Raw genomic sequence first — 52,050 nt, 5'->3', positions numbered from 1 at the left:
CGGAGACACGACGCGACGGCCCTACGGGCCGTCAAAGATGCCGGGCGCTCCGCGCCCTTGGCGCCTTCGGCGCTTGAAGCGTTGTCACCTTCGGTGACACCGGGCCTCCGGCCCGAAAGGCCCGGCCTCCGGCCGAACCTGGCTGGCTATGTGTGACGGTGGCTCAGGAGGTGTGTTTGTGTGAGGAGTTGGGGGTTTCAGTGGCCTCGTCTCCATGGGTGCAGGTTGCCGGTGTTGGCCGGCTGTCCACTCCGTGGCCGCTCTTCAACTACCCTACCGTCACATTATGCAGTCGATCTATACCCGAGACAAGACTCCCCTCGACCGGGCAGCGAAGCCGCGATGAGCACACTTGATATACCATCAAGTGGTCTAGTCCACTGACTATTCCCTACCGAAGCGGGACGACGTGACGACAGGCCAGGTCCGATCTGCACCACGCCGTCCAGGACAGACACACGGTGGAGTCACCAACAACGCATCATCTCGATGACATCACCAGCCAACCCCAGGCCAGACACCCACAGCTATCCGACAACACCTGCTACAACCCCAACGCCACCCATTACTCAGACCCGCAAGTGGGCGACCACACAGTCGAGCACAGCCACTGCTGATAGCTGACAGCCTCGAACCTGAGACCCAGGCAGCCGTCATACCACTGCACTTGGGGCGTTACAGATAGTTTGCGTTATGTATGCCGCTTCGGATCGGACCGGGCTGGCTGTGGCGGGCGTAAGCGGCAGTCTCCGGCGAAGTCAGTCAGGTACGGCACCAGAAGGCCGTCGCCAACGCCCATGCCAAGAACGCGGTGGAGGAAGCCGCCACCGCCAAAGCCCTCGCCGACAAGGCGGCGGATGACACCAAGGCCGCCTACCAGTCCGCCGCCAACCCCGCCGGATACGCGGCCGACGCCCGTCCGGCCGACGCCGCCACCGCCGCGTCCAAGGCCACCGCGTCACTGGCCCGCCGTACCCCAGGGCTGCACGGTGACGTACGAGCTGCACCTTGATCTGACGGTCAGCTACTACCTCTGCGCGAATCCCAACGTCCCCGCCACCGAGGCCGGGTGCCCAAAGACGGACACGATATTTCTCGGCACGGAGCCGCTCCGGGATCAGAAGACCAACTGGACGCACCACTTCTCCTTCGGTGATATCACCCGGATCGGATGGCAGAACCTCTTCGGCGAAATGGTCGGCACCGTCCTCTACGAAATCGTGCTCGGTGATGTCGCCAGGTGTTACCACGGTGACAAGTCCAGCTGAGCCTGGGCCGCCGCGACGTTCGTACCCTCCTCGGTCGCCACGAAGCTAGCCGAAGCCGTCAAACTCGCCACCCGCGCCGAACACGCGATCAAGACAGGTGAGAGTGCTGCCGAGGTACTCGCGGATCTGAAGAAGATCCTCGGGGAGAAGGGCATCACAGGGATCGGCGCCGCGACCAGCGCGTCGGGCATGGGGTTGCGTATCGCGGCCGGCGTAGCTGAACGGGCCAAGATAGCCAGTGGCACCCTTGACCCCAAGCTGCTGAAGAAGCTTCAGGAAGCCGGCGTGAGTTTCAACAGAGCCGACACGATCTGGGTGACCGAGTACGCCAAACCCGGTGTGCCCCTTGCTTGGCTTGAGAAGGGCACAGCCAAGAAGGGCCTGACCCACATCGTTCTCCGGCACGCGGGGGAGTTCGCGACCTCGGGGGTCCGGGTGGAGGACATCCAGGCCCTCGTGAAGAAGGCCCTAACTGAGGGCACGAAGGTCGGCTACCAGGGGACCGCAGGCCGATCTTCGAGATCGTCTTCAACGGCAAGTCCCAGCGCGTGGCTATTACCGTGGGCGACAACGGATACGTGATCGGAGCGAACCCGGTATGACACCCAAAGAACCGCGAGACCTCCTTGTGCAGGCCCGAGGCGAGCCGTCTCCTCTCTACGAGCCGCAGGATGCCGCGGTCTGCGACGACCTCCGTACGTTCACACGTGAAGTCCCGCTGGACGATTCCCGGCTGGACCTCCCGGCGGACCTGGCGGACGCACTGCGCTCCTGGTCACTGTCCCGGCCGCCGGAGGGCTTCACCTCCCGTCCGGCACTGCGCAAGCACGTCAAACAGGGCCTGACAGCAGCCCGGCGCCTGGCCACACATCTCGGGTCGTCGCGAGCCGTGCGCTACTGGGACGAGCGCCACAAGACGGCGAAATGGGTGTGCTGGAGCTGCGACCGCCTCCACTGGGAGCGCGACAGCCACGGCAGACCAGCACCGCCCCCCGTACACATCACGGTCGAGGGCGAGTTCAAATTCGCCCCACTCCGTGCCGAAGGATTCGGGGACTTCGCCCCCGACGATCCAGCCGCCGCACTAGCTCTGTCCGACGGTCTCGTCGCCGATCTGTACGCGTGGGCGAAGAACATCGACATCACATTGAACCTGGACGTGCGGGACCGGGAGGAAGGCAAGTACGACGATGAGTGGCAGCGGCTGTTCCTCGAGGGACATGGCCTGGCACAACAGGTCGCGCACGAGCTCGGTCCCGAGCGGACGGTGACCTACAAGGGCCTGGCGAACAGTGAGATTGCCCCTCTGACGTCAGTCACCTGGCAAGGTGACCAGGAGCTTTAGACATCAACTGAAGGCGGCCGGTGGAGCGGCCGGAAGTACTCCGGACCTAAGTACTCCGGACCTCCGTTCCCCCGGCCTCTTCGTCCCCCTGAACTCAGGGCAAAGCCTGAAAGGCGGCGCAGCGGCAGATACGGGCACGATCACCGCGCTGATGTCCTCGGGCGACATCACCGAGTGACTGTGGGACGCCGCTCCGCATCTGGCCGTCATCGCCGCACCGGTGTCCGCGCACTGATGGGCATCGTGCTCGTCTGGCTGGCCGGTCGGCTGCGACCGGTGCTCGGCCGGGCAGCAGAGCTGACAATGGTGGAAGCCGCCCTCGGCGCAGAACTGGCCGCCAGCCGAACACGCAGGCCACTGAGCCTTTTCCAACCTCGGTTTGAGCAGGTCAGGTGCAGGGTGAGGATGGTCTGGACGAGGTGGGTGATGCGGGTGGTGCTGCAGCGGAGCTTGCGCAGGAGGCGCCAGCTCTTCAGGGTGGCCATGGCCTGCTCGACGAGTGCGCGGATCTTTGCGTGGGAGCGGTTGACGGCTTGTTGGCCTGCGGAGAGCGTGTCCCAGCGGCCCCAGTAGGGCAGTCGTATGGTGCCGCCGGTGCCGCGGTAGCCCTTGTCGGCGAAGCATTCGAGGCCGGCTTCGGTCAGGGCGTCGAGGATGCCGTGGGTGCGGGCGGTCTTGATGTCGTGGACGGTGCCGGGCAGGGCGGGCGAGGCCCACAGCAGTCGCCCCATCGGATCGGTGATGACCTGCACGTTCATGCCGTGTTTCTTGTGTTTCCCGGAGTGGAAGGGCCGGTCGGCCGCTGTCCGGTCGATCGGCAGCAGCGTGCCGTCCAGGATCACGAACGCCTTGGTGGAGGCGGTCTTCATCGCTTCGGCGAGGGTCGGCGCGAGAGCGGCCAGGACGTCGATGGCCTCGATGACGTACCGGTAGGCGGTGGCGGTGCCGACGTACCGGTAGGCGGTGGCGGTGCCGACGCCGAAGCCGGCGGCGAGCTGGGCGTAGGTATGGCCGCAGCGCAGGTGTGCCAGGACGAGCAGGGCCTGACGGCCCGCGCTCACGCGACGCCAGCGCGTTTCCGCGTTCCTGGCGGTGGATCCGCAGGTGAGTGGCCAGGTAGCGCAAGGTCGAGCTGGACACATCGACGCCGGACGGGTAGACAAGCACGCGGAAGCTTCTGGCAGACAGGCGATCTTGGTCGTGAACCCGTCTACCAGGAGCTTCCTCACATCCAGACACCGCCCCACCTGTCCAACTGGCCACCAGTCCGGCCAGGTTGGAAAAGGCTCCGTCGCAGACGAGCATGAGGACGTCGTTCACGCCGCGGTTCTTGATCTCGGTGAGGATGTGCATCCAGTGCTTGGCACCCTGCCGCCATCGCCGGCCCACAGCCCGAGGATGTCCCGCCGGCCCTCGGCCGTGACCGCCAGAGCCACGTGTAGATGGGCCGGTTGGCGACCGCACCGTCGCGGATCTTCACGTGGATGGCGTCGATGAAGACCACCGGGTAAACGGCGTCCAGGGGCCGGTTCTGCCATTTTCGGCCATGCCCTCGAGGACCTTGTCGGTGATCGTGGAGATCGTCTGGCGGGATACATCGGCGCCGTAGACCTCGGCGGGATGGGCCTGGACCTCGCCGGTGGTCAGGCCCTTCGCCGCGAGTGAGATGACCATCTCGTCGACGCCGGTCAGACGCTTCTGCCGCTTCTGCCGCTTCTTGACGATCTTCGGTTCGAAGGAGCCGTCGCGGTCGCGGGGCACGGTGATCTCCACCGGGCCGACATCGGTCAGTACGGTCTTGGCGCGGGTGCCGTTGCGGGAGTTGCCGCCGTTCTTCCCCGCCGGATCGTGCTTGTCATAGCCGAGGTGATCGGTGATCTCACCCTCGAGAGCGGACTCCAGGAGCCGCTTCGTCAGCTGCTGGAGCAGCCCGCCTTCGCCGGTCAGCTGCAGGACCTCGGCCTGAGCCCGGCCCACCAGCTCGTCGATCAACCGGTCGTCCACAGACTTCGAAGGGGTCGTCTCAGACGGCTCGACGGGCTCGGCCCCGGTCACATTGTTGCTGGGCATCGATGCATCTTTCATGATCGGGAGTTACACCGAACGTTTTACAGTCCCGTTCGTGACGGTCTGCCGACGTAGTGAGTGAACCGTTGGGGCTATCAGGAATCATCATTGATTCCTGATAGCCCCTCGTGACTTATCGCTGCGTCGACAGGAGACGCGCGATCGACTCATGCAGCCAGCACTACATGGTGTGTGCTCCTGTCGGTCATCCGATCGTGCGCGCCGGGCCTTGGCCGTACGGGGTACGTGCTGCGGTGTGCACCCCGGTATCGGGATCGGTGGTGATCGCGGCCCAGAAACCGCGGGGCAGCGTCGGGTCATCGGCGGATCGTGGCGTCACGGCGTGTCCAGCGTCGCGAGCCGCCTCCAGACACGCGTCGGGGAAGCAGTCGTCGATGACTCGGCTGGGCGTCGGCAGTTCGCGGTGGGCCAGTATGGAGGTCACCGAGTCGCCCATGATGATGTCGTGGCCGTGGACCAGCGGGGCATCGACCGCCGCCGCGAGAGGTTGTTCGAGGGCGAGAACGCGGTGCAGACCGAGCACGGTGGCCGGGTGCAGTCCGACGCCGATGCTGCTGCAGGCGAGGACGGGGCGACCCTCGCGCAAGGCAATGGCGGGCTCGACGGGCATGGGGAGGTGGTCCCCGGGGGTGAGTTCGGCGAGGAGCGGCTGCTGGAATGCCGCCGGGTCGGGGAGGGGGATGCCGTCCACGACGATGCCGGTGGTGCCCCACATCGCGGTGTTGATGCTGTGGCACAGTGCGGCGAGGTTGCCCTCGGCGTCGACGGCTAGCACGTAGTCGGAGTGGCTGCCGGTCGAGGGCGAGCCGTTGAGGGCCGTGAGGAATCCGGCCAGGGCGTGCGGGTCCTGTGCGGGTTCGCCGATCTCGGCTGTCTCCAGCCGTGCGAGGTTGGCGAGCAGATTGGTCCCACCGGTGTCCGGGGCGGGCAGGGTCGCGATCTCGTGGCCTGCGAAGGACCCGCGTGCCGGTTCGCCGCAGCGGGCCCGGTAGCCCGCGAGATCCTCCATGCTCGCCTGGCCTCCCTCCCTGCGCACCGCCGATACGAAGTGCTCCGCCCAGGGCCCCTGATACATCCAGTCCGGTCCGTGTTCGGCGAGGGCCGCGGCGGTGGCCGCCAGACGCTGCTGGGTGAAGAGTTCGCCGGCCCGCGGTAGCCGTCCTTGCGCAGCGAATGCGGCGCGGCCCTCGTCGGTGCGGGTGAGGACATCGGCTCGCTGGGCAAGTAGACGCGAGAGGTGCTCGGTGACTGGGACACCCCGTTCGAGCAGGTACCGCGCGGGTGACCAGAGCTGCTCCCAGGGCAGTCGGCCCGAGCGGGTGTGGGCGGCGTAGGCGCCTGCGATGAATCCGGGGACCAGGGCGGTGCGTCCGCTCGGTTGCGGGGCGGGCGGGATCTCCAGCGGGTGGGTTTCTCCGGCGAAGGTCCTGAATCCGGCGGACACGCTGGTCGTTGCTCCGGTGGCGGCCTCGTGGTGCACCATGCCGAACAGTCCGGCGTAGCTGACCCATGAGCCCAAAGACAGCGCGATCTGGGTGAAGGCGGTAGTCAGCACGGCATCGGTGGCGCTGCCTGCGGCGTCGAGGGTATAGCGGCCGGCGAGGGTGGCGAAGGGGCCGGTGGACCCGACCAAGGCCCCCGACGTCCCGGTCGCGCAGGCGGAGCGCGGATCGAGTCCGACGTTCCGCCAGTCCAGGGCGTGCGCGCGTTCCCCGGGATCCCAGCCACTGGGATCGAGCTTGTCAGTCACGTTTACCGACCTTTCCCTTTTGGAGTGTAGTCTCAATTTGAGACTACACATGGATCAGGAGTTCAAGTGGCGGAGCAAGAGCCCGAGTCAGGGTTGCGCGAAGTGGTTCACCAGCGAGTACGCCTCGGCGTCTTGGCCATCGTCGACCGACGTGGACCGTGCACGTTCTCGCAGTTGCGGGACGCTCTGGGGCAGTCCAACGGCAGCCTGAGCCGCCACCTGGGCGTGCTGGAGGAGCACGGCTACATCACCACGGAGAAGGTGTTCGAGAACCGGCGGCCGCGGACCTGGGTCCGAATGACCGCGGCCGGAGCCGAAGTGTTCCGGGAGGAGCAGGAACTGTTGACCAAGCTGCTCACCACGGCTTCGCAGGAGGCCGGCCGGACCGGAACCGACCCGGACGAGGACCGTGTCGCGGCCATGTCCATCGTGTTCGCAGCCCTGCTCGCCGACGACGACACCGCCGCGGACACCGCCCGGGACGCGCGAGCGGACGGCTGTGGTGAGGACGCGTCCCCGGGCCGGATCGACCACTCGACCCTCCTACCGACCGAACCGGTGCTGGCCGGGCGGCGCGCGGAGCCGCTGCGTTCCGGACCCATCAGTGCGCGCTACGACATGCCGGCCGGCTACTCGAGCTTCACCGAACAGCGCGAACAGCGGCTGATGTTGATGAGTCACGGGCTGCGCGGTGGCTGGATCACGTCATGGCCGATCGTCGGCCCAGAGCACAACAGCAGCGCGGAGGACGGGGGTGAGCAGGAGGGCCAGGGCATCGCACACGCGATCGTGGTTGAACTCGGCGGCGCGTCGGACTGCACATCGATCCTCGCGGTCATGAATCCCTCCGCGGTGGACGTCGGCGTGCCGGCGGCCCGCGGCTACCTGCTGCCCGCCAACCAGGACGGAGCACCGGCCACGGCGGTGGCCTGGTTCTCCGTCGGCCGCTATCTCGTCTCGATCGCGGTGTCCGCGCTCGCTGACATCGCCACTGCGGTGATGAAGGACCTCGCGGTCGAGGTGTACCGCCCGCTGTCCACCCGTCACCCCTGACCAACTCCGACTGTCCGTGGAGGGCACGCTCATGACCACCCCAGCCCCGGCCCCCAGTGCCTGGCGCTCGATACTGCTCAACCTCGTCGTGGACGTGGTCCCGTCGATACTGGTCTTCTACGTCCTGCGGGCGTTCGGGATCAGTGACGTGCTCGCCTATCTCGCCGGTTCGGTCGTCCCGCTGGCTCGACTGATCGCCGACCGCCTCCGTGGACGTCCGTTCAACGCGATCTCCGGCCTGATCCTGATCTTCCTCGTGGTGTCGATGGTGCTGGCGCTGGTGACCCACGACGCCCGGGCGGTGATCGCGCGCGGCGGCCTGATCTACCTGGCCCTTGCCGTGGCCGCGGCCGTCTCGGTGCCCACACGCAGCCCGCTGATCTTGCTGATCGCGCGCTACTTCACCATCCGCAACCGGCCCGATGCGGCCCCGCGATTCAACACGGTCTCCCGCCAACCGCGTGGTCTACGCGCCATGCGGATCCTCACTGTCCTGTGGGCGGTCGCGTTCGGTGTGTCGGCCCTGGCCTGCGTCGCCTTCGCCTACACGCTCCCGGTGACCGTGTCCGCCGCTGTCACCTCGCTCGTCGAGCCGGTCATGGCACTGCTCGTGGCCGTCGGGACAGGGCGGTACATACGTCGGTCACTGGCCCCGCTGTTCAAGGCCGCGGCCACGCCCAGCTCCGACCCGTCGCAGCCCCCGGCCGGCACGTTCGAGGGCGGCTCCGGTACACCGATCACACGGCAGTAGCCGTCCTGTCACCGCCGCACCCCGACCGTGCCCTGCCCACTCCGAACAGCCACTCCAGGACCGGCACACGACTGCGCGGCACCCGAGGCCTCGCGTGGTGCCTTCAGCGGGGTCGGTGAGCCCACGGCCAGTGAGCCTTTTCCAACCTGGCCGGACTGGTGGCCAGTTGGATAGGTGGGGCGGTGTCTGGATGTGAGGAAGCTCCTGGTAGACGGGTTCACGACCAAGATCGCCTGTCTGCCAGAAGCTTCCGCGTGCTTGTCTACCCGTCCGGCGTCGATGTGTCCAGCTCGACCTTGCGCTACCTGGCCACTCACCTGCGGATCCACCGCCAGGAACGCGGAAACGCGCTGGCGTCGCGTGAGCGCGGGCCGTCAGGCCCTGCTCGTCCTGGCACACCTGCGCTGCGGCCATACCTACGCCCAGCTCGCCGCCGGCTTCGGCATCGGCACCGCCACCGCCTACCGGTACGTCGTCGAGGCCATCGACGTCCTGGCCGCTCTACCGCCGCCCTCGCCGAAGCGATGAAGACCGCCTCCACCAAGGCGTTCGTGATCCTGGACGGCACGCTGCTGCCGATCGACCGGACAGCGGCCGACCGGCCCTTCCACTCCGGTGGGGCGACGACGGCCCGTAGTGACGAAAAACTCCTTCGGTCAGCGCTGCGGCACCATCGCGCGCAGCGCCGCCTTGTCCGGCTTGCCGCTGGGCGCCACAGGAACCTCCGTGAGGAAGCCGACGCCGACCGGGACGCTCGCCGTACCGAGTTCCCGGGCGACCAGCTTGCGCAGCGTTTCCTCCGCGGGGGCGGCGGCTCCTGGCAGCGGTACGACGAAGGCGTGGATGGCCTCGCCGGTGTGCTCGTCGGGGACGCTCACGACGTAGGCCTGTTCGATGTGGGGATGTGAGGCGAGGGCGCGTTCGATGGGCCCCGCGTAGTGGACGACGGCGTTGACGATGACGATGTCGCGGATGCGTCCGGCCAGCCGCAGATACCCGTCGGCGTCGAGGCTGCCGAGGTCGCGGGTGCGCACCCAGCCGTCCCGCAGCACGTCAGCCGTCTCCCGCACGTCGCCCCAGTAGCCGCAAAAGAAGTCCGGCCTGCGCACCCATACCTCGCCCGTGTCACCGGTCGGTACGTCCCGGCCCGCGCTGTCGCGCACCACGGCCTCGACGGTCTCCAGCGGGCGTCCCACGCTGTCGGCCAGGCCCGGGTCGCCGGCCAGCTCGTCGGGTTCGAGGACGGAGAGCATGCCCGTCTCGGTCTGGCCGTAGCCGTGGTGGACGACAGGTCCGAGCAGCGCGGCGGCGTCGGTGAGCCGGTGCGGCGGGAGCGGGGAGCCCGCCACGAGGAGGTTGCGCAGCGAGGAGAGGTCCGCGCCCCCCTCCCGGACGGCGTCGAGGATGGCGTACAACCGCGGCACCGTCAGCAGGCATGCGGTGACGCGGTGCTGGGCGAACACTTCGGGGAAGCGCAACGGCTGCCCGGGGATCACGGCGGTGCCGCCGCCCATCAGGCACAGGCCCAGGTGCTCGAAGACCACGGCGCTGTTCAGCGTGCCGAACAGCAGGAAGCGTTCGTAGCGCGCGGCGAGCCGGCGGACGCGGTCGTTCCAGCGGGTCTGCTCGAAGGCCCAGTTGAGCGACAGTGCGCCATAGGTCACCGTCGTGCCCTTGGGGTGCCCGGTGCTTCCGCTGGTGAGGTGGATGATGCCGATGTCGGCGGGGTTGCCCTGCGCGGTGAGGTCGCCAAAGCCGGAAAGACCGGAAGGAACCGCCTCTCTCGGCCGCAGGGCGGCGGCGTCCAGCAGCGGGACGCCCAGTGCGCCGGCCTCAGAGGGGAGTTCGGCGTTGCCGGCGGCGTCGTCGGTGATCACTGCGGCGACGTCGCGGGCCAGGATGGACCGCAGGTGTTCTCGGGGCAGCCCGGGGCGCAGGCCGATCACCGTGCAGCCGACGGTGTGGGCGGCGATCCGGACAGCGAACGCCTCCGGGGAGACCCCGGTGTCCAGAGCCACGTGCGAACCGGCGGTCAGGCCCGCCGCGCGCAGGCCCCGAACGAATGAGGCGACCGCGCCGAGCACCTCTCCCCTGGTGACCGTGCACCCCTCGTACTCGAAGGCGGGCAGGTCGGGAGCGGCACGGAAAGCGTCGATGAGTGTCTGCGGAAAGGTGCCTCCGGACTGTTCGTCCACTTCATCTCCACTCTGGGCCGGAAACTGCCGACGTAAAGGGTGCGTGAATGACCGAAAATCGATCGCAAAGACCGGCGCGAGGGTCTGCTTAGCCCGCCAATCGACCACACACGCTAACCGATGCCCGGAATTGAGCCATTCCCAGTGCTAGTGATCTAGATCACATGCAGGTGGGGTGGTCGCGTGCTTTAACCATCAAGTACCGTCTTCGGCACCCCATGAAAGGCAGGACCAGTATGTCCGATTCAGTCCATGTCGACTATCTCGTCATCGGCGGCGGACCCGCAGGCCTGCAAGCCGGATATTTCTTCAAGAAGTCCGGAAGGGACTATCTGATCGTGGAAGGAAGCGACGCGCCGGGCGCTTTCTTCACACGTTTCCCCAGGCACCGGACTCTTATTTCCAGCAACAAGGTGCACACCGGCTGGAGCGACCCGGAACTGCGGCTGCGCGTCGACTGGAACTCACTGCTCTCGGACGAGGGCCCCCTGTTCACCAGTTACACCCCCCGTTACTTCCCACCGGCCGACGATCTCGTCCGCTACCTGGACGACTTCGCCCGCGAGCACGGCCTGAACATCCGCTACAACACCCGCATCAGCCGCGTAACGCGCCCGAACGGCGGCGAGTTCGTGGCGACGGACGAGAGTGGCAACGTTGTCCGAGCGCGGCGTGTCATCGTCGCCACCGGCGTCTCCCGGCCCTACGTGCCGCCCATCGAGGGTGCGGCCGAGGCCGAGCGCTACGACGAGATGACGGTCGATCCGCAGGACTTCGTCGACCAGCGGGTTCTCATCATCGGCCGTGGCAATTCCGCGTTCGAGACCGCGGACAACCTCATCGAGACCGCCGCTGTGATCCACATGGCCGGACCCGGTTCACTGAAGCTTGCCTGGCGCACTCATTTCGTGGGCCACCTACGGGCCGTCAACAACAACTTCCTCGACACGTACCAGCTTAAATCACAGAATGCGATCCTCGACGGAAATATTCTCCGTATCAAACGCAATGCCGACGGCGGATATGTGGTGAGCGTCAGCTTCTCCCGCGTCGGGGAGGTCGTCAAAGACATCCCGTACGACCGGGTCATTCTGGCCACCGGATTCCGCTTCGATGCGTCGATATTCGCCGAGGAATGCCGCCCGGATCTGGTCATAAAGGACCGTTTTCCGCACCTCACAGACGCCTGGGAATCGGTCAGCGTACCCGATCTCTACTTCGCCGGAACCATTACCCAGTCGCTGGACTTCAAGAAGTCCACCAGCGGCTTCATTCACGGTTTCCGGTACGGCGTGAAGGCGCTGACCCGCATACTGGAGCGCCGCTACCACGACGTGCAGTGGCCGCACGCCGGGCTGCCCGCCACCGGCGCCGCTGTGGCCGGCGCGGTCATCGAGCGCATCAACCGCACCTCGGCCCTGTGGCAGATGTTCGGATTCCTCGGCGACGGCGTCCTGGTCGACGCCGGCGGCGAGGTGCGCTACTGCGAGGAGGTGCCCGTGGGTCACCTGCACGCGGCAGCCGAGCGGGGCGACTTCGGGGCACTGTCCGCCTACTTCACCGTCACCCTGGAGTACGGCGCCGACCACGACCAGGTCGACCCCTTCGACGTCAGCGTCAACCGGATGAACCAACAGGACACCAGCGGTCTCGACGCCCGCTACTTGCACCCCGTGGTACGGCAGTTCCTTCCCGACGGCAGCGGCAAACCGGTCGCCGAGCACCACGTCACGGAGAACCTGGAGAACGAGTGGGACAACCCTGACGTGCACGTTGGCCCGCTGTGCTCCTTCCTCACCGCCCGCCTCGCGGCCGGCGACGGTTCCCCGGCCGGTGACGCGCTCGCCGCGCCCCGGACATGACCGGCCGGGAAACCGGCCCGGCGCACCACCCGGCCCAACCGGTGCATAACCAACTCCCCCAGCAGCACTACGACTTCTTCGCCGGCGGCGCCGGTGAGGAGACCGCGCTGCAGGAGAACGAGGACGCCTTCGGCCGGCTGGCCCTGCTCCCCCGGGTGCTGCGCGGCGGCGGCGACCGCAGCACCGCGGTCAGCGTCCTGGGCAGGGAGTGGCCGGCCCCGCTGTTCGTCTCGCCCACCGCCTTCCACCGGCTGGCCCACCCCGACGGCGAGGCGGCCACCGCGCGCGCCGCCGCGGCGGCAGGGGTCCCGCTGGTGACAGGCATGGCGGCGACCACGGCCGTGGCGGACGTCGTCGCGGCCGCCCGCGAAAAGGACGACGACGCGGTGGTCTGGTTCCAGCTCTACCTCCAGCCGGAGCCCGAGGTCACCACCGAGCTGGTCCGCCGGGCGGAACGGGCGGGCTGCTCCGCCCTCGTCGTCACCGTCGACTCTCCCGTCTTCGGCCGCCGCACCCGCGACCTGCGCAACGGCTTCCACGATCTGCCCCCCGGCCTTGCTACCGAGAACATGCGCAACCTGCCCGGCGGCGAGCCCGGCCGCCCCCGCTCCATCACCATGTGGCCGGCCGGCTGGGACGACCTGCGCCGACTGCGTGAACAGACCGACCTGCCGCTCGTCCTCAAGGGTGTACTGCACCCCGAGGACGCGCGCACCGCCGTCGAGCAGGGCATCGACGCACTGCTCGTATCCAACCACGGAGGGCGGCAACTCGATGCCGCTCCCGCAGCGGTGGAGGCGCTGCCCGCAGTGGCCGAAGCCGTCGCCGGACGGGTGCCGGTCCTCATGGACGGCGGGGTGCGCCGGGGCAGCGACATCGCGACAGCCCTCGCCCTCGGCGCCCGGGCCGTCGGCGTCGGCAGGCCCGTGCTGTGGGCGCTCGCCGACCTCGGCGAGGAAGGCGTACGGGGGTGCCTCACCGCGCTGCGCGCGGACTTCGACAACGTGCTCGCCCTGTGCGGTGGTCACCGGCCCCAGGACCTCACGGCCGATCAGGTCGTCGAGCGCGGCACGGCACGGCGGCCGACGAGAGGAGAACGGACATGCTGAAAAAGACCACGGGGGCGGCCCTGGCGGCGGGCAGCGCACTGCTGCTCTCCTCCCCGGCCTGGCTGCCCGGCCGGATCGTGTCCCTACGGATGAAGCTCTTCGCCCGCATCAACGGCGACGAGGGCCTGCCCTTCCCGCAGGAGGAGTACGGCGGCGCCGAGCGCTTCGAGGAGATCTACGGCCAGCCCGCGGCGAACGGCCGCAGCCGGGGCGCGGCGCTGTCCGACCTGTTCTGGTACTGGCTCGCACCCGGCGCCGACATCCACCAGGAGCACCTGGAGGCAGGCCCCCGCTACGACGAGGTGTCCCGGCGCACCCTCGCCATCCTGGCCGGCCCGTCGGCCGGGCTGTACGACGCGGCCGCGCGCAGCACCCGGCACGTCCTGGACGCCCTGCCCGGCGACGGCGTGCGGTCCGTGCGGCTGCGCGATCTGATGATGCCGGTGTGGGCCGAGTTCTTCTACACGCTGGTGTTCCAGGAGGACTGCCCGCCCGAGGCGCGGAAGCTGATCGTCGACAACGCCGAGGACGTGGTCAACGCCCTGAAGTGCACCAGGCTGCGGCACATGCGCCGCCGCGACCGGCTGACCCGCTACCTGCTGCGGAGACTGGACGCCGGTGAGGTGCCGCACGTGCTGCCTGCCGGGCTGAGCCGCCGCCAGCACGCGTACTACCTCCAGGGCACCTTCTTCAACACCGCCGTCGTGCAGATGTCGGAGGCGATGGCCCACCTCCTGCTGGTGCTGGCCCAGCATCCGGAGGTGCAGGAGCGGGTGACGGCGAGCGGCGACGACGACCGCTGGCTGTCGCACGTCATGAACGAGACGTTCCGGCTCTTCCCGCTGTTCGGCGTGGCCCACCGCATCACCACCGCGGACATCGACCTCGATGGCATGCCGCTCATCCCGTCGGGGTCCGTACTGACCTTCAGTTACCCCGACTACCAGGCCGCCGGCTACACCGACCCCGAGGACTTCGTCCCCGGGCGCTGGGAGACGCTGACCACCAAGGAGGCCCACCACATCCCCTTCGGCATCGCCGCGAACCGGCCCTGTCCGGCCTGGCGCCTCTCCCCCATCGCGATGCGCGCCGCCACCCGCGAGGTACTCGCCCGCTTCGAGCTGGACTCACCAGTCAGCCACACCCGCTCCATCCCCCACCGCGCACCCTGCCTCCTCATCCCCCGGAACCACCCGGCAGACACGCCGCGGCGCCGCGTCCTGCGCACCGCACTGGCCGTACGGGACCGGGCCGAGGATGTCGGGCGCAGTCTGACGCAGCTCGTCCTCGGCACATACATGGTCCTGGACGCCCGCCGCACCAGGCCCGCCGCACGCTTCTTCGCCGAGCACGACACCGAAGGCCACCTGTTGCAGCGGGAGCACACCGCTTCCGGCGCCGACGGGCGATACGAACCGGCCATCACGTCCTGCCCGTACCCGGGCCGGAGCACCTGACGGCGTCCCCTTCTCTTCGCCTCCTCACCATGGAGTCCCCGTTGTCGACCACCGAGCTGGGTCCGGCGTTCTTCCTCGCTGCGGCCGTCATCCTCGTCACCTGTCGCCTCGTCGGCTTGTTGCTGCGTTATCTGGGACAACCGCCCGTGGTGGGCGAGATGGTCGCCGGCGTGGCCCTCGGCCCGTCGGTGCTCGGTCTCATCTCCCCCGGTGCCGAGGACGCCCTCTTCCCCCAGGAACTGCGACCGATCCTGTACGTGGCGGGGCAGATCGGCCTGGTCGCCTTCATGTTCGTGGCGGGCTACGAGTTCCGCACGGACCGGCTGTCGTCGGTGGGCCGCACGGCGGTGACCGTGTCGGCGGCCGGTATCGCCGTACCGCTGGTGCTGGGGGCGGGCCTCGCCGCCATGGCCCACAACTGGGTGGACATCTATCCGGACGGCATCTCCCCGCTGGTGGGCGCGCTGTTCATCGGGGTCACCCTGGCCATCACTGCCTTTCCGATGCTGGCGCGTATCATCACCGAACGCGGCCTGACCGACTCCCGGTTCGGCTCGATCTCGCTGGCTGCCGGCGCGCTGGACGACGCCGTGGCCTGGATCCTGCTGGCAGCGGTGCTGAGCCTGGCCGGCGGCGGGGCATCGACCTTCGCCCTGGCCGCGATCGGCGCGGTCGGGCTCGGTGTGTTCCTCGCCGTGTTCGTGCGCCTGCGACCGCAAGCGCTGGACTGGGCGCGGCGACTGACCGAGGAACACACTTTGCTGGTCATCATCCTCATCCTGTTCGTCGCCGCCTGGTACACCGACCGCATCGGCCTGTACGCCGTGTTCGGCGCTTTCAGTCTCGGTGTCACGTTCCCCCGAGACCCAGTGGTGACCCGCGCGGTGCGGTCCATCGAGCCGGTCAGCCGCATCGTGTTCCTGCCGCTGTTCTTCACCTACTCAGGCCTGAACACCGACTTCACGCTGCTGTCCGGCGGCAAGATGCTGCTGTTCACCGCGGCCTGTGTCCTGGTGGCAGTCGTCAGCAAGTTCGGTGCCTGCTGGGCCACCGCGCGGCTGCTGGGCGAGCCGCTGGACGTCGCCATCCGGGTGGGCACACTGATGAACGCCCGCGGCCTGATGCAGCTCATCGCCATCAACGTCGGCCTGGCCGCGGGCATCACTTCACCGGCGCTCTTCGGCGTGCTCGTGATTGTCGCCCTGGTGACGACGGTGATGACGTCCCCTCTGCTGACTCTCTGGGACCGGCTGGACCGCCGCCGGACCCGAGCGGACACCTCGATGGCCGAAACCACTCCCTGAAGTGGGAGGCCACCGCGTTACGTAATGCACCGGGGGTTCGTCACGAGAGGTTCGCCCACGTGACGTGCCAACGCCGCCTACCGCTACGCCCTGATCCCCGACCGCCTCCAGGGACGCGTGTACGGAGTCTCCCGGATGATCGGCTGGTGCACCGTCCCCCTGGGCACCCTCCTCGGCGGCATCTCCCTGCAGAGCCTCGGCGCGGTCCCGACCTTCGCCGCCCTGGCGGCCTGCCTGGCGGTCGTCGCGGTCGCGTCGACGGCGAGCAGGCAGATCCGACAGGCATCGAGACCGGAACCCCCGGCAGCCCCCAGCACGCGATGAGGTTCAGCACCCGATGGTCACCGCAAGCCCGCCCCGGGCCGTCTCCTCATGCTCGACCGACACGTCCGCGCCGGTCTCCTTCATGGTCTTGAAGACCTTGCCCAGCGACACCATGTGCGAGCCGTCGCCGTACGGCGGCGGAGGGGTTATGTCTCAGGACTCCTATGCCAAGGGGACGTCGAGGACGGCCTTCCGGTGGCTGAAGGTCTCGATCGAGTAGCGGCCGTGGTAGTTCCCCTGGCCGCTTGCTCCGACACCTCCGAAGGGGAGATCGGTGACGGAGAGGTGATACATCGGCAAGCCGAAGTTGAGCCCGCCGGAGGAGGTCTCAGCGCCGAGCCGTTGCCGTGTGGTGTCGTTGCCCGTGAACGCGTACAGGGCGAGTGGCTTGTCACGGTCGTTGATGAAGGTGATCGCCTCGTCCAGGTCCGCGACGGTCAGGATCGGCAGGATGGGGCCGAATATCTCCTCGCGCATGACCGGGTCGTCGGGCCGGATGTCGGCCAGGACGGTGGGAGCGATGTATCTGTCCCCGCGTTCGCTCTGCCCGCCGGTCACGATCCGGCCCGCGTGAAGGAGCGCGGTGAGCCGGTCGAAGTGGCGCTCGTTGATGATGCGCCCGTAGGCGTCGGCCAGTTGCGGGTCGCTTCCGAAGAGTGCGTGCACCGCCTGGATCAGCTCGGTCTCCAGGGACTTGGCGGTGTGACGGTCTGCCAGTACGTAGTCGGGGGCGACGCAGGTCTGTCCGGCGTTGATGAACTTGGTCCGCGCCAGGCGCTCGGCGACGACCCGCAGGTCTGCGTCGCGGTCGACGAATACGGGTGATTTGCCGCCGAGTTCGAGGGTGACCGGGGGTCAGATGGGCGGCTGCGGCGCTCATCACGACGCGGCCGACGGTGCCGTTGCCGGTGTAGAAGATGTGGTCGAACGGCTGGGCCAGCAGAAGCGTCGTCTCCTCGGCGCCACCTTGGACGACGGCTACCGCGTCGTTGTCGAGGTAGTGCACCAGCAGCCGGGTCAGCAGCGCGGAGGTGGCGGCCGCGTATTCGGCCGGTTTGACGACGACGGCGTTGCCGGCCGCCAGCGCGCCCGCGACCGGCACCAGGAGGAGGTTGACCGGATAGTTCCAGGCCGAGATGACCAGGACGACGCCCAGGGGGTCGAGCTGGGTCCGTGCCGCTGTGCCGTTCGGGAAGGAGCCGGGAACGGCGGCCGGCTGGGGCGTCAGCCATGCGTCGAGGTGTTCCAGGTACGTGTCGACTTCGCGGAGCGTACCCCCGATCTCCAGGCCTTCGACCTCGTCGCGGCTCTTGTGCAGATCCTCGTGCAGTGCGTCCGCGATGGCCTCCCGGTTCTCGACGAGGAGCGCCCGTAGCCGGGAGAGCTGCTCCTTGCGCCAGGCGACCGGCCTGGTGCGTCCGGTGCGGAACGTGTGACGCAGTCGGCCGACGAGTGTGTTCGCTTCGGCACTGCTGAATGTGGTGAGGGCAGGGATGTTCACGGGAGGGCCTCCTTCGGACGCCGTGGTTCCACCGGCAGACGAACACGACGACGGGGACGCGGTCATCTGCCGATGTGGGGTGGTTGGGTGCACCGGGCATGCGGCAGGCCTGCCGGTGCACCGCGGGGTGGGCCCCGAAGGAGAAGTTCGGGGCCCGCACTCATACCGGGGCCTGCCCCGACGAGCGTGCTCCTGCGGTCAGTCCGCCTTGGCTCACCCGGAGCACGGTGGTGCTTCCCCGGCCGCCGTCCGGTGGGGCCGGGGCATCCGCTCCCCCGACGAGGCGGCCGAGGGCCGGGAGGGTCAGGCGCCGCTGTCGGCGAGCCAGTTGCCGTGGAACCCGAACGGGACACGGGAGGGCAGATGGATGGTGGCCACGGGGGCGGCACCGAGGTTGTCCGAGTCGAGGAGGACCAGGTCACTTCGGTCGGTGCCGGCGTCGTAGACGTAGGTGGCGAGCCAGCCGAGGCCGCCGGCCTTGTCGTCGGCGGCGACGAACGCGGCCTCACCAGGTGTGCGGCCGGAACCGAAATCGTGTGCGGAGGAGGCGCCGGTGGTGAGGTCGTAGCGGACCAGGGCGTTCCCGCTCGTCATGTGGCCATAAGTGGAGTTGAGACCGAGCAGCCGGTCGTCCGTGCGCGGGAACTCGCCCGAGCGGTCGTCGACCTGCTCTTCACGGACCGTGCCGGTCCTGGGATCGATGGTCCATTTCCACAGGACGGCCGAGGTGTCCGCGGACGGCTTGTCGTCGGCGGGCTTCCGCCACAGTTCCGGGTAGCGCATTGCATGCAGCACGATGGTGCCGTCGGGCGCGTCGTAGGCGTTGAGGGTGTGGAAGATGTAGCAGGGGTCGATGTCGAACCACCGGACCTCCCCGTGGGGGTCGTTCCGACGCAGGACACCGAACCGGGCGCCGTAGTCATCGCTCCAGGTGTAGGGCATCGTTCCCATTTTGGCGGCCTGGAGGTCGAAGACGACGGGCAGGTCCATGAATACGACGTGCTCGGCGGTGAGCGCGAAGTCGTGCATCATCGTCGGTCCGGGCACCTCGATGGGCCGGCTGATGACGAGCTCGCCGTTGGCGTCGGCACGGTGATAGGTGAGCAGGGTCCGGCCCCGGATGGCGTGGCCGAAGAAGTGCAGCTCCCCGGTGACCGGGCAGGTCTTCGGATGGGCCGTCATGGCCGTGTTCAGCCGCCCGCCGAAGTCGTAGGGTCCCTTGGTGTCCAGGTCGCAGGTCAGCTCGTACGGCAGGGCCGTCTCGACCAGGGCGAGGGTGCGCCCGGCATGCCGTACGACGTGGGTGTTGGCATTGCCCGCGGTCAGATCCCGGTTGCCCTTGTCGTCCGTCATCTGCGCGCCGTCGGTGAACTTGGTGGTGCGGACCCAGCGGTTGCGGTAGGAGACGGCGCGCCCGCCTTCGAGGCGGACGCCGTGGATCATGCCGTCGCCGAAGAACCAGTGCCCGGAGGCCACGTCGGCCGGGTTGGGGCCGTTGCGCAGGTACCAGCCGGACAGCTCGGGCGGGAGGGTTCCGGTCACGGGCAGGTCGTAGGCGGTGAGTTCCTCGGTGACCGGCGCGTAGTTGCCGGCCAGATGCTGCGGAGTGTCATTCATGGTGTCACCTCGATGACAGGTTCGGAACGTATGCAGGGGCCACTGCGGCTCCTGCGCGGAAAGCCGGGCTGCGGCGGAGGGGTTGCGGCAGCGAGCACCGTGGACGAACTCGCTGCCGGCTCCGGCGGACCCGGCCACGGAAGGGCCAAGGGGCTCAGTCCGTCATGTCGGGCTTTCCCCTGGCCAGGAGGCATGCTGCCGCCACCAGACCCGCGGCGAGGACCGCGGCGGCGACGAAGTACCCGTACTGCGTGGCCACGGCCATGTCGTGGAGACGGTCGGCGGGCGCGACGGGGTGCATATGGGTGAGGACGACCGTGCCGATGACGGCCACCCCCAGGGTTCCGCCGAGTTGCCGGACGGTCTGGACGATGCCGGAGGCCTGCGGACGGTCGGCGGCCGGCACCCGGCTGAGGGCGTCGGTGTTGACCGGGGAGATGACGAGCCCCAGCCCGAGACCGACCAGGATCATGCCGGGAACGTTGGCCAGGTACTCGATCCGGGTGAGCGACAAGGCCCACAGGACGCTACCGGCGGTGGTCAGGGACAGCCCGGTCAGCAGCGGAGGCCGCGGTCCCGAGCGGTCGTACCAGCGTCCGGCTATCTGGGCGCCCAGCATGAGCGGCAGGATGAGCGCCAGCGAGGCGCAGCCCGAGCGGACCGGTCCGTATCCCAGCAGGTTCTGCGTGTACAGCGACGCGTACAGCACCAGCCCGATCATACTGAACTGCGTGGCCAGCAACACGATGACATTCCCGTTGAAGCTGCGGTGCCCCAACAGCTTGATCTTCACCAGGGGGTCGGCGGAGCGCAGTTGCGTGGCGATGAAGACGGCGGTCAGCGACAGGCCGACGGCCAGCACGGAGAGGGTGCGGGCTGAGCCCCATGTCCACTCGGACGCTTCCTGGAGCCCGTAGACGGTGGTGCCGACAGCGAGCACGAGCAGCAGTGCCTGAGGGACGGACACGGTCAGGCCCGGCTGCTTGGGGTTGGCCGGACGGGCCCGCCTGATCAGGAGGAGCGCGGCCAGGCCGACGGGTACGTTCAGCCAGAACACCGCACGCCAGCTGACCCACTCGGTGAGTGTTCCGCCCACAAGGGGCCCGAGAGCCAGAAAGAGCTGGCTGATGCCCGCGTAGATGCCCATGGCGCGGCCACGCATGGAGGCGGGGAAGGCATTCATCACGATGCTCGAACTGACCGGCATCATCAGCGCCGCCCCGAGGCCCTGGGCGATGCGGGCCGTGATGAGCCAAGCCGGTCCGGCCGAGGCGGCCGGTGCGAGTCCGCACAGTGCGGAGGCGGCGAAGAAGATCCAGATGCCGACACGGAACGTGGTGACCGGGCCGAGCTTGGTGCCGAGTTTGCCTCCCATGGCAACGGTCGCCGCCATGGCCAGGACGTAGGCATTGACGATCCACTGCTGCCCGCTCGCCGACAACGACAGGGACTTCGTCATCGTCGGCAGGGCCACGGTGACCACCGTCTGGTCCAGCATGATCATGGCCAGTCCGCCGGTCATGGCGATCAGCGTCGTCCAGGCCGCGCGGCTCGGCCGGCCCGTGACGGCTTCCTGCTGTGCGGTCATGCTCATGCTCGCACCCCTGTCCGCCGGGCCAGGCCGGCCCTGCTGTCGATCACGGCTGAGTCCTCGGTGCCGCCGGAGCTCACCGCAGCGGCGGCACCGGCGGTCTTCGGGCCAGCGGTGGATACGCGGCTCAGGACCAGGAGGACGGACCCGAGCAAGGCGGCCGGCGCGGCACGGCCCGCCGCATCCGCGCCCAGTACGGCTGTACTCGCCGCGAACAGGACCCAGGAGGCCAGGCCGAGCAGGAAAAGGGAGACTCTCACGGTTTCTCTCCGATAGCGGAACGATTGGTGCACTCGCCATGCTGGTCGGAGCGGCAGGACTTAGCGTCCGTCGAATGACAGAGATCTCGGGGCCATCGGCGCATGCCCTGCCCCGTGCGCCGCCCCGTGGACGTGCCGGTGCGGCAGACCGCACGATCCCCGGTGTCCGTGAGCCCCACCGCGAAGACGGGGCGGCATCGTGGGCCCGGCGTACGCAGCGCGCTGGTCATGGCCGCGGAAGCTCATGTCGGTTCCCTCAGAGCGGACGCTGCGACCGTGCGCGGACTGCGGCTGCCAGCTCGATACGGCTGGCCACGCCGAGCTTGGCCAGGCTGTGGGAAACGTGGGTCTGCACCGTGCGGGTCGAGACGGACATCGCCCGGGCGATGTCCGGACCGGACAGACCGGCGGTGACCATCTCGGCGACCTGGGTTTCCGTAGGGGTCAGGGCGTCCCATCCCGTGAGCGGGCGATAGCGGTTGCGGGTGTCCTTCAGCCGTACGTCGAGTGCGCGCAGTCTTGCCCTGACACGTTGGGCGACTCCGGCCGCGCCGGCGTTCAGGGCGATTTCCAGGGCTTGCCGGGCATACTGCCGCGCCTCGTCTTTGGATCCCGACTTCGCGGCGGCCACCGCCGCCTCTTCCCACGCGGTCAGTGCCGTGAGCGTCTCGCCGATGGACTCCGCCTCCGCCGCGGCCGCGCATGCCTTCGCCGTCGCGGCGCCGGGGTCCGGACACGCGAGGGCCTCCGCCAGCCGTACCGAGGCCGCGAGCGGGGGCGGCAGCGGACGCGGCAGCTGCCGCAGGTCCTGGGCGATCGTCGCGCAGAACGCCTCGTCACCTCCCAGCAGCGCGGCTCGGCCGAACTCCGGGGCCACGGTGGTGAGCCAGGTGTACAGGTGCTGCTCGGACGCGGTCCGCCACACGGTACGGGCCAGACGTGCGGCCTCCGCGTACCGCCGGCGCGCCTCCAGCAGCGACACCTCTGCTCGTCCGGGCTGCGGAAGGCCGAAGATGAGCGGCCTCGGCTCGCTGTTCCAGTGTGCGAGCCGCGTCTCGGCAGCGTCCGGATCGCCCCGCAGGACATCGATCATGGCTCGTGATCCCACGGCGTGCGAGGTCCAGCCGAATTCCATCGAGTCCGCGAGTTCAAGACCGGCGTCGAAAGCGGCGGCCGCGTCGTCCAACCGGCCTGCGCTCATATCGATCGAAGCACGCAGGAGCTGGTGGGGGACGCTCTGCCACTGCGCCGCACGCTCGTCCGCCAGCCGCTGGACCTCCCGCACGGCGTCGTACGCCGCTCGCGGGCCACTTGCGGCGAGCTCGACGAACGGAGGCCAGATGTCGCTGGAAGACCCTTCATACGGTCTGACGCCTCGGGACATGTGCCGGCGTGAAGCCTCCCAGGCCAGCTCCACGGCCAGATGAGGGGATCCGGTGAGGCACAGCCGTACGGCCTCCGTGACCAGCCCGGTCAGCGTCAGGGCCAGCGGGTTCGCGGTCGGTGGCCGCAAAGCCAGCGGCTCCAGGCCGCCGAGCTGGGTCAGCTGGCGGTGCTGCTGCTGGAGGACATCACGCGCACGTGAGGGCGAGGCCTCGTCGAGGGCCTCGTTCATCAGGGACAGAGCCTCGTGGGCCTCGCCCCGGGCGCTCAGCGCGAAGATCAGCACCAGCCGGAGCTCATCGGTCTGCCGCGGCTCGGTGGCATGAAGGAGCGCGGTGCGCGCCACGGTCTCCGCCTGGGTCATCTGACCCGAGCGGGACAGCGCTCGCGCCCGCCGGACGGCGAGCGCCACACCGGCCATGGACGCCCCCGTCGCCGCCGTGGGGAGAGCGAGCAGGTCCGCCTCCACGGCCGGGGCGTGGGCGAGATCGTTCTCGGCGTCCTGGACCGCGGAGAGAACTGCCTTCGGAGTGGCTCCGGACGCGATCACGTGTCTGATGCGGTCGGCGGGGTCCGCCTGCTGTGCAGCGGCGGAGTGGAGGACCCGCAGCAGCGGGGCGGGGGTCCCGCGCTCGACGGCGACGCGGTACCCGGCGTGGGTGAAGCCCAGCAGCTCGTCGGCGTCGAACGACGCCACCCCGCGGTCGACCAGGACCTGCACGGCCTCCACGAGTCTGATCGGCTCCAGCTGCGCGACCGCTGCGATCTCCTCCGTCGCCGCGGGCCGCCCGAGGACGGCGAGGATCCGTGCGACCTCTCTGGCCGGGCCCTCCAGCGCCTGTACGGCGGACGTGACGGCTTCGTCCAGGGAGCGCCGGGTCATGTCGTCCGCCTGGGGGCCGGGACGCAGTTCCAGCACGTCGCCGGTGTCGAGGACGCCGGCGCGATCCAGGTCGTCGAGCAAGGTGGTCAGGCGCAGCGGGTTGCCCCGGTGCGGCAGCAGCGCCGAGCGCAGGCGGCCGGTCGGCCACCGTCCCGTGTGCTCGTGGACCAGGGCGTCGACATCCCTCTCGTCCAGCGGAGGCAGCACGGTCTCGCGGACGATCGGACTGGACAGCAGACGCTTGAGGTATTCCCGCTCGGGGCTGGGCCGCCGCCCTACGAGCAGGGCGAGCGGGAGATCACGGGATGCCGCCACCATCCGGTTCAGCACAGCGAGGGAAGCGGCGTCCGCCTCGTGCGCGTCGTCGATGACGAGGACCAGCGGAGCCGTCGCACACAGGGCGTCGAGACGTGCCAGCAACCTGTCCTCGGCGTCGGCGGGCACCGGGGACGCGAGGTCCACACCGAGAAGACTCTTCGCCAGCCCGTACGGCGCCTTGTCCGCCAGGTGAGCTGCCCCGGCCTGCCGGAGCGAGGCCGAGGCATCCGGCAGCGCTTCTCGCAGCTCGGAGCACACCTCACGCAGCGTCCAGCTCTTACCCGCACCCGTCCCACCCGTGACGACGAACGCCGACGGCCCCTGAGAGCCGGGGGCGAGGGCACGGCCCAGGCCTTGAGCGAGATAGGTGCCAAGACCCCGACGACTGCTCAGGCCCGGTTCGTTCATGGCGACAGCGTAAGGGCTGTCCGGTGATCTCCGGTGCGCACGGCGTCAGGTGCCGTCGCCCCGATGACGTGGACGTACCCGGGCGCTCCGACAGCGGCGAGGAGCGGTGCCGGGCAGCGTGGGCCAGGCAGGAGCCGAGAACGGCCCAGGTGTACGGCCCAGTGCCGTTGGCGCCGTCGGCCGTGCAACCCGCCAGCGGGTCGGGGGACTTGCCACTCCCGATCGCAGCCGGCCTTCAACGACGCCGTGGAGCCGGGCGCCGGCGACCGCGGTGGAGTCGGCTTCGGGCCGGGCCGGGCCGGAGGCGTCGGTCGCCATGAGAAAGCGGGTTGTGTGGTGCCGGCACGGTGGGTGACGGCTGAGAATGGGCGGTGTGCACCAGGGCCGAGAGGGTCGGGCCGTGGTGTCAGAGGGCGATCAGCCCCGCTGGTGTCTCCCGGAAGCCACAGGCATCGAAATAGAACGAACGCAGATGTTCCTCGAAGTCGACGTGGAGCCACTCGCACTTCGCGGCACGGGCCTCCTTGGCCGCAACTGCGAGAAGCTCGGTGCCAACCCCTCTCGACCGAAGATGCCGGGCGACCACCGTATCCAGAACGAAGGCGTGTGCTCCGCCGTCCCAGACAACGTTGACGAATCCGATCAGGGAGCCGTCTTCCCACGCGCAGACCCAGCCGAGGCTGTGGCGCTCAAGTCGTGCTCGCCAGTCGGTCTGAGTGACCGGGGAACCGAAGCCGTCGGCGTGCAACGCGTCGAGGAATGCGTTATCGAAGTTGCCCCGCCACTCGTACTTGATCGTCACGCCCGGATCATAGTGCCCGGTACGGCACTGCCCCGAATGGATTACCGGGCGAGGGGAACCCGTTTGCGGAGGAGTTGGAAGCCGGCACGGCGGAACATCTGGCGCTTGAGCATCTTGACCCGGTTGACGTGGCTTCAAGGGTTCGACCGGCGGGCACCTCACCTGCTCTTAGGTAGTCCTCCGCCAGTTCCCTCAACCAGAAGACATAGCGGGTGCGGTACTGCACTTGCTCGCAAGCCGACAGGCACCCAGGGCTTATCGATGATGGCGCCGCACACTGCGTCGAGGAGCCCCTCCCCCACGAGGACGCATGAGCCTTTGAAGGATTCCACCACCTCCCACGTGTCCAGGATGGTCCATTGGTAGCCGCCGTCCTTGCCGTCCCAGGACACACCCTCGTCATCAGCGGAGCCGCACTCGGTGTGGATGGCTGCGACGAGTATCCCGAGCGCCTGCAACGGGCGAGGCTGCGTGCGAAGTTTCCTTTCCCGGGTGCAGCTCGGCCATCTGCCCCCGGGTTTCGTGTTTTCCGGCCCCGATGCGGCCGTCGGCAGGGCTCCCCGATTCCTTTGGACCAGGAGTTTCCCGTCGTGTCTTTCTCCGCGCTCGGCAGCCGCTGGCTCGGGGCCGGCTTGGTGGTGGCCTCGCGGCCGCAGTCCTCCCGACGTGGGGGGGTGCCCCTATGGGTTTGGTCAAGCTGATGGGGCGGGTTGGGGGTCGTGGAAGGTGCCGTCCCGGAGCATCGCGAAGAGCACGTCGGCTCGTCGTCTCGCGAGGCAGAGGAGGGCCTGGGTGTGGTGCTTGCCCTGGCTGATCTTCTTGTCGTAGTAGGTGCGGGAGGCCGGGTCGGCCAGGGCGGCGAACGCGGAGAGGAAGAAGGCCCGCTTGAGCTGCTTGTTTCCTCGCCGGGATGGTTGCTCGCCGCGGATCGAGGAGCCCGAACTTCGGGTTGCTGGAGCGAGGCCGGCGTAGGCGGCGAGGTGGGCGGCGGAGGGGAACGAACTGCCATCGCCGACGTCGATGAGGATCCGGGCTCCGGTCCTGACGCCGATCCCCGGCATGGACGTCAGGACCTTGGAAAGAGGGTGGTTCTCCAACGCTTCCTCGATCCGCGCGGCCAAGAGTTTGCGCTGGTCAAGGACGGTGCTGAGGGAGCCGGCCAGGCTCGGGACGATCAGCGCGGCCGCGTCCGTGCCCGGGACCACGACGGTCTGTTCGTCCAGCGCGGTGAAGATCTCTTCGACCAGCCGCTCGGCCATCCTGGGCGCCTTCGGACGTATCAACGTGATCAGCCGTCGGCGTCCGGCCTTGCGGATCTGGGCCGGTGACCCGAACCGTTCCAGCAGCATCAGAACGGCCGGGTGCTGGATCCGCGGACCGAGGACTCGTTCAAGATGCGGGTGGACCTGTGTCATCAGGCCGCGAAGCCGGTTGCTGATCCGGGTGGCCTCGCCGGCCAGGTCGTCGTCGAACCCCACGATCATTTCCAGCTCGGCGATGGTCTCGTCCTCGAGATCGACCGAGCGAAGGGTGTGCGGCATGACGCGGGCTGCGTCCGCGATGACGAAGGCGTCGCGGGCGTCGGTCTTGGCCTCGCCGGGATAGAGATCGGCGATCCGTCGCATCGTCAGCCCGGGCAGATAGGCGACCGGGCAGCCCATGTCCCGGGCCACCGCCAATGGCAGAGCCCCGATCGAGGCCGGCTGATCGACTACAACCAGCACAGTTCCGTGTCTGGCCTGCAGCTTGCCGAAGACCTCGCGGAGCCTGGGCTCGCTGTTGGGAAGCCGTTTGTCGAAGGCCTTCTTCCCCGCAGGCGTGACGGCGGTGGCGTGGTGTTCGCCTTTGCCGACGTCCAGGCCGAGGAAGGCACCGATCTCGCTGGTGTCGATCACGTTCGTCCTCCGGTCGTCCCCACCCGGCCGTCCCACGGCACCGATCGCCACATCCACATTACGAAGAGCCTCCCGACCTGCGAAGAAGCCGGTGGTCATGCCCCTAATCAGCGGTCTGTCGATGCCTCCGGAGCCGGTGACACCACCCCCCAAGACATGCGATCGACAGGGGGAGACAGTCATGCCAACTCCGGAGGCCGGGCGCCTCGTTGCGAGGCACCAAAAACGGTAATGGGGAGGGCGGGGAGGACAGAACGCTCGGGTGGATATCCCGGGTGATGCGGGTGTCGCTGTGCCCCTGGACGAAGTCGATCTTCGCAAGCGGCGCGTAACAGGGGCCAGACACTTCTTGATCACAACCGGGCCACCATGGTCTCCCGGTGTGGAGCCGAGGGGCCGTCGACGCGTCGTGTGCCACCGGGTACGCGGAACCCATGACTGTGGCCACCTGCCACGTCCGGGGAGGGGCGGCGTACCGGGTGTGCTCCGCATCCAGTACTACGACCAGGGGGCCAGTTCCGGGGTGTATCACTCCCAAGACGGAGGGGAGTTGTAGCCGCTCGGCTGACGTAACCGGCGCGCGTCACCTGAATGATCATTCCTGACCAATCATGTGACCGGGAGGAACAATTACGTGCGTAGAAGGATTCTCGCGACCCTGATGGCTGTCAGTGTCACGGCGATACCGGCCCCAGCGCTCGCCAGCTCGACCGCCACCGCCACCGCCGCTCCGGCCGGTAACCCGTCGTCCGCCGCCTCAACCGGCTCTTCGTTTGCCGCCGAAGGTGCGCTGGACCGTTACGTGCAGCAGAAGCCGCAGTGGAAGCGGTGCCAAGCCGACTCTCCGGCGGAGTTCGAGTGCGCCACGATCGAGGTCCCGCTGGACTACCGGGCTCCCGGGGGCAAGCGGATCGGCCTGGCCATATCCCGGATCAAGGCCACCGCGCCCGGCAAGCGACACGGTGTCCTGTTCTCCAACCCGGGCGGCCCGGGAATGCAGGGGCGCTACATGCCGATGGGGATGCAGGACCGGCTGCCCGAGTCCACCCGGCAGAAGTACGACCTCATCGGTTTCGACCCGCGCGGTGTGGGAGAGAGCAGCCCGGTCTCCTGTGGTCTGAAGCCGGAGGAGGAGGACTGGCTGCGGCCGTACAAGGAGAAGACGTTCGACAAGGACGTCGCCTGGGCGCGCGACGTAGCGAACAAGTGCAAGGAGAAAGCGGGCGACACGCTCCCGTACATCACCACGCGCAACACCGCGCGCGACATGGATCTGCTCCGGGCGGTCCTCGGCGAGAAGAGGATCTCGTACATGGGCACTTCGTACGGTACCTACCTGGGCGCCGTCTACACCCAGCTCTTCCCGGGCCGGGCCGACCGGTTCGTGCTGGACAGCGCGGTCGATCCTGCGCACGCCTGGCGGGGGATGATCCAGTGGTGGGCGAAGGGCGCCGAGCCGGCATTCGACCGGTGGACCGAGTGGGCCGCCGACCGTTCGGAGAAGTACGGCCTCGGTGACACTCCGAAGAAGGTCGACCGGACCTTCTGGAACTTGGTCGCGCAGGCCGACGAGAAGCCCATCGAGATGGACGGGCGGCCGAACACCGGTGATGACCTCCGGAGCGGTATCCGCTCGGCGGTATTCACCCCGGAGTACGCCACCGAGGGAGTCGTGGAGCTGAAGAAGGCCGCGGCCGGCAAGCCCGCCTCCACGAAGAAGCTCGCGGCCTTCGCCGGAGCCGGAGGGGCCGGTACGGCAGGCGCCGCCGGCGACGCCGAGGCACCGTCCGACAACGGGACGGCGAGCCTCCTGGCCATCGTGTGCGGCGACAACTCGGCTGTCTGGTCCCGCGACCCTGAGAGCTACCGGCGCGACGCCGTCAAGGACAAGGGCCGTTACCCGCTCTTCGGGGACTTCGCGTCCAGCGTCAAGCCCTGTGCCTTCTGGGACAAGTCCGTGGAACCGGCGACCAGGGTGAACAACGGCGTCGGTTCCCTGATCGTCCAGAACGAGTGGGACCCGCAGACCCCGCTGCCCAGCGGCCAGGCCCTGCACGCCGACCTGAAGGGCTCGAAAATGGTCACCGTCCTCGGCGGCGAGGGCCACGGCGTCTACCCGAACGGCAACGCGTGCACGGACGGCGCGGTCGCCGACTATCTGCGCACAGGCAAGCTCCCTGCGAAGGACGTGACCTGCGACGCCACGGCCGGCCCGAACGCGGAGGCACGGAAGAACCAGAGGCCGGACGTGCTTCCTGGGTCACCGCTCCCGGGGCGCGCCCCGGACCGATTCTGAGCCCGGTCGCATCGCCCGTTGCCGGTCGGTCGGACTGAAGACTGAAGGTGGGGCTGGGCCTCCCCACCAAGAGGCCCAGCCCCACCTTCAGGAGCCCCCGCCCCATCGCGCGTCGTCGGCGCACAGGAGGAGACATGCCTCCCGTATCGCCCGTACTCCATCCGCGGTGGCCTTACGCGACTGGCGGCGGGGCCCGTTGACGGCGCTCGACCCGGCCACCGGGCGGTGGAGTCACAGGTCGTGGAGGCGGCACCCGTGTTCAAGCGCACGCTCTACGCACATTTCCGGACCAAGAGCGACCTGGTGATCGCCCACCTCCAGGACCTCACCTCGTCGGGGGCCACTCTGGAAGACGTGCTGACTCGCGAGGACATCCCCCCTGGAACGGATCCTCGGGCTGTTCGACCCCGTGCCGGACGGGACACCGGTACGAGGATGCCCGTTCATCGACGCCGCGGCGGAGTTCCCCGATCCCAAGAGCGCGGTCCGCTCCTACGCCCGCGAACAGAAGCTGCGGATGATACGACTGGTCACCACACTGGTGACGGAACTGGGCTGCTGCGAACCCGCCGCACTCGCCGAACGACTGGTCACCCTCGCGGACGGGGCGGCCAGTCGTGCCATGGTGCTCGGCGAAGCGGACTACGGCCGACACGCACGGACGGCAGCAAAGACCCTGCTCGCGCGCGCCCTGCCGAGCACTGTCTGACGCGGAGGAGTCGGCAGAAGGACACTCCACCGTCCCAACGCAAGACCCGAGTGACTTCACGACGAACCGACATCACAAGCTCGGTCAGAAGACGACTCCCTCAGTCACCTCGAATCGACTCCCCTCCCCCACTGAGACGCACTACCCAACTGGCGTAGACGGGTTCGGCACAAGCCTCTTCGAACAATTCGGGACGGACCCCGCCCTCGTCGCGAACTCTCTGCCAACCGCTTCGGCCAGGGTCTGGTCCGGTGGTGTCGTCCAGAGCGAGGATCATCCCCGCGGGGACTGTAAGACGTTCGGTGTAACTCCCGATCATGGAAGATGCATCGATGACCAACGAGAACGTGTCCGAGTCCGAGACCGCCGAGACCGCCGAGACATGAAGGCTGTCGGCGGAGGCTGTGGATGACCAGTTGATCGACGAGCTGATGAGTCGCGCGCAGGCCGAGGGCTGCAGCTGACTGGTGAGAGCGGGCTGATGCAGCAGTTGACCAAGCGGCTGCTGGAGTCCGCTCTGGAGGGCGAGATCACCGACCATCTCGGCTATGACAAACACGACCCGGCGGCAGCTCGCGTAACGGCACACGCTCCAAGACGGTGTTGAGGGACGTCGGACCGGTGGAGACAACCGTGCCGCGCGACCGCGCCGGCTCCTTCGAGACGAGGATCGTGCGGCCCTCCACACACCGCCCCGAGTTCACACCCGCCCATGACAACCGGTCCGATCAAGCCAGTTGCGGACAGATCAATGACTTCCGATATCGCTCGGTGTTCCCCAGACTGCTGTCATGGCAACACCTTCCCATTCGCCACGATCCCGGAGACACCGCCATGCCACGCGTACTCCTCGTCGAAGACGACCCCTCCGTGCGCGAGGGCGTCGAGATCGGGCTGCGCCGGCGTGGGCACGAGGTCCTCGCCGCCGCGACCGGTGAGGCCGGTCTGAAGGCACTTCGTGCGTTTCGCCCCGACCTCCTGCTGCTCGACCTGATGCTGCCCGCCATGAGCGGCGTCGAGGTGTGCCGCCGGGTGCGCGCGACCAGCCAGCTGCCGATCATCATGCTGACCGCGCGGGGCGACGACGCCGACATCGTCGTCGGCCTGGAGACGGGTGCGGACGACTACATCGTCAAGCCCGCCCGTAGCGAGATCATCGAGGCTCGCATAGGTGCCGTGCTGCGCCGCGTCGAAGGCCCGGTCGGCACGAGGCCCGCCGTTGAGTACCACGATGAACTCGACATCGACCGCGCCGGTCACAGCGTCGTCAAGTCGGGCGTTCAAGTCGCCCTGGCGCCCTCCGAACTGAAGTTGTTGCTGCACCTGTCCGCCGTGCCGGGACAGGTCTTCAGCAGGCAGCGGCTCCTGGAGGAGGTCTGGGAGCACAGCTACCACAGTGACGTCCGGCTGGTGGACGCCTGTGTGCGCCGGCTGCGCGCCAAGATCGAGAACCCGTCCCAAGATCCTCGGTACATTCAGACCCTGCGCGGCTTCGGCTACCGCTTCGGTCCGCTGTGAGGATGCCCGGTGCGGCCGCCGCGTTCGGGCTGCGCACCCGGCTGGTGGTCGCGTTTCTGCTCGTGGCCGCTGTCAGCGCCGTCACGACCGCCGCGTTGACTTATCGGGAGGCGCGCAGCGCGGTCCTCGTGCGTGCGCAGGACACCGCCGTCGTCTCCTTCCGCGAGGAGGCCGAGCGGTTCGTCCCCAGCCTGCCCCTGGACGTGGAGTCGCTGCGGTGGAACCTCTTCGACATCGCGGCGCGCGCCAAACCGCATCCGTGGATCGTCTTCGCCGAGTACGGCTCGTTGCGCGTCTCCTCAAGTGACAAGTCCGTCTCCGGCGTGCTGACCACGGAGCTTCGCCGCACCGCGCTCACTTCACCGCACGGCAGCTTCGAGCGGGTCGTCAAAGACGGGAGCGCGTATCTGACGATCGGGATGCCGGTGATGACCCGGGTCGTCGCCGGCGGCGGCGCGGTGCCGAGCGGTCTCGTCCTCTTCGCCGTGATGCCCATGACGAACGAGGAGGTGGACATCGACGCCCTGGTGACCGCTGCCCGCGACGGCGCGCTGCCAGGGCTGGCCGTGGCCCTGGTGCCCGCACTGCTGTCGGCGCGCAGCGTGCTGCGCCCCGTCCGTGAACTGCGGCGTGCCGCGCACTCCATGGGTGGCGGACAGCTCGACACGCGTATCCCCGTCCATGGCCGGGACGAAATGGCCGATCTGGCCAGGACGTTCAACGAGTCGGCGGCCCGCCTCGAACGCTCCGTGCAGGAGTTGCGGGACGCCGGGACACGGGCCCGGCGCTTCGCCTCCGACGTCTCGCACGAGTTGCGCACCCCACTCGCCGGTATGCTCGCCGTCACGGACGTGTTGGACGAGGACGCCGCGGCGCTCGCCCCGGACACCGCGCGGGCGGTGCGCCTGATCAGCGCCGAAACCGGCAATCTGACCGTACTGGTGGAGGATCTGATGGAGATCTCCCGCTTCGACGCCCGCGCGGCGGAGCTCAACGCCGACGAGGTGGACGCGGCGGAGGCCGTGCGCAGCACCCTGTCCGGCAGGCAGTGGCTCGGCCGGGTCCGTGGGGAGCTACCCGGCGGTTTCCGGATCCGCCTCGACCCGCGCCGCTTCGACGTCATCGTGGCCAATCTGGTCGGCAACGCCCTGCGCCACGGTGCCGAACCGGTCACTGTGCGGCTGTCGGCACACAAGGGTGCGCTGATCACCGAAGTGCACGACAGCGGCCCCGGGATCGCGCCGGACGTGCTGCCGCATATCTTCGACCGTTTCTACAAGGCGGACGCCGCACGTTCCCGCTCGTCGGGCAGCGGCCTCGGCCTGGCGATCACGGAGGAGAACGTACGGCTGCACGGCGGCACGATCCGCGCGGAGAACGCGCCCGGCGGCGGCGCGCTGTTCACTGTGGAACTGCCTTTCGACGGGCCCGCGTCCGGCGGCCCACCGGACGGTCCGTCGCCCGCGCATGATGCGGGGACGAGGGACAGCGGCGGCCGGACGGGGGCCACCGCGTGAGGAAGCCGGCGCCGCGTGGGCGTCGAGCGGCCCGGATCGCCGCGCTGCTGGTGCTCGCCGGGGGCCCGCTCACGGGCTGCGGTGTCCGGGAGACGGCCGTGATCGAGGCCGGAAGGCCGGCTGTCGCCGATCTGCTTCCCCCGCGCGAGGGACGCGTGCTGCTGTTCTTCTTCTCCCCCGACAACGAACTGCTGCCCGTGCCACGGACCGTCGAAGTGCCGTGGCGAAGCGGCAACGCGGGCTCTGCCGGGCCGGACGACTCGTCGGCCGGGCCGGACGACTCGCACGGACAGAACGGCTCCGGCGGTTCGATCCCGGCCGGTGAGGGGACGAGCGAGTCCCTCACGCCGCTCGTGGCCGTCACCGCCCTGCTCGCCGGACCGAACAAGGCTGAACAGCGGGCCGGGCTGCGCAATGCTCCCTCGTTGCCCGGCGCGGCATCCGTCGCGGAACGGATCGTGACGGGTCGCTCCGCCGTCGAGGTCGAACTGCGCCTGCGGGTCAAACGGCTGACCGGCCCCGCCCGCGACCAGATCGTCTGCACGACCGCGTACGCGGCGCATGCGCAGGGGGCCGTGTCCGTGAGCCTGGTCGGGCAGGACGGGCGCCTCGCCCCGGCCGACTGCCCCGTTCGCCCAGTCAGGGTGTCGGCACGCTGAGCCGTGACCGAGGGCGTACGGACGGCCGGGGGGACCGGTCGCACTGGCCAATCCCCGAGTGACGCGGCGGGGTTGATGCCGACCGTGCCGGCCCGGGTGGCACCCGGCCGTCCGGAGGATCTGGGGTGACCCGCCGCGGATGGCCGGCGGTCCGGGCGGATCACGGCGGATTCGAGGCTTCCCGGCGGACCCCGCACGGAAAGGAAGCGGCCCGCCGGAACTTCCGTTCCGGCGGCCCGCTCTCCTCAACTCACTCACCCGGGGCCGTGCCCCGCCCGTCGGAGTTTCACCCCGATCGCACGCCGCCCGTGGGTTCCGGCCCCGTGATGCCTCACTTGCCGAAGAAGGCGTTGTGGATCGTGACGGTCGACTGGTTGCCGGCCTTGTCGGTGACGACGGCCTTGAGCGAGATCGCCTTGTCCTTCGCCGGGGCGCGGACCGTGATCTTGTCCGCCTCGACCGGGGTGGGCAGCCACGTCGTGCCGTCGTAGGACACCAGGACCCGCAGGGTCTTCAGGTTGGCGCCGGCCGCCGCGCCCTGCACCTTGACGGGCACGGTCTGCTTGCCGCCCGCCGGAACGGTGGAGTCCGACGCGAGCTGCGGCACGAAACGGACCGTGGAGACCGGGAGCGCGGTCGGGGTCTCGGTACGGGCCGATTTGAAGGTCCACGAGGCGTCGATCCGGGTCCCGGTGCGGTTGAACTTCGGGTTCCGGTGGATCGTGGTCGACACCGTGTACGCGGCGGAATCCGACGGCAGTGTGAAGGGCTCCTGGTCGATGGCGGCGTCCTTCTGCACGTATAGCTCGCCATTGCGGTGGATGGTGGTGCTCGCGTCTGAGTACTCGGCGAAGCCGGAATGGCCCGCCCCATCACTGACCAGGGGGAACGCGCCGCGGATGTCGTCGCCGTCGCGGACGATCCCCTCGTCCGCGTTCATCCGCGGCCCCATGACACCGATGTTGAGGTCCTCGGTGTAGGTCTTCCCCGCAGTGAACCGCTGCGGACCGCCGAGCTCGTACACCGAGTCGAAGCTGCGGGAGCCCGTCGCGTCCTTCTCGCCGAGTACGCCCGCGACGATGTTCCAGGCAGCGCCGCCCGCCGTGGACAGATACACATTCCGCGTTCCCGGTGCCGACTGCACGGAGAAGGGGGCGTCGACGCCGCCTCCCCAGTCCAGCAGGCCGTGCGCCGCGAGGGCACCGTCGAGGCCGGGTACGGACGACCCGATCCTCGTCTTCACCAGGGCCATGTCCTTGGCCGTGTAGCTCTTGCTGTATCCGGTGGCCAGCTCCTGGACCGGGCCGCCGGTGAGGACGTCGTATTCGGTGGTGCCCCGCTCCCAGTTGGCGGACCACTGCTGGGCGAGGGAACCGCTGTCCATCTTGGGACCCTGGTACGAGGTGCGGAGGTTGTCGAAGCTGCTGAACTCGGCCCCCTCGATGATGTAGGTCTCGGGTGTGCTCAGGGTGTTCATCACTCCGGCACGCGTGGGGCGTGCGGCCGCGTCCGGCACCTTGAAGGTCACCGGCCGCGTGGTCCGGGCGTCGAGGGTGACCGTGGTGGGACCGGTCACCGAGAGCTGCGGATTGTTGATCAGATCGGCGCCCTTGTGCGGGGCCGCGGGGTCGACCAGCATGTTGGCGGCGAGGCTGTAGGTACCGCGCGGCAGCCGGACCGTGGTGGAACCCGACGACAGGTCCGGGAAGAACCGCTGGCCTGTGGCGGACTCGCGGTAGCCCTTCAGGTCGGCCTGCCAGCCGGTGCTGGGCTCACCGTCCCGTCCGATGGTCTTGAAGGTGACGTCGTACGACTCGCTCTCACGCTCCGCGGCTGCCGCGGTGCGCACGGTCTGGCCGCCCCCGGACGCGACGACCGTGGCCGAGTAAGAGCCGTCGACCGCACCGCCGAGCCGGGTGTCGGCCGTCAGACCCACGGAGGCGGTACCGCCCGCCGGGACCGTGATCCGCTGCGATTCGAGGGCGAAGAACCCGGCCGCCGCGGGCTTTCCGTCCCCGCCGGTGGGTTCCGCCAGCGACAGGTCCAGGGTCACGTCGGCGGTGCCGTTGTTCCGGTACGTCACCTGCTTGGTGACGGGGGTGTCGTCGGTGTGGGGCCACGGCTGGCTGCCCAGGTTGACGGAGCCCGGTTCGGAGACGAGCGTCTGGTCGATCGCCTTGTCGACGGCGAGCCGGCCCGCGCCCTGTTGGAAGACGGACTGGGAGCTGCCCTTGGCCGATCCCGTCAGGACGGCCTTGATCTGTGCGCCCGTCCAGGTGGGGTTCTTCTGTTTGAGGATCGCCGCGGCGCCCGCGACGTGCGGGGTCGCCATCGACGTGCCGTCCATGCTGATGTATCCGGGAGGGTTCTGTCCCACGGTGCCCGCCGCCGCGGCCGCCGTGATCCCCACACCAGGCGCGGTGATGTCCGGCTTGACGGCGCCGTCCCCGGTGCGGGGCCCGACGCTGGAGAAGTCGGCGATCAGGTCGTTGTCGTCGACGGCTCCGACCGTCAGGGCCGCGTCGGCGCTGCCCGGCGATGCGACCGTGCCCCGTCCCGGCCCGCTGTTGCCCGCGGCTATCGCGAACAGGATGCCCTTCTCCGCGGAGATCTTGTTGACCTGGGCTTCCATCGGGTCGATCCCCACGGTGTCGGGGCTGCCCAGGCTCATGCTGATGATGTCGGCGCCTTGGGCGACGGCCCAGTCGACCCCCGCGATGATGCTGGAGTCGTCACCGATGCCCCGATCGTCCAGCACCTTGGCATTGATCAACTGGGCCCCGGGTGCCACGCCCTTGAACCGCGAGTCCTTCGCCCCGGTTCCGGCCGCGGTGGAGGCCACATGCGTGCCGTGACCGACATGGTCCCGGGCGTCCGCGGAGCCGCTGAAGTTCCGCTCAGCCACCACCTTGCCCGCCAAATCCGGGTGGGTGGCGTCGATTCCGGTGTCCACGACAGCGATCTTCACACCCTTGCCGTCGTACGAGCGGGCCCAGGCAGCCGGGGCGCCGATCTGACCGGTGCTGCGGTCGAGCGACGCCTTCCGCACGCCGTCCAGCCAGATCCGCGAGATGCCGGAAGCCGTGGCCGCCGAACCGTCGCTCCGCCGACGGGTCAGGGCGTCCCACAGCGCGCCCGTACTGTCGGTGGTGGCAGCGGTGGTGACGGCATCGGCGTCGAGGGCCGACAGGGTCCGGCGGACGGAGGTGCCGTCGGAGGAACGCACCTCGGCGCGGGCGGACTTGGCCGCCGATCCCCGATAGCCGACGATCACCTTGAGTCCCGCCCGGTTGGCCTTGCGGCTCTCCGGCTTGGCGAGTGCGGTGATGTCGAACAGCCGCTGGTCCAGCGTGCCGTCGGCGATCAGCCGCCGGGCGTCACGCGGCACCACATAGGTACGGCCCTTGTAGGTCTGGGTGAAGAAGGGTATGTCCTCCCGGCCCTTCGCCCGCTGGATACCGCCTGCCCGGCCACGGGAGTCCACGAAGACCCGGTCCCCGGTAATCAGGGTGACGGTGTGCTGAGTCCGGCCGTCAGCCCCTAAGTCCTTTGCTGTAACCGGGGATTCCTTATCCAGGCCGCTGATCTTCGCCGATGCCGGGCCGGTCATGCCCGCCGTGAGGGCGACGGCCGCAGCGACGACGGCACACGCCTTCTTTGATTGTCTACGCAAGATTGCCCCTGCTCAGGAGTGAAGCGGGCGAGCGAAGGCCCAGCCCGCACGGGGCGCATTCGGATACGTGTACGACCCCGGATTTCTGAAGTATGCCGGGGTCGCTCGGACGCACTCAATGATCGTTGTGTAACAGCCGCTCGGAATGATCGGGCCTGTCCGGAAGGGGGCGCACTGCCCCGGATTCCCTGCACAGGCGGCCACTTGGAGGAGCGAACGGCACTCGGGCAGGTCCGCGCGCAGACGGACCTCGGCCGTTTCCCTGAACATCGGGATGTGCCCGCACACGGCAGCGCCGGCGCCCCGGAAGACGCCGGATCGCTCCTGTCGATGGTCCAACACCGCACGGCCCATGGATCAGAGCTGCTGCCCCTGGACGCCCAAGACCTGACCCAGGTGGCCACTGTGGAGATACCGCGACGGGTCCCCGCTGGTGTCCACGGCGGCTGGGTACCCGACCAGCAGGCACGGAACAAGTGCAGTCCGCCAACACCGCTGCGCAACCAGGGTCATTGCGACTCTGTGGCACGCCCACGGTGGGCTGGGCGACCCGCGGATTCGGTCCCGCGAGGGTGATCAACGGGCGGAAGAGACACGTCACGGTCGGCATGAAGGACTTCCCCGTGATGATCATGGTGTGCCCGCTGGCGTGCAGGACCGGGACGCCACCCGCGAAGCTCTGGCGCGTTCGAATGATCAGTCAGAGCATTCCGGGGCGCCGCCACTCCTGTCCGAGGACGTGGTGGTCGAGGAAGTTCAGCACCGTCTCGTACATGAGACGAATGTGGTTCGGCGCCCCGATCCCATGGCCCTCGTCCGGAAAGTGCAGGAAGCTGACGGGCGTCCCGAGCCGCTGCAGATCGCTGTGCAGGCTCAGTGCCTGGCCCATCGGGACGCGGTGGTCCTTGCCGCCGTGCACGAGCAGTGTCGGCGTCGTCACCTTCGCGGCGTGGAAGTGGGGCGAGTTCGCTTCGTACCGTTCGCGCTGCGTCTGCGGGTCGCCGAAGATCTTCCGGAAGTATGCGTGCATGTCCGTGTCGATCTGGAACGCCTCCAGGTTCCACATCCCGGCGTGGGTGACGATCGCCTTGAAGCGGTCAGTGAGGGTCGCGGCCCGGTTGGCCAGGTAACCGCCGTAGGACCAGCCGGCGAGGCCGGTCCGGGTCGCGTCGAGGTCGTCGCGCGCCAGTGCCGCGTCCGTCAGCGCGATGAGATCGCGGTAGGGCTGACCGCCGTACTGACCCCGGCCGCGCTCCTGCATGCGTTGCCCGTAGCCGGTGGACAGCGCCGGATCCGGTAGCAGCACCGCGTAGCCGCGGGCCGCGAACGGCCATGGGTTCCACAACCACGTCCAGGCACTCCAGGACATCTGTGGTCCACCGTGCGGAGCGATGATCAGGGGCGCTGGGCGCTCGGCCGAGACGCCCTCGGGCAGCGCGAGCCAGGCGCGCAACGGGAAACCGTCGTCCGCCTCGACGTGCACTTCGGTCAGCGTGCCGGGAAGCGAGTCGTGGTCTCCGGGGGCCCTGAGGAATGCGGGTTCCTGATCGGCTGTGACGGCATCCAGCCGAACCACTTGAGGCGGGCTGTCGATCGTGCTGCGCAGTGCATAGAGGGTGGTCCCATCGGACGACACGCAGAGAGAGGCGTAGGCGCCGGATGCGGTCAGGCGGGTGATCGTGCCGTCCGCGTCGCGCCGGAAGATCGGGCAGTGGCCCCGCTCGTCACCGGTGAACCACAGCGTGGCATCCCCACGTATCGGCGAGAGGACCGCCCGCCCCGGCCACGGCCAGTTGTCGAACTCCGGCAGGACGTCGATCTCTTCACCCGAAGCCAAGTCGAACTCGACCAGCGTGACTCGCCACTCGGTGTCATAAGTCTCCTCTCGCTGGCGCTGGCAGACCAACGCCGAGCCATCGGCCGTAAACGCCAGGCGGTAGTACTGCTGACCGGTGCGCGAGAATGTGTGGTGCTCGACGCCAGTGACAGCGTCGGCGACCACCACGACATTCATGTCGGAGGCGCGGCCCGTCGCGGCCCGCGTGTAGGCCACGAGCGATCCGTCCGGCGAGAGCGCCATGTCTCCTGTGCCCGCCAGACCCTGGCGGCCGGCGATCACCGGAGCCCCGTCGGTGTGCAGGACGAAGGTGTGGGGTTCGTCAGGACCGAGACCTGCGTCAAAGGCACACGTTGTGGTCGCCTCGTACAGAACTGCGTTGACCAGGGCACTCTCGCGCTCACGACGAAGTTCGGCGTGGGCTTCGGCATTCACGGCGCCAGCCAGCAGATCAGCGGTGTAAGCGACCGTGCGGGCGTCCTTGGCGACGGCAAAGGCGGATATACCTCCCGGGTGGTGGGCGATCTGCCTGGCCTCGCCGACCTCCGGCAGCGCCCACAGTCCGACGCCCTGGCTCTCGCTCTTTTCAGCGGCGGAATGTGCGTCCTCGCGGCCGGAGAGGAACAACAGGGTGCCGTCGGCAGCGAAAGCGGGAGCGAAGTCACCCTGCACGGACCGGGCCACGAGGTGGCTCTCGCGCTCGCCCGAAGGGTCCACCTCCCACAACCCGGAAACGTGCCTGGTTCCCTGGTCGTTGATGATCTGCACGGACGCGATCAAGCGCGATCCGTCGGATGCCAGGACCAAGTCGGTCAGACGAGGGTGCGTGGCGAACAGGTGGTGGAACGAGGCGGCATCGTCCAAGGCACGGATCATGACGATCATCCTGCCCGCCGCCCTCGAACTGTGACAGGGGTCCGACAATCGGAGGGGACCGCACCGGGGAAAACCGGCTCGGCGATGGTGCCTCCGACATGGCGGAGCCACTTCGAACTGCCCCAGCGCGTCTCCTACGGCAGGGAACGGGTGAGCCACACCAGTTCGCCGCGGTCATCGGTCGAGACGTGGTCGCGCTCGAACCCAAGCTTGTCGAGAACGCGAAAGGACGGCACGTTCCAGGAACGCACCGTCGACCAGAGCCGCTTCCGTCCGGTCGCGATCGCGGCATCGAGCACCGCGGAAGCCGCCTCCGTCGCACAGCCCTGCCCGTGCACGTGCTGGAACAGCTCATAGGCGATCTCCGGCTCGTCAACAGAAGCCCGGCCGACCGTGAGCCCGCAATACCCGATGAAGTCGCCCACATAGCGGCGGATGACAGGCAGCAGAGCAATACCTGTCAGCGCCCATGCGGCCCGCTGATCCTCGATCATCCGCCGGTTGTCCTCGATCGACGGCATGCCACCACCCCGTTCGGCGACGAGCATGCGATGGGCGTCGATGTCGGGCTCGGTCCACTGACGCAACGTCAGCCGAGCAGTATCGAGTTGAAGCGGCATCGGCGAATACGGCATGGCGACACCCTATCGACGCCGCTCTCCAAGCCGGGGCAACGGAGCCCACGTGAGACGGACAACTGTGGTCTGTCTCAACGAACCGAGCCCACGCACCACGCAGGTCAGCGAGACGCAGCACAAGGAAGCGGGGTGAAAAACGCTTGGCTTGAGTTTTAACCCCGCGGGCAGGGGCGTATCCGCTGCGGCGCAGCTCAACGCCTTGACGAGGGGGCGAGGGCCGGGGTGGGAGAGGTTTCGGAACTCCACCCCGGCGCGGTGCCATCGTGCAGGTGTTCCGTAACCTCTGTGAGCCGGGAAATCCGTGCTGAGCACGGCCGTGGGAAGGCCGTAGAAACCGTGCCATGGGGCCAGCATGACGGATCATCACGACGAGTGCCGGCTTCTGAGCGGCAATATCCTCGTCGGCACGATTGTCGTCGACGACCCAGGAATGCCCTGGCAGCGCGGACGCTTCTCCCCTGAGCCTGTCTTCAGCCAGTTCAAGCCCTGGTTCGACGAGATCAATGCCCTTGTCGAGGCAGAGGAATGGCAACGGTTCGACGGCGTCTACGACCTCATCGAAGGTGCCCTGACCCTGGAGTCACCATCGGGGCCCGTTACTGAGTTCCTCCTCCACATCGATCAGGAGTGCGCCTGGTTCCGCTGGGACCAGGGCCCAGCAACAAGTTAAAACTCAAGGGCTTGTTCTTTATCTACCAAGATCGCCCAGGCTTGCCGATGGCCTTGAGGGTCTCGGGGCGTTTGACGGTCTTGCCGACGTCGTAGCGGGGTGCCCGGTGTTTGCTCTTGGCGCCGGGGGGCCGTCCGGGGCCGGTGCCTGTGGTTTTGGGAACACGGGCGGGGTAGGTGAGGTGAGCGCGGATGTTCCTGAACCCCCGGCGGACCCGGGCCGGGGTGAGCGGGTCGGCGTGGTCGGTTTCTCCCAGGGCCGGCGGTCTTCGGCGAGGGGCCGGGCGAGTCGGAGTTGGGTGTGAGCGACGATCAGGATCCAGGTCCAGCGGTCCGCGACCTCGGGGGGTGCGCAGTTTCGGGGTGATCCAGCCGGGGGTCTGCTTCGCGAAGCGGAAGGTGTGCTCCAGATCGAAGCGGCGGAGGAATGCCTGCCAGAAGCGGTCGACGTCGTCCGGGGTGGCACCGGTGCGGGACCACCACAGCCAGACCGGCTTGTTGACCCCACCGGAGGGCAGGTGTTCGACGGCCAGGCGGATGACGGTGCCCTCGATGACGGGCAGCGGGCCGTCGTGGTCGCCCCAGGCGGCCCGCTGGGTCAGCCGCGGGTGCAGCCGGTCCCATGCCTGGGCGGTGGCCTTGCCGTAGAGGCGGGTGTCGGTGACCGTGACGGCCTGTTCCTCGCCCCAGGTGGCGGGGTCGCCGAAGACGAACTCCCCGCCGTGCTTGGGCGGTCGGCCGCCCTTCGGGTTGGCCAAGAGGAACTCCTCCCGCGAGGGCGCTGGACGTCGCATCACACGGTCCGACCGGGTCCGGCCCAGGACCTCGACGGGCAGGCCGGACAGCAGATGGGCGATGCGCGGGGCGTCGTAGCCGGCGTCCAGCACGATCAGGATCTCCGGATCACCGGCGGACCACTGGCCTGCGGCGACGAGCCGTTCGACCACCTCGCGGACCTGGTCGGCGGTGACCGCTGCCAGGTCGGCGCCGGGGGCCAGCCGGACCGCGTCCAGGAACGCCGACCAGGAGGTGCGGCCACTCTCCAGCGCCACGACGACCGAGTATGGCCAGCCGGGCATCATCTGGTGCTTGGCGGTGCCACGGCCGTAGGTGTGGCAGAACGAGCGGTCCGGAACGGTCCCGGCGTCCGGCCGAAGCCACGGCGAGACGTCGACGGCCAGGACCAGCCGCCCGTCCACCGCCCGGGGCAGCGGCACCCCGGCCAGCACCCGACGGAGCCGGGCGACGTCCATTTCGCCGCGGTTCAGGCCGGCGTAGAGGGAGCCGTGCCCGCGGCGGTGCTCGGGTGCCAGCGCAAGGTCCACGAGCGACCGCACCGGCCCGTCGGTGCACAGCACCGCGTCCGTCAGCTCGAACAACGCGTCCGCGCGGGCGGTCAGGCAGTCGTAGAAGCCGGCCCGGAACCGGGATAACACGGTCAGGGACTCGGCGCGGACAGCATCGTGCAGCAGACTCACCCTCGCAGCCTTGGCGTGATCAACAGCGTCTCGACACCGCACATGATCACGCCAAGGCGTCCCGCTGTCCGGCGAACAACCAAACCCGTGGACACCGGGCCGCACGGGCCGACAAACTCAGAAGTGGCTGCGATCTGTGCTGCGCGAGTCGGCGACCCGACGTACTTCATAGATCTGGCCGGCTCGGGCCAACCCTCGCCAGGGGCGAGCCTTGTTCAGTGCGATGTCGAGGTTCGGGTCGGTTCGGTCGAGGTCTACGCAGGCCAGGGTTGCCGTGCTCTCGGCTGGGCAGCGGTCCAGCCAGGATCCGTGAGGGCCGATGACGCCTGCGGGCATGGCGGCGCTGCACTGGGCCGGGACGGACACGCTGACCCAGTAGTTATGTGCGGCTGCGTGCCCACGGGTCAGCACACCGAATACCGGGTCCTCTGAGAACGAGGAGAACAGGACGCAGTCCACTCCCAGCTCGCGGTACTCAATGAAAAGCTCCGGGAAGTTGACTTCGATACACAGGACGCAACCGAATCGGAAGCCGTCGATGTCAAAGGTCAAGGGTGTGAACCCAGGTGAGTACCAGTCGGTGATCTCCGTGTGGGAGCACCGGCGCTTGTCGTAGCGGCCGATCAGCTGTCCCCTGTCGGAGATCACGTACAGGCTGTTGTGCGGCCGGTTCGGCGGGGTCAGGCGGTGGCTGGAGCCCACAACTACCCAGAGGCCGAGATCGGCTGCCGCCTTGGCGGTCAGCTCCAACTGGTTCTGAATCGCCGCCCAGTCGATGGACCAGTCAGACAGTGCCTGTTTAGCCTCAGTGCCCGAGGGATAGCCCGAGATCATCCCCTCCGGGAAGTGCACGAGTCGGGCACCCGCTTCCCGAGCTACCACCATCAGATCGCGGACCGCCGCCCCGTTGACGGAGGGGTCACAGGTGACCGGGCTCTGCGCGACTGCTATCCGAATATCGTCTGTCACGCTGACAGTTGTACTCCACCATCACCAGCCCGGGAGGTTAAAGAACAAGCTTAGAAGCTGTTTCTGATCTACGGTTTTGCCGAGTTTCGTTGGGCGATTCGTTCGGTGACGGAGAATTGCCGGTCGTATGTCTGTAGCATCATGGATATGCCCGAAGTGTTGATCGGTTTCAGCGCTGCCGCTCGGCGAAGACACTGGTGGCGGACCGGCATCCTGATGTTGGTGCTTGTCGGTGGGCCAGTGGCAGTCGGTGTGACTGTGTCGGCACCGGACAGTTGGTGGTGGGTCGGTGGCTTCGGCGCATTCGGTTTGCTCACACTCTTCGATATGATCAACCGCATCTATGGCCAGGCAGTCTTGACTGCGGCCGGGATAGAGTTCCGCACCTTCGTCAGTAGGCGCTCGCTTCCCTGGTGCGAGATCGCCGGTGTCAAGGTGCGGCAGCGAGGATCGCGGAGCGGAATCTGGTCGGACCTGCGGCTCGTCCGGGTTCGAGGGCGGTCCCTCACGGTTCCCGGGACCATGACCAATCGCATGTGGGACGCGGAGCTTGATCAGAAGCTGGTCCTCATCCAGGGACATTGGTCCCGCACTGTCGGCGGCAGCGATAGAGCCGGCCGTTCTGCGGAGACCAAGCGCCGCAGCCGCTAGGTAGCTCTCTGCCTGAACTGCACCTTGCGCGAGGTGACGTGGCGGCGAGTGCCCATAGACCGCCGATCCGGCGTGCGGTGTCCTCGTCGAGGTAGGCGTCCAAGTGCCGGTCGTGATCGAGGAGCACTGCATGGGGCAGCCGCTGAGCAGGGCGGATGACCTTGAACTCCGTTGCCCCGAGGCGTGCGTGGTGGATGGTGGTGGGCAGTCTCATTGGGTCTCCGAGACACGTTGGCTGACGTCGGCGGCGTAGGCGGCCCAGTCCCCGCCTGATACCTGATGCCACCGGACAGCGACTTCGATGTGGACCCCGAGCATTCGGGCGCGGAGTCGTCGAAACGGTCAGCGTTACTGCCGGGCGGATGGCCCTGCTCGTAAATGGAGTCGAGCACACGCTGGGAGACCGGGCAGACCGCGTCCTGCAACGGCGACGTACCGCACGGCCAGCGCGGCTTGGGCGACGGGACCAGCCACCTGATCATGACCGGGTATCTGCCGCCCGGCCCACCCCACCGCCTGAATCGCCCCTGGCTCGGGCGGCCCCGGATTGCTCACCGCCCGTACGTGAACGCCGTCAGCTGCTCACCCGGCGCCGCAGGCGGGATTCATCGGCGCACGGCGCGGACCACCGTGTCGAGCGCTTCGGCCTCCCCGACCGGACGGTGGGCCACCTCGGCCACGACAAGATCGGCGCACGGTTCCCACGCCTCACGTACGAACTCGACGCTGGACAGCACCCGCGCGTCCCCCGGACCCCCGGTGCCGTGCTCAAGGTTGCTGGCGTCGTGCCCGACCAGCAGCAGCGTGCCGCCGGGACGGACCGCCCGGCAGGCGCTCGCCAGCACCGCAACCATGTCCTGCCGGGGCAGTTGCAGATACGAGATCAGGACCAGGTCGTAGGCGGCCTCTTCGGGGGCGTAGCGGGTGGCGTCGGCCACCGTGGCGCGCACCGAGTTCTGATCGCTGCCGACCGCGTGCATGATCCGGCTGACGGCGACCGGTGAGAAGTCGATCGCGTCCACCCGCCACCCCCGGCCCGCCAGCCACACGGCGTTGCGGCCCTCCCCCGCGGCCAGATCCAGGGCCCGGCCGGGTTCCAGATCGGAGGTCTCGCGGACCACCCACCTGTTCGGCTCGACCGACCACACGCGCTCCACGGCCCGGTAACGCTCGTCCCAGTCATCCGCGTCCATACGTTGTCCTCCACCTCGGTCTGCCGCGCCCCGCTCTGACGGGCGGACTGGACGTTCTCCCGCCGCAACGCTACGGGAACGGCGACCGACCAGGGTCTGACAACCAGTACCGGAACGGCCTTCGCGGGGAAGCCGGCGACGAGGTCCTGGTTCCTGAACTCCCAGACCATCCGGCGACCCGTACGTACGGTGGTGCCGGGCCAATGATCCGGCAGGAGACGGACGGCTCGGCCCCCACCGCTGCCCGGGAGAGACCAACAGGGCTCGCCGATCGGGGCGTTGCCGGTCAGTCGGTTCCGCCGCGCGCGTGCAGCCTGACCGTGAGGGAGTCGAGCCCGAAGTTGATGATGGAGCGGTTGGGTACCGGCGGCCGCAGCACCTCGACCCGTTCGGCGGCCTCCGTGAGCGCTCCGAAGAGCGAGGCCAACTCCACCCGGGCCAAGGGTGCCCCGATGCAGTAGTGCGGCCCCCAGCCGAAGGCCACATGCCGGTTGGGGGTGCGGTCGAGCCGCAGCCGGTCGGGGTCCTCGAACTCCGTCTCGTCCCTGTTGGCCGCCGGCGTCCAGACCACCACGCGGTCGCCTGCCCGGATGCGCTGTCCGGCGAGTTCGGTATCCACCCTGGCCGTGCGCAGCACGTGCAGGCCCACCGAGGTCCAGCGCAGCAGCTCCTCGACCCCGAGCTCCGGGTCGTATCCGTCCTCACGCATCGCCTGCCAGGCGTGTGGATGCCGGGTCAGCGCGAGCATGGCCATCGTGGCGGTGTGACGTACGGTCTGTACGCCTCCGACCAGGATGTTGTCGCAGTTGAGCAGTGCCTCGTCCAGGGGCAGCCGACGGCCGTTCACCGTGTGGGTGACCAGTGTGCTGATGATGTCGTCCCGGGGGTCGCTCTGGCGGCGCAGGCCCAGTGAGAACAGGTAGGGCAGCAACTGCTGGTGTGCCTCGGCTCGTTCCTCCGGTGTGTTGCCGAGGAAGGCCCTGTCGCACATGTGCACCACGTGGTCCCGGTCCTCGTCCGGGACACCGAGCAGGTCACACATGACGGTCAGCGGAACCGCCGTGCTGATGTCCCTGACGAAGTCGGTCTCCTCCGCCTCCAACGCGGTGCGCACCACCTGGCGGGTCAGGTCGGCCACGCGTTCGGTGAGTTCGGCCGCCTTCCGCTTGGAGAAGAACGGCAGCACCAGGCCCCGCAGGTCGCGGTGGCGCGGGGGATCGGTGAGGGCCATCATCTTCCCCGCACCGGCGGGCGCCCGGTCGGTGCCGGTGCCCAGCAGCGACCCGCGCTCCGAGCTGAACCGGTTCGCGTCGCCCAGTACCTCACCGGCCAACGCGTAGGACAGCGCGCACCACAGCGGCCCCTCCGTCTCCGTCTCCAGTCGCCACAGCGGCGCCCGGAGGCGCAGCTCACGGAGGACGAGGTGGCTGTCCTCGCGGGCCCAGAAGGCGGGGTCGGTCAGGTCGGGCGGCGCGGTCGTCGTGGTTACCGTGTTCATGCTGCTCCTTGGGCTGCTGGCTTCGGTTGAGGGGAAGGACGCCGGCCCGTCGCCGGCGAGCCGCTCACTGGTACAGGGGCGGCAGCAGGAGGTCCTGGATGATCGCTGCCACCTCCCGCACGGCCGTCTCGCCGGACTGGAGCACGAGGTGACCGGCCGGCAACACGTCGAGCCCGCGGCCGTCGCCGGTGGAGCAGCGTTTCCACTCCTCCATCTCAGCCGCGGAGACTGCCTCGTCGTCGGCCCCGAGGATGGCCTTGATGGGGCAGGCCAGCGGCCCGAGACCCGGGTCCCGGTAGGTACGGGCGAGACCCATGTCCGCCCGCAGCACGTCGTGCACCATCTCCCGCAGCGCCGGATGGGTGACGACCGCGCCGGCGCGCTCGTCGTTGCGGAGCATGAAGTCCGCCAGTTCCCGCACGTCGGCCTCACCTCCGGCTCCGGGGGGTTCCCGCCAGGCGTGCGGGGGTGCGAATCCGATGACGAAGCAGGCGGTCGGGGACAGGTGAGCGGCCAGCTTCCTGGCCACCTCGTAACCGACCAGAGCGCCGATGCTCTGGCCGAGCACGGCGTACGGCCGGTCGAGGTGGGGCAGCGCCGCCTCGCTGACCGCGCCGACCAGCTCGTCGAAGCTCTCCGGGTGGCGATCCCGGGCGCGCCCGCCGCGCGCGGGCATGCGCACCCCCCACAGCTCGATCTCCTCGGGCAGCAGCCGTCCGAGCGTGGTGAAGGCGGTGGCATCACCACCGGCGTGCGGGAAACAGAGCAGCCGGACGGCGGCGTGCGGGCGGGGAGACGGCAGCCAGAACCAGTCTCCCTCGATTCGGGGGGCCGTTCGGGAAGCGGACAAGGCGCCTCGCTCTCGTGTGGTGGGTCCGTCGCGTGGTGAGGTGGGGAGGAGGCTCGTCGGGTCGCCGTCGCGTGCCGGCGTCCGTGCGGCCCCGGTGGACGGGTATCGGCCGGGGCGTCGAACGGTCAGTCGACCGGTGAGGCGGTGAGCCAGGAGGTGTCCTCGGTGACCCACTCCTTGCGGCGCAGCCCGGCCGCGTTCAGGTAGGTGTCCAGCGTGTTCTCGTCGAGGAATTGGACGATCTGCAGGTGCGTCCAGCGACGGCCCTGCCAGCGGTACTCCATCACCGCGCGCAGCAGGTCGGGAGTGAGCTGCTCCACTTGGAGCAGGGTGGCGGTGATGTCGTCCCACACCCGGGGTTCGCCGACACCGGTGAACCACTCGGGCAGGGCCCGTTCGATCAGTACGCTCCCGCCGGGGCGCACGTGGCGCCTGGCTGTGGCCATCATCTCGTAGCGCACCTCCGCGTCCGTGAGGTTGACCAGGCAGGAGCCGAGCACGACGGAGTCGAAGGTCCGCCCGAGGTCCAGTCCTGGTATCTCGGCGTGGACGGTTTCGGCTCCCTCGATCTTGGCCAGCATCTCGGCGCTGTGGTCGACGGCGACGACCTGGTGCCCCAGGGCGGCGAGCGGGTGGGTGAGCCGTCCGGTGCCTGCCCCCAGTTCAAGTACCGAGGCCCGGCGGGGCAGCGCGCCGTCCACCACCTGTGGCGTGCGGCCGGCGCGCAGGATCGAGTAGAGCTCGACGGGGTCTCCCTCGGGGCTGAAAGCTCCGGGGCCTGTGCCCTTCTGACGCGACATGGTCACTCCTTGTTCAGTGGTTTCGGAGGTCGTCAAGTGGTTTGTTCTGTTTGCCTGTTGCGGGGTGCGCGGTCGTCCGGCCCGCTGTCGGCCGGGGACGACGGTGTCCCTGCCTCCGGGTCCCGGTCCGACGACCGGTCATGGGTGACCAGCAGAGCGATGCCGGCTCCCAGCAGGACGACGCAGCAGACCAGCAGGAGAACGCGGTACGGAACGAACCCGATCAGTACGGCACCGAGCAGGACCGAGGCCGCCTGGGGCCCGAGCATGGACAGGTCGGCCGCGGTGGAGACGCGGCCGATGAGCGGTCCCGGAGTGTGCCGTTGCCAGGTAGTGCTGTAGCCGACGGCGAGCCAGGGGACTCCGACGCCGAACAGGACGAAGGCGCCGAGGACGACCGCCAGGCCGCCCAGGGTCATGCCGAGCGCCCCGAAGGCCATGACCGCCAGCCCGATTCCGGCCGTCCGGTGCTCACCGAGCCGTCGGATCAGCAGGGCCGCGGTGAGCCCGCCCACGATGCTGCCCGCCCCCTGGACGCTGGTCAGCACGGAGAAGAAGGACGGGGCGCGGTGCAGGCTTTCCTGCACCACCGCGAAGTCGGTGCTGTCGAAGAAGCCGAGCACGCAGAAGGCCGCGGAGACGGCCGCCGTCATGACCGCGAGTGGCGTGTGGGACCAGAGGTGCCGGAGCCCCGCACCGAGACGGCGCAGGGACAGCTCCTCCCTGCCCGTCCCCTCGGCGGTGTCCCGCGTCCTGGGCAGGAGACGGAAGACCACCAGGGCCAGGACGTACAGGCCGGCGACCAGGCCGGCGAGGACCGGGCCGCCGGTGACCGCGTAGACGCCGACTCCGACCAGCGGGCTCACCACCCGCAGCGCGTCGCCGGCGGACCTGAGGTACGCGTTGGCGGCGGCCAGGTCCTGCGGCGGGATCAGGGTCTTGATGAGACCCGCCTGGGCCGCGCGGACGAAGATGGCGGCGACTCCGTAACCGGCGGCGACCACATACACCAGCCACATCCGGTGCGCCGAGTGCACCAGCAGGAGAAGCATGACCAGGGCCGCGGTCGCGCCGCACGCCACCATCAGCACCGACCGCCGGTGGAAGCGGTCGACGACATGGCCGATGAACGGGCCGCAGACCACGGGCAGCGTCACGAAGAAGAACACCAGCCCGGCGGCGGTGTTGCTGCCGGTCAGGTCCTTGGCCCACACGCCGAGGGAGAGGAAGAGCGCGTTTCCGGCGAAGCTGGTCAGCACCTGGCCGAGAAGGAGCAGCCGGAAGGCCGTGTTGCGGAACATCAGCTGCTCCTCCTCTCGTGGGGCGCGGTGGACGGATCAGACGGGGTGGGGCATGGCGGGACGGGGCCCTTCCCACACGTTCTCGACGTGGTCCAGGCAGCTGTCCCGGTCGCCCCGGAAGCCGACTTCTCGCCAGCCTCCGGGGACGGCCCGGTGGGTGGACCACACCGAGTAGTGGCCGGCGTCGTTGACCACCACGGTGTAGTCGTCCAACGGTTGTGGATCGTTCATGGGTGCCTCTCTCCGCCCCGCCACGTGGTGACGGAGCCGTCCGGTAGTTCGGTCATCTGCTGGATCGCCGCGAAGAAGTCGGCGACATAGTCGTGGAGTTGCCGGTCGGCGAGCGAGCTGTCCGCGCTGTCCACGATCAGCATCGACCGGTCGGAGGACGGGTCCTGGACGAAGGCCACGTTCAGCGCGAAGTGACTGGGCTCCCGGCGCACCGTGGGCTCCACGCCGAGCCGCTGGTCCACGATGCTGGCCTGCGCGGCCGAGAGCGTGCCCAGGGCGTGGAAGCGGTTGAAGGTGAAGCTGCAGTCCAGGGTGGGATCGGCCAGGTGCCGGGCGATGTCGCCGTACGGAACCCTGCGGTGCGGCGTGATCTCGCTCTCCTGCCGGTGCGCCTCCCCCACGAGGGAGCTCCAGGTCGTCCCGTCGAGCAGGAAGCGCAGCGGGATGGTGTTCAGGAAGACGCCGAGGGCTTCCGTCCCGGCCCCGTCCTCCAGCCTGCCGTTGACGGTCAGACCGGTCACCACCTCGTGAGCCCGGGCCAGCCGGGAGATCGCCGCCACATGCGCGGCCAGCGCGACGCTCTTCGGACCGACCCCGTGGGACGCGGCGAACGCCGGCACCTGAGCGGCCAGCGCGGCCGGGAGCGTGCACTCCAACACGCCCCTGTCGGCCCCCCGCCCCTCGTCGTGCCGCACGGTTCCCAACCTGGTCGGCCGCACCCCGGACACACGCCCTTCCCAGAACTCCCGGGACGCCCGGGATTCCTTGGCCGCCGCCTCCAGGGCGACGTACTCCCGGAAGAGGGAGGAGGGCGTCGGCGCAGGAGGGCTCGTCGGCTCGTCGCGCAGCGCCGCGTGCCGCTGAAGGAGTTCGGCGAAGAGCGAAGTGAAGCTCCAGCCGTCCAGGATGGCGTGGTGCTCGACCAGGGTGAGTTGATACAGGTCCTCGGCCAGGCGCTGCACGAAGACCCTCAGCAGGGGCGCGATGGAGAGGTCGAAGGGGACCGCCCACTCCCGCAGCGCGAGGTCCGTGACACGTTCCAGTTGCTCGGACTCGTCCAGGGCACGCAGGTCTTCCACGACCAGGTCCACCGGTACTTCCCGGTGGACCAGCTGCATCGGCTGGCTGAAGGAGACCACGTCGAAGCCGGTGCGCAGGACGGGGTGCCGGTGTACTGCCTCCAAGAGGGCCGAGGCGAAGGCCTTCTCGTCGAAGTCGCCGGACATCCGGTAGCTGTTGACGTTCTGATACGGCCGTCGCCCCGGATCGGCCTCCATGTGGTACACCATGGCGAGCTGCATGGAGGTCATGGGGTAGGCGTCGTCCAGGCCGTCGGGAAGGTAGCCGCGGTCGCCCGCGGAGACCAGCGCGAACGGGGTTCGGTCGCCGGTGTCGGCGCTGTCCTCGGCGGGTCGCAGCCGGGACGCCAGTTCGGCCAGTACCGGAGTGATGAAGAATGCCTCCAGGTCCAGGTCGAACCCGCGATTGCGGAGCGCCCCGGCCACCTGGACGCTGCGGATGGA

39 protein-coding genes and 7 pseudogenes (1 of these 46 only partly in view) are annotated in these 52,050 nt (G+C 68.9%); 22 read left to right on the top strand and 24 right to left on the bottom strand.

The genetic code is table 11. From position 1 onward, the window contains the following. Positions 1–811: 811 nt before the first annotated feature. Entirely contained in the window at positions 812–1,012 is a 201-nt protein-coding gene (locus OG285_RS35680) for a hypothetical protein (protein ID WP_371793421.1), read from the top strand. Continuing rightward, positions 990–1,268, top strand: a complete 279-nt coding sequence (locus OG285_RS35675) for a hypothetical protein (RefSeq protein WP_371793420.1) — start codon at positions 990–992, stop codon at positions 1,266–1,268. The genes OG285_RS35680 and OG285_RS35675 overlap by 23 nt, the downstream gene beginning before the upstream one ends. Before the next feature lie 45 nt (positions 1,269–1,313). Here OG285_RS35675 and OG285_RS35670 read toward each other — a convergent pair whose 3' ends face one another. Then, the gene (locus tag OG285_RS35670; RefSeq protein WP_371793419.1) at positions 1,314–1,673 is read right to left on the bottom strand and encodes a hypothetical protein; all 360 of its coding nucleotides are present in this window, start codon (positions 1,671–1,673) and stop codon (positions 1,314–1,316) included. Positions 1,674–1,866: 193 nt separating this feature from the next. Here OG285_RS35670 and OG285_RS35665 point away from each other — a divergent pair, with 193 nt between their 5' ends. Next, positions 1,867–2,613, top strand: a complete 747-nt coding sequence (locus OG285_RS35665; RefSeq protein WP_371793418.1) for a hypothetical protein — start codon at positions 1,867–1,869, stop codon at positions 2,611–2,613. A gap of 115 nt (positions 2,614–2,728) precedes the next feature. Continuing rightward, positions 2,729–2,955, top strand: a pseudogene (locus OG285_RS35660) (ABC transporter); the annotation flags it as partial. 35 nt (positions 2,956–2,990) lie between these two features. Here OG285_RS35660 and OG285_RS35655 read toward each other — a convergent pair. From OG285_RS35655 to OG285_RS35645, 3 genes and pseudogenes are all read right to left on the bottom strand, one after another. Beyond that, positions 2,991–3,780 (bottom strand): annotated as a pseudogene (locus OG285_RS35655) (transposase family protein); the annotation flags it as partial. A gap of 120 nt (positions 3,781–3,900) precedes the next feature. Next, positions 3,901–4,683: pseudogene (locus tag OG285_RS35650) on the bottom strand (IS256 family transposase); the annotation flags it as partial. Between the two features lie 202 nt (positions 4,684–4,885). Then, positions 4,886–6,451, bottom strand: coding sequence for a gamma-glutamyltransferase (locus tag OG285_RS35645; protein WP_371793417.1), 1,566 nt, complete (start codon positions 6,449–6,451; stop codon positions 4,886–4,888). 66 nt (positions 6,452–6,517) lie between these two features. On the opposite strand from OG285_RS35645, the gene OG285_RS35640 reads away from it, so the two are divergent. From OG285_RS35640 to OG285_RS35630, 3 genes and pseudogenes are all read left to right on the top strand, one after another. After that, positions 6,518–7,504, top strand: coding sequence for a transcriptional regulator (locus OG285_RS35640; protein ID WP_371793416.1), 987 nt, complete (start codon positions 6,518–6,520; stop codon positions 7,502–7,504). Positions 7,505–7,535: 31 nt separating this feature from the next. Continuing rightward, the gene (locus OG285_RS35635; RefSeq protein ID WP_371793415.1) at positions 7,536–8,255 is read left to right on the top strand and encodes a VC0807 family protein; all 720 of its coding nucleotides are present in this window, start codon (positions 7,536–7,538) and stop codon (positions 8,253–8,255) included. Between the two features lie 254 nt (positions 8,256–8,509). Continuing rightward, a pseudogene (locus tag OG285_RS35630) lies at positions 8,510–8,872 on the top strand (transposase family protein); the annotation flags it as partial. Positions 8,873–8,911: 39 nt separating this feature from the next. Here the strand turns inward: OG285_RS35630 and OG285_RS35625 are convergent. Beyond that, positions 8,912–10,450 (bottom strand): class I adenylate-forming enzyme family protein, encoded by a 1,539-nt coding sequence (locus OG285_RS35625; RefSeq protein WP_371793414.1) that lies wholly within the window; start codon positions 10,448–10,450, stop codon positions 8,912–8,914. Between the two features lie 236 nt (positions 10,451–10,686). On the opposite strand from OG285_RS35625, the gene OG285_RS35620 reads away from it, so the two are divergent. The 5 genes from OG285_RS35620 (at position 10,687) to OG285_RS35600 (ending at position 16,506) form a co-directional block, all read left to right on the top strand. Continuing rightward, positions 10,687–12,312: an NAD(P)-binding domain-containing protein gene (locus OG285_RS35620; protein WP_371793413.1), complete on the top strand. Its 1,626-nt coding sequence runs from the start codon at positions 10,687–10,689 to the stop codon at positions 12,310–12,312. Further along, complete coding sequence (locus OG285_RS35615) at positions 12,309–13,421, top strand: alpha-hydroxy acid oxidase (protein ID WP_371793412.1); 1,113 nt, start codon at positions 12,309–12,311, stop codon at positions 13,419–13,421. Before OG285_RS35620 ends, OG285_RS35615 begins: the two co-directional genes overlap by 4 nt. Further along, positions 13,415–14,878, top strand: a complete 1,464-nt coding sequence (locus OG285_RS35610; protein WP_371793411.1) for a cytochrome P450 — start codon at positions 13,415–13,417, stop codon at positions 14,876–14,878. The genes OG285_RS35615 and OG285_RS35610 overlap by 7 nt, the downstream gene beginning before the upstream one ends. Positions 14,879–14,919: 41 nt before the next feature. Continuing rightward, positions 14,920–16,182 (top strand): cation:proton antiporter, encoded by a 1,263-nt coding sequence (locus OG285_RS35605; protein WP_371793410.1) that lies wholly within the window; start codon positions 14,920–14,922, stop codon positions 16,180–16,182. Positions 16,183–16,317: 135 nt separating this feature from the next. Next, the gene (locus OG285_RS35600) at positions 16,318–16,506 is read left to right on the top strand and encodes a hypothetical protein (protein ID WP_371793409.1); all 189 of its coding nucleotides are present in this window, start codon (positions 16,318–16,320) and stop codon (positions 16,504–16,506) included. Positions 16,507–16,668: 162 nt separating this feature from the next. Here the strand turns inward: OG285_RS35600 and OG285_RS35595 are convergent. The 7 genes and pseudogenes from OG285_RS35595 to OG285_RS35565 all read right to left on the bottom strand — a co-directional run bounded on the left by OG285_RS35595 (position 16,669) and on the right by OG285_RS35565 (position 27,164). Continuing rightward, positions 16,669–18,001, bottom strand: a pseudogene (locus tag OG285_RS35595) (aldehyde dehydrogenase family protein). A gap of 309 nt (positions 18,002–18,310) precedes the next feature. Continuing rightward, positions 18,311–19,624 (bottom strand): carotenoid oxygenase family protein, encoded by a 1,314-nt coding sequence (locus tag OG285_RS35590; RefSeq protein ID WP_371793408.1) that lies wholly within the window; start codon positions 19,622–19,624, stop codon positions 18,311–18,313. A 154-nt stretch (positions 19,625–19,778) separates the two neighbouring features. Continuing rightward, the gene (locus tag OG285_RS35585; RefSeq protein ID WP_371793407.1) at positions 19,779–21,218 is read right to left on the bottom strand and encodes an MFS transporter; all 1,440 of its coding nucleotides are present in this window, start codon (positions 21,216–21,218) and stop codon (positions 19,779–19,781) included. Continuing rightward, positions 21,215–21,475, bottom strand: a complete 261-nt coding sequence (locus tag OG285_RS35580; RefSeq protein ID WP_371793406.1) for a hypothetical protein — start codon at positions 21,473–21,475, stop codon at positions 21,215–21,217. Before OG285_RS35580 ends, OG285_RS35585 begins: the two co-directional genes overlap by 4 nt. Before the next feature lie 256 nt (positions 21,476–21,731). Next, entirely contained in the window at positions 21,732–24,467 is a 2,736-nt protein-coding gene (locus OG285_RS35575) for a LuxR C-terminal-related transcriptional regulator (RefSeq protein WP_371793405.1), read from the bottom strand. A gap of 406 nt (positions 24,468–24,873) precedes the next feature. Continuing rightward, complete coding sequence (locus OG285_RS35570; RefSeq protein WP_356835746.1) at positions 24,874–25,269, bottom strand: GNAT family N-acetyltransferase; 396 nt, start codon at positions 25,267–25,269, stop codon at positions 24,874–24,876. Between the two features lie 692 nt (positions 25,270–25,961). Further along, on the bottom strand, positions 25,962–27,164 hold the full coding sequence (locus OG285_RS35565) for an IS110 family transposase (protein ID WP_371793404.1): 1,203 nt from the start codon (positions 27,162–27,164) through the stop codon (positions 25,962–25,964). A gap of 661 nt (positions 27,165–27,825) precedes the next feature. Here OG285_RS35565 and OG285_RS35560 point away from each other — a divergent pair. From OG285_RS35560 to OG285_RS35535, 6 genes and pseudogenes are all read left to right on the top strand, one after another. Next, positions 27,826–29,460, top strand: a complete 1,635-nt coding sequence (locus OG285_RS35560) for an alpha/beta hydrolase (protein ID WP_371793687.1) — start codon at positions 27,826–27,828, stop codon at positions 29,458–29,460. A 409-nt stretch (positions 29,461–29,869) separates the two neighbouring features. Continuing rightward, entirely contained in the window at positions 29,870–30,169 is a 300-nt protein-coding gene (locus OG285_RS35555) for a TetR family transcriptional regulator C-terminal domain-containing protein (protein ID WP_371793403.1), read from the top strand. A 431-nt stretch (positions 30,170–30,600) separates the two neighbouring features. After that, positions 30,601–30,862 (top strand): annotated as a pseudogene (locus tag OG285_RS35550) (transposase); the annotation flags it as partial. 141 nt (positions 30,863–31,003) lie between these two features. Further along, a complete protein-coding gene (locus OG285_RS35545) occupies positions 31,004–31,687 on the top strand; it encodes a response regulator (RefSeq protein ID WP_371793686.1) in 684 nt (227 codons plus the stop codon). Positions 31,688–31,689: 2 nt separating this feature from the next. Next, entirely contained in the window at positions 31,690–33,204 is a 1,515-nt protein-coding gene (locus OG285_RS35540) for an ATP-binding protein (RefSeq protein WP_371793402.1), read from the top strand. Next, positions 33,201–33,863, top strand: coding sequence for a hypothetical protein (locus OG285_RS35535; protein WP_371793401.1), 663 nt, complete (start codon positions 33,201–33,203; stop codon positions 33,861–33,863). Before OG285_RS35540 ends, OG285_RS35535 begins: the two co-directional genes overlap by 4 nt. A gap of 331 nt (positions 33,864–34,194) precedes the next feature. Here the strand turns inward: OG285_RS35535 and OG285_RS35530 are convergent, their stop codons facing one another. After that, complete coding sequence (locus OG285_RS35530; RefSeq protein WP_371793685.1) at positions 34,195–37,473, bottom strand: S8 family serine peptidase; 3,279 nt, start codon at positions 37,471–37,473, stop codon at positions 34,195–34,197. Positions 37,474–37,554: 81 nt separating this feature from the next. Here OG285_RS35530 and OG285_RS35525 point away from each other — a divergent pair, with 81 nt between their 5' ends. Next, entirely contained in the window at positions 37,555–38,112 is a 558-nt protein-coding gene (locus tag OG285_RS35525) for a carotenoid oxygenase family protein (protein WP_371793400.1), read from the top strand. Between the two features lie 124 nt (positions 38,113–38,236). Here the strand turns inward: OG285_RS35525 and OG285_RS35520 are convergent, their stop codons facing one another. Together OG285_RS35520 and OG285_RS35515 are read right to left on the bottom strand one after the other, a co-directional pair. Then, entirely contained in the window at positions 38,237–40,249 is a 2,013-nt protein-coding gene (locus tag OG285_RS35520) for an alpha/beta fold hydrolase (RefSeq protein WP_371793399.1), read from the bottom strand. A gap of 134 nt (positions 40,250–40,383) precedes the next feature. After that, a complete protein-coding gene (locus OG285_RS35515; protein WP_371793398.1) occupies positions 40,384–40,884 on the bottom strand; it encodes a GNAT family N-acetyltransferase in 501 nt (166 codons plus the stop codon). 355 nt (positions 40,885–41,239) lie between these two features. Here OG285_RS35515 and OG285_RS35510 point away from each other — a divergent pair, with 355 nt between their 5' ends. Continuing rightward, complete coding sequence (locus tag OG285_RS35510) at positions 41,240–41,557, top strand: hypothetical protein (protein WP_371793397.1); 318 nt, start codon at positions 41,240–41,242, stop codon at positions 41,555–41,557. A gap of 22 nt (positions 41,558–41,579) precedes the next feature. Here the strand turns inward: OG285_RS35510 and OG285_RS35505 are convergent, their stop codons facing one another. Continuing rightward, the gene (locus OG285_RS35505) at positions 41,580–43,034 is read right to left on the bottom strand and encodes an NF041680 family putative transposase (protein WP_371793396.1); all 1,455 of its coding nucleotides are present in this window, start codon (positions 43,032–43,034) and stop codon (positions 41,580–41,582) included. Between the two features lie 117 nt (positions 43,035–43,151). Then, a complete protein-coding gene (locus tag OG285_RS35500) occupies positions 43,152–44,003 on the bottom strand; it encodes a carbon-nitrogen hydrolase family protein (RefSeq protein WP_371793395.1) in 852 nt (283 codons plus the stop codon). 147 nt (positions 44,004–44,150) lie between these two features. Here OG285_RS35500 and OG285_RS35495 point away from each other — a divergent pair, with 147 nt between their 5' ends. Both OG285_RS35495 and OG285_RS35490 read left to right on the top strand, forming a co-directional pair. Beyond that, entirely contained in the window at positions 44,151–44,654 is a 504-nt protein-coding gene (locus tag OG285_RS35495; RefSeq protein WP_371793394.1) for a hypothetical protein, read from the top strand. Between the two features lie 326 nt (positions 44,655–44,980). Further along, positions 44,981–45,161 (top strand): annotated as a pseudogene (locus tag OG285_RS35490) (XRE family transcriptional regulator); the annotation flags it as partial. 98 nt (positions 45,162–45,259) lie between these two features. On the opposite strand, the gene OG285_RS35485 reads toward OG285_RS35490, so the two are convergent. The 7 genes from OG285_RS35485 to OG285_RS35455 form a co-directional block, all read right to left on the bottom strand. Beyond that, the gene (locus OG285_RS35485) at positions 45,260–45,847 is read right to left on the bottom strand and encodes a class I SAM-dependent methyltransferase (RefSeq protein WP_371793393.1); all 588 of its coding nucleotides are present in this window, start codon (positions 45,845–45,847) and stop codon (positions 45,260–45,262) included. 286 nt (positions 45,848–46,133) lie between these two features. Next, on the bottom strand, positions 46,134–47,345 hold the full coding sequence (locus OG285_RS35480; RefSeq protein ID WP_371793392.1) for a cytochrome P450: 1,212 nt from the start codon (positions 47,343–47,345) through the stop codon (positions 46,134–46,136). Positions 47,346–47,409: 64 nt separating this feature from the next. Beyond that, positions 47,410–48,195 (bottom strand): thioesterase II family protein, encoded by a 786-nt coding sequence (locus OG285_RS35475; protein WP_371793391.1) that lies wholly within the window; start codon positions 48,193–48,195, stop codon positions 47,410–47,412. 125 nt (positions 48,196–48,320) lie between these two features. Beyond that, on the bottom strand, positions 48,321–48,995 hold the full coding sequence (locus OG285_RS35470) for a class I SAM-dependent methyltransferase (RefSeq protein WP_356835768.1): 675 nt from the start codon (positions 48,993–48,995) through the stop codon (positions 48,321–48,323). A gap of 32 nt (positions 48,996–49,027) precedes the next feature. Next, entirely contained in the window at positions 49,028–50,296 is a 1,269-nt protein-coding gene (locus OG285_RS35465) for an MFS transporter (protein ID WP_371793390.1), read from the bottom strand. Between the two features lie 36 nt (positions 50,297–50,332). Further along, complete coding sequence (locus tag OG285_RS35460) at positions 50,333–50,527, bottom strand: MbtH family NRPS accessory protein (protein ID WP_356835772.1); 195 nt, start codon at positions 50,525–50,527, stop codon at positions 50,333–50,335. Then, positions 50,524–52,050, bottom strand: partial view of an amino acid adenylation domain-containing protein gene (locus tag OG285_RS35455; RefSeq protein ID WP_371793389.1) — the 3' portion only. The gene runs 2,988 nt beyond the window's last position; only the last 1,527 of its 4,515 coding nucleotides appear in the window; its start codon lies off the right edge, out of view — the gene reads right to left on this strand; the stop codon is at positions 50,524–50,526. Before OG285_RS35455 ends, OG285_RS35460 begins: the two co-directional genes overlap by 4 nt.

The sequence above is a fragment of the Streptomyces sp. NBC_01471 genome (assembly GCF_041438865.1).
GTDB lineage: Bacteria > Actinomycetota > Actinomycetes > Streptomycetales > Streptomycetaceae > Streptomyces.
This window is presented reverse-complemented; position numbering and strand designations above follow the sequence as displayed.

Bases quoted from the DNA above. Each gene is read 5' to 3' on its own strand.
- OG285_RS35665 (WP_371793418.1), top strand. From the start codon at position 1,867: ATGACACCCAAAGAACCGCGAGACCTCCTTGTGCAGGCCCGAGGCGAG.
- OG285_RS35635 (WP_371793415.1), top strand. From the start codon at position 7,536: ATGACCACCCCAGCCCCGGCCCCCAGTGCCTGGCGCTCGATACTGCTC.
- OG285_RS35620 (WP_371793413.1), top strand. From the start codon at position 10,687: ATGTCCGATTCAGTCCATGTCGACTATCTCGTCATCGGCGGCGGACCC.
- OG285_RS35615 (WP_371793412.1), top strand. From the start codon at position 12,309: ATGACCGGCCGGGAAACCGGCCCGGCGCACCACCCGGCCCAACCGGTG.
- OG285_RS35610 (WP_371793411.1), top strand. From the start codon at position 13,415: ATGCTGAAAAAGACCACGGGGGCGGCCCTGGCGGCGGGCAGCGCACTG.
- OG285_RS35600 (WP_371793409.1), top strand. From the start codon at position 16,318: ATGATCGGCTGGTGCACCGTCCCCCTGGGCACCCTCCTCGGCGGCATC.
- OG285_RS35590 (WP_371793408.1), bottom strand. From the start codon at position 19,624: ATGAATGACACTCCGCAGCATCTGGCCGGCAACTACGCGCCGGTCACC.
- OG285_RS35585 (WP_371793407.1), bottom strand. From the start codon at position 21,218: ATGAGCATGACCGCACAGCAGGAAGCCGTCACGGGCCGGCCGAGCCGC.
- OG285_RS35575 (WP_371793405.1), bottom strand. From the start codon at position 24,467: ATGAACGAACCGGGCCTGAGCAGTCGTCGGGGTCTTGGCACCTATCTC.
- OG285_RS35560 (WP_371793687.1), top strand. From the start codon at position 27,826: ATGGCTGTCAGTGTCACGGCGATACCGGCCCCAGCGCTCGCCAGCTCG.
- OG285_RS35545 (WP_371793686.1), top strand. From the start codon at position 31,004: ATGCCACGCGTACTCCTCGTCGAAGACGACCCCTCCGTGCGCGAGGGC.
- OG285_RS35540 (WP_371793402.1), top strand. From the start codon at position 31,690: ATGCCCGGTGCGGCCGCCGCGTTCGGGCTGCGCACCCGGCTGGTGGTC.
- OG285_RS35530 (WP_371793685.1), bottom strand. From the start codon at position 37,473: ATGACCGGCCCGGCATCGGCGAAGATCAGCGGCCTGGATAAGGAATCC.
- OG285_RS35520 (WP_371793399.1), bottom strand. From the start codon at position 40,249: ATGATCCGTGCCTTGGACGATGCCGCCTCGTTCCACCACCTGTTCGCC.
- OG285_RS35515 (WP_371793398.1), bottom strand. From the start codon at position 40,884: ATGCCGTATTCGCCGATGCCGCTTCAACTCGATACTGCTCGGCTGACG.
- OG285_RS35510 (WP_371793397.1), top strand. From the start codon at position 41,240: ATGACGGATCATCACGACGAGTGCCGGCTTCTGAGCGGCAATATCCTC.
- OG285_RS35495 (WP_371793394.1), top strand. From the start codon at position 44,151: ATGCCCGAAGTGTTGATCGGTTTCAGCGCTGCCGCTCGGCGAAGACAC.
- OG285_RS35485 (WP_371793393.1), bottom strand. From the start codon at position 45,847: ATGGACGCGGATGACTGGGACGAGCGTTACCGGGCCGTGGAGCGCGTG.
- OG285_RS35480 (WP_371793392.1), bottom strand. From the start codon at position 47,345: ATGAACACGGTAACCACGACGACCGCGCCGCCCGACCTGACCGACCCC.
- OG285_RS35470 (WP_356835768.1), bottom strand. From the start codon at position 48,995: ATGTCGCGTCAGAAGGGCACAGGCCCCGGAGCTTTCAGCCCCGAGGGA.
- OG285_RS35465 (WP_371793390.1), bottom strand. From the start codon at position 50,296: ATGTTCCGCAACACGGCCTTCCGGCTGCTCCTTCTCGGCCAGGTGCTG.
- OG285_RS35460 (WP_356835772.1), bottom strand. From the start codon at position 50,527: ATGAACGATCCACAACCGTTGGACGACTACACCGTGGTGGTCAACGAC.